Source organism: Gluconacetobacter entanii (assembly GCF_003206495.1).
Classification (GTDB): domain Bacteria; phylum Pseudomonadota; class Alphaproteobacteria; order Acetobacterales; family Acetobacteraceae; genus Novacetimonas; species Novacetimonas entanii.
The window spans coordinates 1-57,671 of the sequence record NZ_NKUF01000012.1 but is presented as its reverse complement, the minus strand read 5'-3'; the positions used below and the strand labels follow the sequence as shown (position 1 = coordinate 57,671).

Annotated in this window: 48 protein-coding genes and 1 pseudogene (1 of these 49 running past the window's edge); 20 read left to right on the top strand and 29 right to left on the bottom strand. The window is 61.3% G+C overall.

Annotated elements, in window-relative coordinates; all coding sequences use genetic code 11:
• The 5 genes from CFR72_RS07435 to CFR72_RS07415 form a co-directional block, all read left to right on the top strand.
• Positions 1-1,504: the 3' portion of a capsular polysaccharide export protein, LipB/KpsS family gene (locus CFR72_RS07435; protein ID WP_110913357.1), read on the top strand. 197 nt of this gene lie to the left of the window's left edge; 1,504 of the gene's 1,701 nt are visible here — the last part of the coding sequence; its start codon lies beyond the left edge, outside the window; it ends in the stop codon at positions 1,502-1,504.
• Positions 1,497-2,837 (top strand): capsule biosynthesis protein, encoded by a 1,341-nt coding sequence (locus CFR72_RS07430; protein ID WP_110913356.1) that lies wholly within the window; start codon positions 1,497-1,499, stop codon positions 2,835-2,837. The genes CFR72_RS07435 and CFR72_RS07430 overlap by 8 nt, the downstream gene beginning before the upstream one ends.
• Before the next feature lie 9 nt (positions 2,838-2,846).
• The gene (locus tag CFR72_RS07425; RefSeq protein ID WP_110913355.1) at positions 2,847-4,055 is read left to right on the top strand and encodes a glycosyltransferase family 4 protein; all 1,209 of its coding nucleotides are present in this window, start codon (positions 2,847-2,849) and stop codon (positions 4,053-4,055) included.
• A gap of 289 nt (positions 4,056-4,344) precedes the next feature.
• A complete protein-coding gene (locus tag CFR72_RS07420) occupies positions 4,345-5,814 on the top strand; it encodes a mannose-1-phosphate guanylyltransferase/mannose-6-phosphate isomerase (protein WP_167400323.1) in 1,470 nt (489 codons plus the stop codon).
• Between the two features lie 441 nt (positions 5,815-6,255).
• Positions 6,256-7,869 carry a glycosyltransferase family 9 protein gene (locus CFR72_RS07415; RefSeq protein ID WP_167400322.1) on the top strand — a complete coding sequence of 538 codons (1,614 nt, stop codon included), beginning with the start codon at positions 6,256-6,258 and terminating at the stop codon, positions 7,867-7,869.
• Positions 7,870-8,536: 667 nt separating this feature from the next.
• Here the strand turns inward: CFR72_RS07415 and CFR72_RS07405 are convergent.
• The 5 genes from CFR72_RS07405 to CFR72_RS07385 all read right to left on the bottom strand — a co-directional run bounded on the left by CFR72_RS07405 (position 8,537) and on the right by CFR72_RS07385 (position 14,942).
• Entirely contained in the window at positions 8,537-9,166 is a 630-nt protein-coding gene (locus tag CFR72_RS07405) for a sterol desaturase family protein (protein WP_110913353.1), read from the bottom strand.
• A 454-nt stretch (positions 9,167-9,620) separates the two neighbouring features.
• Positions 9,621-10,751, bottom strand: a complete 1,131-nt coding sequence (locus CFR72_RS07400) for a polysaccharide biosynthesis/export family protein (protein ID WP_244182201.1) — start codon at positions 10,749-10,751, stop codon at positions 9,621-9,623.
• A gap of 214 nt (positions 10,752-10,965) precedes the next feature.
• Positions 10,966-12,078 carry a lipopolysaccharide biosynthesis protein gene (locus CFR72_RS07395; protein ID WP_146220674.1) on the bottom strand — a complete coding sequence of 371 codons (1,113 nt, stop codon included), beginning with the start codon at positions 12,076-12,078 and terminating at the stop codon, positions 10,966-10,968.
• Between the two features lie 93 nt (positions 12,079-12,171).
• The gene (locus tag CFR72_RS07390; RefSeq protein ID WP_110913350.1) at positions 12,172-12,984 is read right to left on the bottom strand and encodes an ABC transporter permease; all 813 of its coding nucleotides are present in this window, start codon (positions 12,982-12,984) and stop codon (positions 12,172-12,174) included.
• A 461-nt stretch (positions 12,985-13,445) separates the two neighbouring features.
• A complete protein-coding gene (locus tag CFR72_RS07385) occupies positions 13,446-14,942 on the bottom strand; it encodes an MATE family efflux transporter (protein ID WP_110913381.1) in 1,497 nt (498 codons plus the stop codon).
• A 572-nt stretch (positions 14,943-15,514) separates the two neighbouring features.
• Here CFR72_RS07385 and CFR72_RS07380 point away from each other — a divergent pair.
• Positions 15,515-15,718, top strand: a complete 204-nt coding sequence (locus tag CFR72_RS07380) for a hypothetical protein (RefSeq protein ID WP_110913349.1) — start codon at positions 15,515-15,517, stop codon at positions 15,716-15,718.
• 173 nt (positions 15,719-15,891) lie between these two features.
• On the opposite strand, the gene CFR72_RS07375 is transcribed toward CFR72_RS07380, so the two are convergent.
• From CFR72_RS07375 to CFR72_RS07345, 7 genes are all read right to left on the bottom strand, one after another.
• On the bottom strand, positions 15,892-16,830 hold the full coding sequence (locus CFR72_RS07375) for an electron transfer flavoprotein subunit alpha/FixB family protein (protein WP_110913348.1): 939 nt from the start codon (positions 16,828-16,830) through the stop codon (positions 15,892-15,894).
• A gap of 2 nt (positions 16,831-16,832) precedes the next feature.
• Positions 16,833-17,582: an electron transfer flavoprotein subunit beta/FixA family protein gene (locus CFR72_RS07370; RefSeq protein WP_110913347.1), complete on the bottom strand. Its 750-nt coding sequence runs from the start codon at positions 17,580-17,582 to the stop codon at positions 16,833-16,835.
• A gap of 84 nt (positions 17,583-17,666) precedes the next feature.
• The gene (locus CFR72_RS07365; protein WP_110913346.1) at positions 17,667-19,304 is read right to left on the bottom strand and encodes an electron transfer flavoprotein-ubiquinone oxidoreductase; all 1,638 of its coding nucleotides are present in this window, start codon (positions 19,302-19,304) and stop codon (positions 17,667-17,669) included.
• Between the two features lie 169 nt (positions 19,305-19,473).
• Positions 19,474-20,124 (bottom strand): 2OG-Fe(II) oxygenase, encoded by a 651-nt coding sequence (locus CFR72_RS07360; protein ID WP_244182204.1) that lies wholly within the window; start codon positions 20,122-20,124, stop codon positions 19,474-19,476.
• A 32-nt stretch (positions 20,125-20,156) separates the two neighbouring features.
• A complete protein-coding gene (gene hemN, locus CFR72_RS07355; RefSeq protein WP_110913344.1) occupies positions 20,157-21,527 on the bottom strand; it encodes an oxygen-independent coproporphyrinogen III oxidase in 1,371 nt (456 codons plus the stop codon).
• Positions 21,528-21,531: 4 nt separating this feature from the next.
• Entirely contained in the window at positions 21,532-22,332 is an 801-nt protein-coding gene (locus tag CFR72_RS07350) for an OmpW/AlkL family protein (protein WP_110913343.1), read from the bottom strand.
• 104 nt (positions 22,333-22,436) lie between these two features.
• Positions 22,437-22,913: a hypothetical protein gene (locus CFR72_RS07345; RefSeq protein WP_110913342.1), complete on the bottom strand. Its 477-nt coding sequence runs from the start codon at positions 22,911-22,913 to the stop codon at positions 22,437-22,439.
• 213 nt (positions 22,914-23,126) lie between these two features.
• Between CFR72_RS07345 and CFR72_RS07340 the strand changes: the two genes are divergently transcribed.
• Positions 23,127-23,882, top strand: a complete 756-nt coding sequence (locus tag CFR72_RS07340; protein ID WP_110913341.1) for a Crp/Fnr family transcriptional regulator — start codon at positions 23,127-23,129, stop codon at positions 23,880-23,882.
• Between the two features lie 169 nt (positions 23,883-24,051).
• On the opposite strand, the gene CFR72_RS07335 is transcribed toward CFR72_RS07340, so the two are convergent.
• On the bottom strand, positions 24,052-25,239 hold the full coding sequence (locus CFR72_RS07335) for an AI-2E family transporter (protein ID WP_227744636.1): 1,188 nt from the start codon (positions 25,237-25,239) through the stop codon (positions 24,052-24,054).
• A 424-nt stretch (positions 25,240-25,663) separates the two neighbouring features.
• Here CFR72_RS07335 and pqqA point away from each other — a divergent pair, with 424 nt between their 5' ends.
• From pqqA to pqqE, 5 genes are read left to right on the top strand one after another with little or no spacing between them, the layout of a single operon-like run.
• Positions 25,664-25,744 carry a pyrroloquinoline quinone precursor peptide PqqA gene (gene pqqA / locus CFR72_RS07330; RefSeq protein WP_075595519.1) on the top strand — a complete coding sequence of 27 codons (81 nt, stop codon included), beginning with the start codon at positions 25,664-25,666 and terminating at the stop codon, positions 25,742-25,744.
• A 60-nt stretch (positions 25,745-25,804) separates the two neighbouring features.
• Complete coding sequence (gene pqqB, locus CFR72_RS07325) at positions 25,805-26,728, top strand: pyrroloquinoline quinone biosynthesis protein PqqB (RefSeq protein WP_110913339.1); 924 nt, start codon at positions 25,805-25,807, stop codon at positions 26,726-26,728.
• Complete coding sequence (gene pqqC, locus CFR72_RS07320; RefSeq protein WP_110913338.1) at positions 26,725-27,462, top strand: pyrroloquinoline-quinone synthase PqqC; 738 nt, start codon at positions 26,725-26,727, stop codon at positions 27,460-27,462. The genes pqqB and pqqC overlap by 4 nt, the downstream gene beginning before the upstream one ends.
• Positions 27,459-27,746 (top strand): pyrroloquinoline quinone biosynthesis peptide chaperone PqqD, encoded by a 288-nt coding sequence (pqqD, locus tag CFR72_RS07315; RefSeq protein ID WP_110096466.1) that lies wholly within the window; start codon positions 27,459-27,461, stop codon positions 27,744-27,746. Before pqqC ends, pqqD begins: the two co-directional genes overlap by 4 nt.
• A complete protein-coding gene (gene pqqE / locus CFR72_RS07310; RefSeq protein WP_110913337.1) occupies positions 27,743-28,843 on the top strand; it encodes a pyrroloquinoline quinone biosynthesis protein PqqE in 1,101 nt (366 codons plus the stop codon). Before pqqD ends, pqqE begins: the two co-directional genes overlap by 4 nt.
• Before the next feature lie 131 nt (positions 28,844-28,974).
• Here pqqE and CFR72_RS07305 read toward each other — a convergent pair whose 3' ends face one another.
• From CFR72_RS07305 to CFR72_RS07290, 5 genes are all read right to left on the bottom strand, one after another.
• Positions 28,975-30,438, bottom strand: coding sequence for a sugar porter family MFS transporter (locus tag CFR72_RS07305; RefSeq protein ID WP_110913336.1), 1,464 nt, complete (start codon positions 30,436-30,438; stop codon positions 28,975-28,977).
• A 116-nt stretch (positions 30,439-30,554) separates the two neighbouring features.
• Positions 30,555-31,103 carry a hypothetical protein gene (locus CFR72_RS07300; protein ID WP_110913335.1) on the bottom strand — a complete coding sequence of 183 codons (549 nt, stop codon included), beginning with the start codon at positions 31,101-31,103 and terminating at the stop codon, positions 30,555-30,557.
• A gap of 261 nt (positions 31,104-31,364) precedes the next feature.
• Positions 31,365-31,874 carry a transcriptional repressor gene (locus tag CFR72_RS07295; protein WP_110913334.1) on the bottom strand — a complete coding sequence of 170 codons (510 nt, stop codon included), beginning with the start codon at positions 31,872-31,874 and terminating at the stop codon, positions 31,365-31,367.
• A 238-nt stretch (positions 31,875-32,112) separates the two neighbouring features.
• On the bottom strand, positions 32,113-32,271 hold the full coding sequence (locus tag CFR72_RS17510) for a hypothetical protein (RefSeq protein ID WP_167400321.1): 159 nt from the start codon (positions 32,269-32,271) through the stop codon (positions 32,113-32,115).
• Between the two features lie 77 nt (positions 32,272-32,348).
• A complete protein-coding gene (locus CFR72_RS07290) occupies positions 32,349-32,843 on the bottom strand; it encodes a flavin reductase (protein WP_110913333.1) in 495 nt (164 codons plus the stop codon).
• Positions 32,844-32,968: 125 nt separating this feature from the next.
• Between CFR72_RS07290 and CFR72_RS07285 the strand changes: the two genes are divergently transcribed.
• Genes CFR72_RS07285 through CFR72_RS07275 form a run of 3 tightly spaced genes read left to right on the top strand, consistent with a single transcriptional unit; the run spans position 32,969 to position 37,004 of the window.
• The gene (locus CFR72_RS07285; protein WP_110913380.1) at positions 32,969-34,027 is read left to right on the top strand and encodes an enoyl-CoA hydratase/isomerase family protein; all 1,059 of its coding nucleotides are present in this window, start codon (positions 32,969-32,971) and stop codon (positions 34,025-34,027) included.
• Positions 34,028-34,032: 5 nt separating this feature from the next.
• Positions 34,033-35,496, top strand: coding sequence for a protein adenylyltransferase SelO family protein (locus CFR72_RS07280; RefSeq protein ID WP_110913332.1), 1,464 nt, complete (start codon positions 34,033-34,035; stop codon positions 35,494-35,496).
• A 26-nt stretch (positions 35,497-35,522) separates the two neighbouring features.
• Positions 35,523-37,004 carry a sugar porter family MFS transporter gene (locus tag CFR72_RS07275; RefSeq protein ID WP_110913331.1) on the top strand — a complete coding sequence of 494 codons (1,482 nt, stop codon included), beginning with the start codon at positions 35,523-35,525 and terminating at the stop codon, positions 37,002-37,004.
• A gap of 94 nt (positions 37,005-37,098) precedes the next feature.
• On the opposite strand, the gene CFR72_RS07270 is transcribed toward CFR72_RS07275, so the two are convergent.
• A complete protein-coding gene (locus CFR72_RS07270; RefSeq protein ID WP_110913330.1) occupies positions 37,099-39,078 on the bottom strand; it encodes a S9 family peptidase in 1,980 nt (659 codons plus the stop codon).
• 180 nt (positions 39,079-39,258) lie between these two features.
• On the opposite strand from CFR72_RS07270, the gene CFR72_RS07265 reads away from it, so the two are divergent.
• Both CFR72_RS07265 and CFR72_RS07260 read left to right on the top strand, forming a co-directional pair.
• The gene (locus CFR72_RS07265; protein WP_110913379.1) at positions 39,259-39,852 is read left to right on the top strand and encodes a DedA family protein; all 594 of its coding nucleotides are present in this window, start codon (positions 39,259-39,261) and stop codon (positions 39,850-39,852) included.
• Positions 39,849-40,790 carry an SDR family oxidoreductase gene (locus CFR72_RS07260; protein ID WP_110913329.1) on the top strand — a complete coding sequence of 314 codons (942 nt, stop codon included), beginning with the start codon at positions 39,849-39,851 and terminating at the stop codon, positions 40,788-40,790. The genes CFR72_RS07265 and CFR72_RS07260 overlap by 4 nt, the downstream gene beginning before the upstream one ends.
• 126 nt (positions 40,791-40,916) lie before the next feature.
• Here the strand turns inward: CFR72_RS07260 and CFR72_RS18275 are convergent, their stop codons facing one another.
• The 8 genes and pseudogenes from CFR72_RS18275 to CFR72_RS07225 form a co-directional block, all read right to left on the bottom strand.
• Positions 40,917-41,261: an autotransporter domain-containing protein gene (locus tag CFR72_RS18275; RefSeq protein ID WP_279629158.1), complete on the bottom strand. Its 345-nt coding sequence runs from the start codon at positions 41,259-41,261 to the stop codon at positions 40,917-40,919.
• Positions 41,262-41,380: 119 nt separating this feature from the next.
• Positions 41,381-42,433 (bottom strand): annotated as a pseudogene (locus CFR72_RS18010) (autotransporter outer membrane beta-barrel domain-containing protein); the annotation flags it as partial.
• Between the two features lie 1,897 nt (positions 42,434-44,330).
• Positions 44,331-45,035, bottom strand: coding sequence for a tRNA (guanine(46)-N(7))-methyltransferase TrmB (gene trmB, locus CFR72_RS07250; protein WP_110096112.1), 705 nt, complete (start codon positions 45,033-45,035; stop codon positions 44,331-44,333).
• Positions 45,036-45,148: 113 nt separating this feature from the next.
• On the bottom strand, positions 45,149-46,336 hold the full coding sequence (gene metK, locus CFR72_RS07245; RefSeq protein WP_110913328.1) for a methionine adenosyltransferase: 1,188 nt from the start codon (positions 46,334-46,336) through the stop codon (positions 45,149-45,151).
• Between the two features lie 132 nt (positions 46,337-46,468).
• Entirely contained in the window at positions 46,469-47,269 is an 801-nt protein-coding gene (gene dapB, locus CFR72_RS07240) for a 4-hydroxy-tetrahydrodipicolinate reductase (protein ID WP_110913327.1), read from the bottom strand.
• Between the two features lie 313 nt (positions 47,270-47,582).
• Positions 47,583-48,713, bottom strand: coding sequence for a molecular chaperone DnaJ (dnaJ, locus tag CFR72_RS07235; protein WP_110913326.1), 1,131 nt, complete (start codon positions 48,711-48,713; stop codon positions 47,583-47,585).
• 236 nt (positions 48,714-48,949) lie between these two features.
• Positions 48,950-50,869, bottom strand: coding sequence for a molecular chaperone DnaK (gene dnaK, locus CFR72_RS07230; protein ID WP_110913325.1), 1,920 nt, complete (start codon positions 50,867-50,869; stop codon positions 48,950-48,952).
• Positions 50,870-51,074: 205 nt separating this feature from the next.
• The gene (locus tag CFR72_RS07225) at positions 51,075-51,692 is read right to left on the bottom strand and encodes a nucleotide exchange factor GrpE (RefSeq protein ID WP_110913324.1); all 618 of its coding nucleotides are present in this window, start codon (positions 51,690-51,692) and stop codon (positions 51,075-51,077) included.
• A 264-nt stretch (positions 51,693-51,956) separates the two neighbouring features.
• On the opposite strand from CFR72_RS07225, the gene CFR72_RS07220 reads away from it, so the two are divergent.
• The 3 genes from CFR72_RS07220 to CFR72_RS07210 all read left to right on the top strand — a co-directional run bounded on the left by CFR72_RS07220 (position 51,957) and on the right by CFR72_RS07210 (position 55,218).
• Positions 51,957-52,667: a response regulator transcription factor gene (locus CFR72_RS07220; RefSeq protein ID WP_110096106.1), complete on the top strand. Its 711-nt coding sequence runs from the start codon at positions 51,957-51,959 to the stop codon at positions 52,665-52,667.
• A 130-nt stretch (positions 52,668-52,797) separates the two neighbouring features.
• Positions 52,798-54,450 (top strand): stimulus-sensing domain-containing protein, encoded by a 1,653-nt coding sequence (locus CFR72_RS07215; RefSeq protein WP_110913378.1) that lies wholly within the window; start codon positions 52,798-52,800, stop codon positions 54,448-54,450.
• 111 nt (positions 54,451-54,561) lie between these two features.
• Positions 54,562-55,218 carry an IS1595 family transposase gene (locus CFR72_RS07210; protein ID WP_110913323.1) on the top strand — a complete coding sequence of 219 codons (657 nt, stop codon included), beginning with the start codon at positions 54,562-54,564 and terminating at the stop codon, positions 55,216-55,218.
• Positions 55,219-55,371: 153 nt separating this feature from the next.
• Here CFR72_RS07210 and CFR72_RS07205 read toward each other — a convergent pair whose 3' ends face one another.
• Together CFR72_RS07205 and CFR72_RS07200 are read right to left on the bottom strand one after the other, a co-directional pair.
• A complete protein-coding gene (locus tag CFR72_RS07205; RefSeq protein WP_110913322.1) occupies positions 55,372-57,114 on the bottom strand; it encodes an HAD-IIIC family phosphatase in 1,743 nt (580 codons plus the stop codon).
• A gap of 154 nt (positions 57,115-57,268) precedes the next feature.
• Positions 57,269-57,671: IS5 family transposase (locus CFR72_RS07200; RefSeq protein ID WP_110913321.1), on the bottom strand; the 403-nt coding region annotated here is incomplete at its 5' end.

Below are 57,671 nucleotides of genomic sequence, written 5' to 3'. Positions count from 1 at the left end.
CGAACAGCGCAGGAGGGGACAGGTGGGTGTTGCCGTCCTTCTGGATCATGTGCTGCGTCAGGTCCGGTGCAGCGATGTCGTGCTGGTGGTGCGTGAACCCCATGGCGCCGCGGCGCGCATCGCCCGCCACCGTGGGGTTGCGATCGTCCATGGTGCGGTGGAACCCCATGCCCTCCTTGCCGGGGCCCGGGAAGTACACAGCCTCGGGACCGGGGATCTTGTCCGTCTCGCCGCGCTGCGCGGCATAAGCGCCCGGCGTTATGCCTCGGGGGATACGCCGCCAGTGACACTGACAGCGGCGTGGGTGGTGCGCGACCTGACCCTGCGGACGCGTTATGTCGATCCGTTCGACGGGCAGATTGTGCCGCTGGGCCGGATCGTCGATATCCTGTCACTGTGGCGTCGCCGGATCCTGTCGAACCGGGAGGTCGCCGTCTGCGTTGGCATGGCGTTGTGGAAGCGCAGGCGGATTGGCGAATTCCTGGCCCAGGCGCCGGGTCGGCCGGCCTTTCGCCGTCATGCGGACGCGGCGTTGCGACTGGCGACGCGCAGGCATGGTGGCGGGGCGATCGCCGGATGGGCCACGCGCCTGCCCGAAGGGATGCTTTCCAAGGCCAGTGCCGCGAATGTGGCGGTATGGCGGGTGGAGGACGGGTTTGTCCGTTCGGTGGGACTGGGCAGCGACTTGTGTCCTCCGTGCTCCATTTTCGTGGATCGGCGGGGCATCTATTACGATCCCTCCCGCCCCAGCGATCTGGAGCATATCCTTGCAACGGCGGAGTTTGACGAGGCATTGCAGGCGCGTGCCGGGCGGCTGATCCGTTATATGGTCGATGGGGGCGTGTCAAAATATGGACGTGTCGAGGCTGCCATTCCCGCCCCGGCATGGAAGGCGGACGGACGGCGTGTGATCCTTGTGCCCGGACAGGTCAGCGACGACCTGTCGGTACGCACCGGCGGCGGGGCCATTCAGGACAACCTGCAACTTCTGCGTGCCGTAAGGGATCATAATCCCGACGCTTTTGTCATCTATCGACCGCACCCTGATGTTGAGGCCGGGCACCGGGCCGGACATTTGCGTGAAGCGGAAGTCATGAGATATGCTGATTACATAAGCCGAGGCGGTTCCATCACCACCCTGATGACGCAGGTGGCTGAAATTCATACCCTGACTTCACTGGCGGGGTTCGAGGGACTGCTGCGGGGCTGCAGGGTGGTGACCTACGGGGTACCGTTCTATGCCGGCTGGGGATTGACGACCGATCTGGGCGCGGTGCCGTGCGTACGGCGTAACCGTTCCCTGTCTATAGAGGCTCTTGTGGCGGGTACCCTATTGCTCTATCCCCTGTATATTGATCCCGTAACGCAACTACCCTGTGAAGTGGAAACGTTGCTAGGGCGGTTTCGAAACACGGATATCTGGCGGGTGAGCATGTTAACCCGACTGCGTCGGTTACAGGGAAAGCTACCTTACCTTGGCGGAAAAAGAACCAATAATGAATAATGTTTCTGAAAGAAGCGTTGTGGGTGAGCGCAGATTTCTTTTCCTGCAAGGACTGATGGGGCCGTTTTTCCGTGAACTCGGCAAGGCGTTCCGGCGCGCGGGTTACGGGGTCTATAAAATCAATTTCAATGGGGGGGATTACCTTTTCTGGGGACTGCCCAATGGTATTGATTTTACAGGCGATATGGAAGAATGGCCTGCGTTCTTCAACAATGTGATAAAGAAATATCGCATTACCGATGTCCTCCTGTTCGGGGATTGCCGCCCGTTGCACCGTATTGCCATCGCGGCATGTTCGCAGATGCATATTACCGTGCATGTATTCGAGGAAGGTTATATCCGCCCCGACTGGGTCACGCTTGAACTGGGCGGAGTAAACGGTCATTCAGCACTCCCGCGCGATCCCGAGTGGTTCCGTAAGGAAGCGGCGATGCTTTCACCCATGCCGCCCCATTACCAGGTTCCATCTTCCTTCCGGCGTCGCGCGCTGGAGGCGGTTGCCTACAACTCCGCCGACCTGCTGAGCCGCTGGCACTACCGGCACTGGTGCGATTACCGTCCGTGGCATCCGCTCAAGGAAGGCGTGGGCTGGGTCAAGCGTCTGCGCCGGCGCAAGGTGGCGACAGAAGAGGCCACGCAGATCATGCAGGGGATCGAGACCCGGCATATTCCTTACATGCTGTTTCCCCTGCAGCTTGACGCCGATGCGCAGGTGCGGCTGCATTCCCCCTTCGCCGGGATGGAACCGGCGCTGCGCAAGGTCATCGGTTCCTTCGCCGCCAACGCACCACAAGACCTTGTTCTGGTCATCAAGGAGCATCCCCTCGACAACGGGGTGCGTGACTGGCGCGCGCTGGTCGCGCAGATCGCGCGTGAGGAAAAGGTTCAGGGCCGGGTCCTGTTCCTGGAGGCCGGAGATATCGCCCTGATCGTGCGCGCCGCACGCGGGGTCATCACGATCAACAGCACCACGGGCACGCTTGCCCTGTCATCGGGCGTGCCGGTCATTACTCTTGGGGAAGCCGTCTATGACATCCACGATATTACCGACCAGAACGGGCTGGACAATTTCTGGACCCACCCGACGCCGCCGGACAAGGCGACATTCGATGCCTTCTATCGCGTCCTGGTGGATCGCTGCCTGATCGCGGGCGGGTTTTTCTCCACCGAAGGGCTGTCGAGCCTGGTTGACGGGGTCGTCAGGCGTGTGTCGCGGGTGCTTCCGGCCAACAACCGCATGGCGCGGGTGCCCGACACCATTACCGCCGCCACGGCCGTGTCGGAAGTGGTGCGGGTGTCGCGTGATGTCGTCCTGTCCGACGGCGTAAACTGACCCTTCCTCATGCCTGAAACCTCGTATCTCTATCTGGATATCTCACGTCTGATCGCGCGCGCCGGACATGTGGTGCCAACCGGGATAGACCGGGTTGAATTTGAATATGCCGATTACCTGCTGCGCCACGATGCGCGGCGGGTGACGTTCGTGGCGATCTCGCCGCTGGGGCAGATCGTACTGCTCCCCTTTGCCGAGGCGGAACAGTTCATACGCCTGACGGAGCAGGTATGGCGCGGACAGCATGATCTGTGCTGTGACGTCAGGCGGGCGGCCCGACTTATGGTTGGCAGGGCCATGCTGCGGCGCGGGCAGACGCCGAAGGTCGCCGGAACCTACCGGCAGGCGATCTATCTGCTGCTGTCGCATCACCACCTGAACCGTCCCGGCAGCATTGTGCGCTTCCTGCGTCAGCATGCGGCACGCTTTGTCCCGATGGTACATGACCTCATCCCCATCGAATTCCCGGAATATGCCCGGCCGCGTGAACCCGCGCGGCATGAGGCCCGGATGAACACCGTCCTCGAACTGGCACGGGGCGTCATCGTGCCGTCCCGTGTGGTGGAGGAATCCCTGCTGCGTTACGCGCGTCACAAACGCACGAACCTGCCCATCCGCGTGGTGCCGCATGGGGTGCTGGACGCCCCGCCTGTCCCGGCGGGTGGGGCTGTGTCTTCGCATCCCTATTTTGTCTGCCTGGGGACGATCGAGCCGCGCAAGAACCATCTCCTGCTGCTGAACCTGTGGCGCGACATGGTGGAAAATGCGGGGGATGCGCCGGTACCGCATCTGGTGCTGGTGGGGCGGCGTGGATGGGAAAACGAAAATATCGTGGATATGATCGAACGATGCCCGTCGCTGCAGGGCATCGTCCGGGAATGCAACAGCCAGTCCGATCCTGAAGTCACGGCACTGCTGCGGGGGGCGCGCGGACTGCTGTTTCCCTCCTTTTCCGAAGGGTACGGCCTGCCCCTGTCCGAAGCGCTGAAACTGGATGTCCCATGCGTCTGCAGCGATATCGAGGTTTTTCATGAAGTGGCGGGAAAGGCCGCGACCTTTATTGACCCGCTTGACGGGCCGGGTTGGCGTAACGCGATTGAAGGTCTGATGACGGGCAGTATCGACGCCCATCGTCCGGGGGATCGTGTCGCCTCGGCGGCGCTGTTTCCCTGGCCGCAGCAGGTTCGGGACGGCCTTGCTTTCCTTGAGGAAAAGTAGGTGCACGCAAACGCACCCGGACGGGGAGAATGTTTCGATCAACTGTGCATGATATCGAAACTTTGGATCGAACCGACCGTATTTTACGAAATGCCGCATCTGTCGTGAGGTCGGACCTATGAAAAAAATCCTGTCATTATAAGTCGTGCAGCGTGGTTTGAGTTGGAGTGCAGGGAATTATGCAACCGGTTTCTGACGATACTGGAAAATGGATGTGTTCTGTTTACTTAATGTAATCACCACGACACGGTAATTAACAAGTAAATTTCGCATAGATTTGGAGTTTTTAATGTCTGCCGTTACAAAAAGCACGCCAGAATCAGAAAAAACATCAGGTATTTCCAGGAACGTCATCCCTGTCATCCTGTCCGGTGGATCGGGAAGCCGGTTGTGGCCGGTTTCGCGCAAGAGTTTCCCCAAACAGTTCTGGGCGCTCCTTTCACAACAGACATTGCTTCAGGAAGCAGCGCTGCGGGGAACGGACTGCACGCTCAATGCGCCAGTGGTCGTGTGCAATCAGGAACACCGCTTCATCGTTGCCGAGCAGTTGCGTGAGGTCGGGATTACCGATGCCCGTATCGTGCTGGAGCCGACGGGACGCAATTCGGCACCCGCCATTGCCGCGGCTGCCATGATCGTTGCCGAAACGGATCCTGACGCCATCCTGTGGATCATTGCCGCCGATGCCTCCATCGGCCGGCCAGATTCCCTGAAGGAAGTGCTGGCCCATGGGGTACGGGCGGCGCAGGATGGGCAGATCGTCATGTTCGGGATGCAGCCCACCGGGCCAAATACGGGATATGGATATATTCGGAAGGGTGTCCCCCTTTCGGGTGACGAAGGCGTTTATGAAGTATCGGCCTTTATCGAAAAGCCGGATACCGCACGGGCCGAAGCGATGCTGGCGTCGGGGGATTATCTGTGGAATTCAGGCATGTTCCTGTTTCGCGCCTCCACGATCCTGCATGAACTGGAACGGTATGCTCCTGACGTTGTGACGGCGGTGCGCCAGTCCATCGAACACCAGACGAAGGATATGGACTTTATCCGCCTTGATCCGGAAAGCTTCGGCCGGGCGCCTGACATCTCGATCGATTATGCCGTTGCGGAACGGACGCAGCATGCGGCGGTCATACCTGCGGATCTGGGATGGTCCGATGTCGGTAGCTGGGATGCATTATGGGATCTCAGCCCCAAGGATGATGACGGCAATGTCGCGGTGGGGGATGTCTTCCTTGCCAACAGCCACAACTGCTATGTGCGTTCCGAAGGGATTGTGGCAGCAGTCAGCGGGGTCGATGACCTGATCGTGGTCGTGACGCAGGATGCCGTGCTGGTGTCGCACCGAAATCATGCGCAGGACGTCAAGAAGATCGTGTCGCGACTGGAGGCGGCGGACCGCCCCGAAGCGAGGACGCATAACCGCAATTACCGTCCGTGGGGCTTTTATGAAGGTCTGACGAAAGGCGACCGTTTCCAGGTGAAGCGGATCATGGTGAACCCGGGCCGCAAACTGTCGCTGCAGAAACATTACCACCGTGCGGAACACTGGGTTGTCGTGGAAGGAACGGCGATCGTGACCCGTGGCAAGGAAGAGCATATGGTGCGCGAAAACGAGAGCATCTACCTGCCGCTGGGCGAGGTCCATCGCCTTCTCAATCCCGGTCGCATCCCGCTGACCCTGATCGAGGTGCAGTCCGGCCCCTATCTGGACGAAGACGATATCGTGCGGATTGAAGATGATTACGCACGTAAGTGAATAAATCCTGCCGGTACCGCAGGATGCCTTCTGTTCCCGCCGTCAGGTCGTGACGGTGGGGACCGGGGCATGACACGGTGCAGGCTGATGCCCTTCTTCCTTTATGCCTTCCTGCACAGGATGACGGAATATCCTCCTGTTTCCTTCCGCGGTTTCAAATGTCAGCGGATATTCCCGTTGGTAGCGTGATTTATGGGAACAGGGATATTGAAAGGGCACGGCCCCGGCAGGCCCATGCCTTCATATTTCCACTTTCATCTTAGAATAGAATGATTTGATGCTATATGTCATCAATCAGCAGGCAAGCGTTTTCAGGAAAACAGGGGTTGAGTTCAGGATATGCCATCTTCAGATAATATTTATGAAAAAGTCGAGAAAATTGATAGCATACCCGATGCGCTGCTAAAAAAACTGGGGTCACCTTCGGGCACCCTGCCTGCCTTGCGGCGTTTTTATCTGTATAAAGTTCTCAACCGTACTTCAGCATTTCATTACCTGTTCCCTGTTATTCCCTTCAAGTACCGCATGTACCTGCAGCAGATCGGATGGTTGAAAAACCCGATCGAGCGTCCCGTCCTGTCGGGTGTCGTGGCGGTCAGGGTGCTGATCTACTCCACCAGGACGCTGACCTCGGCGACGCTGACGCTCGATGATGATCCGACGGTACTGGCACAGAGTGCGCCCGTTTTCGTGTCGAGTTACAAAGGGGTTGATGTCTGGTCGGCGAATATCTGGCTTGATTCCAGCAAGCTGCCTGCCGGTGCGCACAAACTGCACATACATGCTTATTCGGGTACGACCCGTGTGGCCCATATGCGCCGTTTTGTCGGGAAAATGCCGCAGGAAATGCTGCTTGAAAAAGTGGGAGAAGACGCGGCGCAGTCGGATGCCTTCGTGCCCAGTCCGGCGGAACCCTACCTTGATCGTGACCTGCCGGAAATCATCACGAGCCGTCCCGTAGCCGTGCATCATCCCCGCAACAGCATGTTTTCGCGCCCGATCAGGTCGATCCTGATCCTGCGTATCGATCAGTTGGGCGATGTTTCCGCCTCCATGCCGGCCATGGTCCGTATTCGTCAGCTTTTCCCGGATGCGACGATTACGGTGCTGACGCAGAAGTTTGTCCAGCCGATCCTGCAGGCCAGTGGGATCGCAGATGAATTCATGACGATTTCCCTTGGATATTCGCATGAAAGCGAAGAACGGTTCCTGACCGCAGAGGCGGAAGCACAGGTCCGTGCCGCCCTGAACGGACGCAGTTTCGACCTTGCCATCGACCTGTCGCCTGGTGATGAAAGCCAGCCGTTGATGCAACTGTGCGATGCCCATTATCGCGTGGGTTTCAAGCCGGAGCATTTCCGGTTCATCGATTTCGGGATCGAGGTCATTTCGCGTGACAAGATCAATTCGAAGGCCATCGTCAATCATGCGGCCCATATCACGATGCTGGTGCAGGCGCTTGAAACGGCAATGCGCCAGATACAACCCGTTGTGCCACGTGTGGCCAATGCCGATGAAACGCCGGTGTTTCAGAAATATGGCCTGAAGCCTGGTCAGTACGCAGTGATCCATTCGGGCGCGCGACACCCGATCAACCAGTGGCCGATGGAAAACTTCATGGCACTGGCGCGCGACGTAACGGACAAACACGGCATGCCGGTTGTCTTCTTTAGCGATAATCCCCTGTCAGAGCAGGAAAAGAGGCGCTGTGGCGATGCCACCAACATTATCTTCCTTGAACTGGTTCCGGCCTTCGAATTCGATATCCTCATCAGCCATGCGCGTCTTTTCGTGGGTAATGATACGGGGCCCAAGCACCTTGCGGCCATACGGGGAGTTCCGAATGTGGTCAGCGTCTCCATCCCGCGCCTGAACTGGCAGGAATGGGGCCAAAACCGTGGCGGCGTCATCGTTACCCGGCAGGTTCCCTGTGCCGGATGCGGTATCAACAATCTGGCGCAATGTGGCAAGGAGGCCATCTGTATCCGGAGTATCCCCGCAAACGATGTCATTGCTGTTGTGGACAAGCTCCTCAACCAGCCCTCCCCTGCCTAGCGGTAGGTTAAAAGGATGGTTGATAAACATCATAAAAGTTCGGGGCTGGCATAGTTAAGCCAATAAAGGCTTGATATGTCGCATGAAAGCACGTCGCCGCAGCAGGCTGGCTCTTGCCGCCAAAAGATGCCTTCTGGCACCAGGCGAAGCGCCATCTGCGGTGATGCAATGGAATATCTCGGCAGGACTTTCACCTTTTCCTGACCGAATGTGAATGGCGCTTCAATCACCACTCGCTCAGGAAATGGCTGAAAACCCTCGCGCAATGGGCCGACATCCCGGTCGGAGACCTAATTTAATCTCCTTCCCTATGCCAACCCCAAGAACAAAATGTAACGCGTTGCCGGGATAAATACTGTCAGTCATGTTCATCGGACGGCATCCGCGCAGGAGTATGAGATGCATGTGCATGTTCTCATGGCGGCAGGTGTAAAAAACCGTTTATTATGAATGTCTTACCGGAGCTCATTCGCGGTATGGGCCGACGGATCCATATCCGGAGGCACGAAGGCCCTGCCTGTCAGGAAAGGGGCCGGACCTTGAAGGACGTTACCAAGATTGCAGGGAACAGGTTCCGGTCCCGGATAACGCAGATGTTACATGCCTCCGACATCTGGGAAGCGTCGGAGGCCTTTCGTTCTTCGCCAGCAACCGCCGTGAAGGTGGCTCAGGTCTTTTTCTGCTGCAGGACCATCAGAGTGCGAAAGGCACGGTCGATGAACGTGGTCGTGATGCCGTAATTGGTATGATGATTGCGGTAGTGGTGATTGATGTGATGGATTTTCAGCCTGCGCAACACCGGCCCGCGCATCGGGAACTGGTGGCACGAATAATGGATCACATCATAAAACACGTAGCCGCAGAAAAATCCGGCCGCCAGACTTCCCCCCCGTCCCGCGCCCATGAAGAAGACGCACAGACCCCAGATGATCGCGCCTAATGGCAATGTGACGCTGAGCGGCATCAGATTGCGCAGCTGATGGTTCGGCTGGTCATGATGGTTGCCATGGACCAGGTAAACCAGCGACTGCATCACGGCGTAGCGGGCCTGCAGGTGGAACAGGAAACGATGCAGGACATATTCCGTCGGGAACCAGATGGCGGCCCCGATGGAAACACAGATCACAAAGGACAGCACAGAAACCGCATGCCATGCCCCATAGGCCAGGGCGACAAGCAGGGTCGGCAGCCACACGCTCAGAAAAATAGGAAAGGACAGCAAGGTCAAGCGTTCAAGTACGGAATTCTTGAAAAGCCGTATCGGTTCCTCCTTCTTCTGCTTATTGTTATTCTGCATGCTGGCTACCTTTGAAAAACCGATTTTAGAACATAACGCAGAGAATGCCCTGTGGTGCGTACCGATCTATTCTGAACGAGAGTGAACGGCTGTCCTTGACCTCCCAACGGTCCATAAGGTCAGATAACGACGCCATGCGTATCCGATACCCTGAGATACGAAGCGCAGGGAGTGGAATCAAGTTCTTTCACCGATGAAATCCGCACGGCCATCTCTTCCCGATCCTTCACAATCGTCTTTCACGTGGCCTGAACCCCTGCCACAGGGCAAAAGCCATATCCATACATGATATGCTTATATGACAAATATGGCATAATATGTACTTAATTCATGACATACCGTAAGTAGTTTCAGCAGGGAATAAAATCATAAAAACGGGACACCTTTCCTACATATGTCCCATACTCACCTTTTTCCCGGCATGAATATGTATTTTACATATGGAAATAAATCTTTACTGCATTGAGCGGCCAGCGGACATGCCTGGCGCAATCAGTGTGTTGATCAGGTTAAATACTTTGGAGACCTTGTTGCTCTTTGCGTTCGCGATGAAGATGGTATCCTTGTTTTTCATGACGAAATGTTCCGCCAGGAAAAAACTGGCCGGATTCATCATATCAAGCTGATAGACAATGGGCGTCGTCTTGCTGTCTGGACTGACCGGCAGGCCAAGACGCTCCGCGATATCTGAACTTTCATACCGGAAAACAAAGATCGCATTCGGGTCCGCGCGGGAATCCGCAGGACCGCCGACGCGCGCCAGGGCTTCGGCAAGGTTGACGCTGGATTTGCTGAAGGCTGTCTCCGTCGGCTTGCCCGCGGTGCCAAAGACCGTGAACGTCCGGGGTTCGTAAATCAGTTGCAGCCGGTCGCCCGCCTCCATCATGATGTTCTGTGCTGGATCGTCCTCGATCAGCTTCAGCGGCCCTTCGGCGATCTGACCATGGCGTGTCAACTGGACCATCGTATCTTCGGACGGGTGCAGGCCCCCACCGGACAGGGCGATGACATCCACCAGACGTTCTTCATGTAACGACAGGGGCAGTCGCCCGGACCTGCGGATATCGCCAAAAATGATGATGGAATTCGCAAGATTCTTGGAGATCCGCACCATGACCTGCGGGGCCTGCGACTGCGTCTTCATGCCGGCGCGGATCTTGTCGGCAATCTCATCCGAGGTCAGGTTCTCGACACGGATATGCCCGATATAGGGCATATCGATCGTGCCGTCGCCGTTGACGACAATGGCCGAAAAATTGCCCCTCTTGGCAACTTCGGAGGCATTGGCGGAACTGGGGCGCGAGACGTACAGGCTGTCGCCCATTTCATACACATCGATTTCCAGCGTATCGCCCGGACCGGCGCGATCGCTGTTGTAATGCGACATGGCGGGCGACTGCTCGATGTTCGAGAATAGCGGCGGGCTTTCGCTATTGAGCAGCGTGATAAGGTCGGGGCTGACCTGTACGATCCCATACCCGATGGTGTTCTTCTTTGGATTGGACTGGGCGCTTTTGACGCCTGATTCCGTGGGGCCGCTATCCGGCAGGGTGTCGCACCCCGCCAGCAGCACGGCTGAGAGCACACTGACCGCAAGTGCTTTTTTCCATTCCAGGGAAGCTTTTTGCAAGAAGGCGAAGGATTGTATGAACATCGCGCTGGAAATTTTCTTTCACTCGAAAGCGGAGCCCGGAACAGCTCCGGCCGGATCCATGTTACCTACGCCCTTGGGGAGACTTTCAGGCAGCATCCTCATCTTCAGTCTGGACAGGCCCTGATGCAGCCTGCCTCTGCATAATCTAGATCGCATGTTCGCGCATACCCGTAATCAGCATCCGCCCGATCATGAAGGTCAGGCTTGAACCGACAAACACGGCAAGCACCATCAGGATAGTATGGGGATATGTCGGCATGCCAGGCAAATTGGGTTCCACCACCCGCACGACATAGACCTGCTGCTGAAGGGCGGACGCGCGGGCCTCCTCCAGTTCCGATGCCGTTGACATATAAGTGGTCTGGGCAAATTCGCGTTCCAGCATCAGCTGGTCATAATCCGCGATATTGAGCGAGACGCCCTTGTTCTTGCGGGCCAGATCCTGCTGTGCCTCGATCTGGGCATTCAGGGCGTTGATGCGCTGCTTGAGGGTCTGGACCTGCGGACTGGACAGGCTGATCGTGCGGAGCATCTGCGTCAACTGTGTGTCGGCCTGGGCAAGTTCGGTCTGCAACTGCCCGATCAGGCTGATGCCCACGACACTGGACTTGGTGGGGTCCAGGTCGCCCGACTTCTGACGGAACTCCGTCATGCGCTGCTGGACTTCCTTCACCCTCTGTTCGGCGATCTCCACCTCATGATCGGCGATCTTGATCGTATTCTCCGACACGTGGCGATTGAATTCGTTGATCCGCTCCTCACCCAGCTTCAGCAGTTCCTCGGCAATCCGCTGCGCTTCCTCCGGCCGGAACGCACGGACGTCAAGTGTCGTCACGCCGGTATCTTCATGGAAGACGACGTCCACATGGCGCAGGTAATACCACAGCAGGCGTTCCGGGGTCGGGTGCGCATAGAAGATCCGCGACACGAAATCCGTGTCCGGATGCCGGAACATGGAGACCAGATCCAGACGCTTCTGCAGGGAGTTCACCGCGTCGTGGGACTTCATATAGGTATTGACCGCGAACCCTTCCGCCAGGGCGCCGCTGGTCATGGCCATGCCCATGGCACCGCCACCCCCCATCATGCCGTCGCCTGCCGATGCGCTACGCACGGAAGGACGGCTGTTCTTGACCACGAAGGCGGCTTCGGACTCGTACTGTCCACTTGCAAGCAAGAGATAGTACAGCAGTGCGAGGACGGTTGGCAGGACCACGACAATAAGGACAGGTGCATGTCGTCGCAAAAATGCCGTCATACCAGATACCGCATCCGGCGAATCAGCGTTGATCATACTACCTCTTGTCTAGGATATGGCAGGGCATGGTGCATACGGGTCTCATCAGGCCATCTAGCCCAGATGTATGTCCTTGCGAACGTTTCTGATGCTGATCAGGCCCAGATAGGTCAGGGCCAGGCACCACCCGATTACATAGGCCGGATAGGTGTAATCGCTTTCGTAGAAGTCGAATTGTCCTTCACGGATGATTTCGAATATTTCCGTCGTTGGAAACCACGAAAGATACCACCTGAACGGGTCCGGCATGGTCTGCTGGATCGTGAAGGCCCCCGAAAGCGGCATGCTCAGATACATGAGCGGATGCGACAGCCGTTCCACAGTGCTCGATTTTTCGCTGTAGGCGGCAAGGAGCATGGACAGGCCGAACGAAAGCCATGTCAGCAGCACCAGTCCCCAGATCATCAGCAGCGGACGTTCCGGCAGGAAGCCGAAGGAGAATGACTGCATCAGCAGGGACAGGAAAATCACGGCAAGCACGGTCGCCGCTGCTTCCAGCAGGGCACGTGACAGCAGGATGTCGAAAATCGTGACGATACGATGGTAAAGCAGGGAACGGTTGGACTCGATGGCGCCACCTGAACGGTTGACCACTGAACGGAACAGGCAGAAAAAGGTATATCCTGACACCAGAAAGGATCCCGTCGGCATGCCGATATGCATGAAGGGACCCTGGGCCGCATGAAGCGCCGAGACCCCGAGCGTCAGCATCGAGGGTTCCAGCATGATCCACAGGAAGCCGATGTTATCGCGGCCAAAACGGGTGTGCAGTTCGCGGATGATCAAGGCGCCGAGGACATGCCACTGTGTCTCGAAGCCACTTTTCAGGATGGCAAGTTCGTTATATTTTTTCGCAACTTGTGTCATGTCTTAATGGCCTGAGAACCATGGCACATTGTCGCACACAAAAAGACTGGGCACTGCTGCCGATCTCCGCAAAATGATTTCTTCGGTCATGTTGGAACCTGCTCGGAAACTCATGGAGGGGACAGGATCACAGTGCGCCAGCTTCCGCTGGGAATAGCCATGCCCCGCATCCCGGAAAATCAGATTTCAGGCTGATCAGCCACATGCCTTTCCATCCAGAGTTGTCAGTGATGCTCCTGTGGCAACGAATGAAATACACAGCCGCCTCCATTACCTTAGCCGTTGGTGATTGTCGAGACAGAACCGCAGTGATCCGCAGGGCCGCCGTGGCAGTAAGGAGAGTGCACGGATTTTTGCCCCGTTGCATGAATCTGACAACCACTTTTTCCTGACGAAGGGAAACAGGCCGGAAACATTTCCATCCTGAAGCCCCGTGCATGACAGGACGGGCTGCATCGGTTTCATCCGCCGCTGCGAGACAGGGACAGGTCCCGTGCATCCTCTTCGCCTTGCTCATATTCCTGCGCCTCGTTATCCAGGTCGTCGAGTTCGATCATGGCGCTTTCCGCACTCTGGGCGGGGGGCAGGGAGGGGATGGAATCCGGATGGATCGCCGCGGGTTCGACCTTGAGGTTGCGCACCACACCGAACGCCACCATCACCGCACACACCCCGAACAGGACACTTCCCAGCACCTGCCCGACCTGCACGCCCATGGGGCCGAAATGCATGCCGACCCAGACAAAGGGAATGGTGCCCAGCGTCGCCCGCCCCCAGTTGAACAGCGTGGAGTAGAGCGGATGGCCAAGGTTGTTGAAGGCGGAATTCGCGACGAACAGGATGCCGATGAAGAAATAGCCGCCAATGGTCAAGTTACAGAACAGGCGGATCAGGCTGGCGGTCGTGCCTGTGGCCGAAAATATGTGAATGACGACATTCTGTCCGAAAAACAGGATCGCCCATGTCAGCGCCACGCATCCCAGCACCAGCTTCAGCGAAGATACCAGCGTTTCATGCACCCGTTCGGGTTTTCCCGCGCCGAGGTTCTGCGACATGATCGGCCCGATCGAGCCCGTCAGCGCGAAGACGAAAGCAAAGGCCACGGGGACGATACGGTCGATGGTTGCCTGTCCCGCCACGGCGGACAGGCCGAAACTCGCCATGGCGTGCGTGACGAATATCCCGCCGATTGGGGTGGCAAGGTTCGTCAGGATGGCTGGCATCGCGATCTGTCCCACCCGATGGGTGTCGGTCCGTATGAACCGCACCACAGGCCAGGCCAGCAGGTCATGCTGCCGTGCGCAATAGGCCCCCAGTGCGGCCACCAGCGCGCGTGACGCCAGCGTGCTGAAGGCCGCGCCCTGCAGTTCAAGGTGCATCCAAAGGATCAGCACGGGATCCAGCAGGGCAGAAATCAGCGCCCCCGCCAAGGTGACATTCATGGACTGCTGCGCCGCCCCCACCGCGCGCAGCAGGCTGGAACATCCCATTCCCGCCGCGATCAATGGCAGCATGGGAGAGGAAATGTACAGATAAAGTGCCGCCTGATGCTCGGCCTCCCCATGCGCGCCGAGTGCATGCAAGATGGGATGCGCCAGCAGGGCGGTGCCAAAGCCGATCAGGCTGGTCAGGATCAGCATCACCACGAAAAACGAAGATGCGATGCGCTGGGCCATGTCATGATGCCCGGCCCCGATCTGACGGCTGGTGGTCGCGCCTAGCCCGATCGACATGCCGATGGACACCGCGATCTGGATGAACCCGACCGCGGCCGTGAACCCGATGGCGGCGGTCATGGCCGGATTGTGCAGGGTGGAGATGTAGAACAGGTTCAGCAGGTCAACCATGAACACGGCCATCAACCCGATGGCGCCAGTTCCCGCCATGACGACCACATGACGCATGATGCTGCCCTGGCAGAACGCGGCATGTCGTCGTGTGGAGGTGCCCTGTCGCATGCGCGTCATCTAATGCTGGTCCGGCCGCGATGGGCATTCATGCGAGATCGGCCGAAGCCTGTCATGCGGGTCATGGGGCCATCATATAGGATATCCGGGGGATCAGGAACATGCCGCAGGTCCCCCGTGGGTGAATAATCCATCATCTGCGACCGGTGCAGTGATATGTGTCATTTGTGTCTATATTTTGGTGTCGATTGTGCAGTGCAAAAAAAGTAAAAGAGATAATTATTTTGTTTTTTATGTTGACCTGAAAAAAGATCGGTGCCAATAATGCGTCATGAAGTCAGCGTGACTTCGCCAAATACTGAAACGTCTGGACTGAATACGGTCTGGTATAAAATTCCACATGATGCTCTCATGTGTGATCAACTGACGGGATACATTGCATTGGCGATGTGTCCCGTTTTTTTTGACCCGCTTTTCAGCCGTATAGCGTGTCAGTCGTGCATTGTTTTAGGGGCATATGACCGCGTTTTGTGCATTGCCTGGCTTTTGTGTCGGCGTAATCTGTCCGTATGGGACATTCCATACGGAGATGGCCCGGATGAACGGCATGGAGGAGACGGATCATGTCCAGACTGACAGCAGCAGAACGCAATGCATTGCCGGATTCGGCATTTGCCCTTCCCGGTCGGCGCTATCCCATCCCTGATGAAACGCATGCCCGCGACGCCCTTGCCCGGGCGAGCGAGATGCTGCATCGGGGGGATCTGACGCAGGAAGAGTATGACACGGTGGTCCGCCGTGCGCGCGCCGTGCTGGGCGAGGACTGAGGGTGGGATAGAGCCGGGCTCTGCCCGGACCCGGCAGGGATCGCGATCCCTGCACCCTGATAAATGCCGCCTTTTCAGGTAAAAGGCGGCACCCAAAAACGTCCGGAAGTCATGGTTTCCAAAGGGCAATGCCATTTGGCGGGGTTCAGGGGCAGCGCCCATGAATGACGGGATCAGCCCGCCTTGTCGAGTTCGGCTTCCAGCGCGGGCAGCACCTCGAACAGGTCCCCCACCAGCGCGTAGTCGGCAATCTGGAAGATCGGGGCTTCCGGATCCTTGTTCACGGCCACGATGACCTTGCTGTCCTTCATGCCCGCCAGATGCTGGATCGCACCGGAAATCCCCATGGCGATATACAGTTCCGGCGCCACGATCTTGCCGGTCTGGCCCACCTGGTAATCATTGGGCACGAAGCCTGCATCAACCGCCGCGCGCGACGCGCCGATGGCGGCACCCAGACGGTCGGCCAGCGGTTCGAGGAGCTTGAAGTTCTCCTCGTTCTGCATGCCGCGCCCACCGGACACCACGACGCGCGCGGATTCCAGTTCCGGACGCTCCGACTGCGACAGTTCGGTGCCGATGAACTTGGATTTATCCTCGCCCGCCGGGGTGGCGACGCTTTCGACCGGGGCGGAACCACCCTCCGTCGCAACAGGATCGAAGGCGGAGGCACGAACCGTCAGCACCTTCTTCGCATCGGACGACTTCACCGTCGCCAGCGCGCTGCCGGCATAGATCGGGCGCACGAACGTGTCGGCGTCGATGACCTCGACGATATCGGGGATCGGCTGCACATCCAGAAGGGCTGCCGCACGGGGCAGGATATTCTTGCTGTTCGCGCTCGATGCGCCAAGGATGTGGCTGTAGCCATCCGCCAGCGAGGCCAGCAGGGCGGCGACAGGTTCGGCCAGTTCGTCGGCGCTGGTGGCATCGGCGGCGGACAGGACCTTCTTCACGCCCGGCAGCTTCGCCGCGGCCTGCGCGGCCTCGGCAGCGTTGCGGCCCACGACCAGCACATCGACATCGCCCAGCTTCGACGCGGCGGCGACGGCGGAACGCGACGCCTGCCGGATGGCGCCATTTTCGTGGTCGAGAAGTACGAGTACGGTCATGATCAGATCACCTTTGCTTCGTTACGCAGCTTCGCGACCAGTTCTGCTGCGGAATCCACCTTGATGCCCGCCTTGCGCCCGGCGGGTTCGGCCACCGACACGATGCTCAGGCGCGGGGTCATGTCCACGTCCACGTCGGCGGGCGTGATCTTTTCCATCGGCTTCTTGCGCGCCTTCATGATGTTCGGCAGCGAGGCATAGCGCGGCTCGTTCAGGCGCAGGTCCGCCGTGACGATGGCAGGCAGCGCAAGTTCGACAGTCTGCAGGCCGCCGTCGATTTCGCGCGTGACGGTCGCCTTGCCGTCATGCAGTTCCACCTTGCTGGCGAACGTGCCCTGCGGCCAGCCCAGCAGCCCGGCGAGCATCTGGCCCGTGGCGTTCATGTCGTCATCAATCGCCTGCTTGCCCAGGATGACCAGGTCGGGCTTTTCCTTTTCCACCAGCGCCTTGAGCACCTTGGCAACCGCGAGCGGTTCGGTCACGGCCTCGGTTTCCACCAGGATGGAGCGGTCAGCACCCATGGCCATGGCGGTGCGCAGCGTGTCCTGCGCCTTCGGCTCGCCAATGGACACCGCCACGATTTCGGTGACGACGCCCTTTTCCTTCAGGCGGACGGATTCCTCGACGGCGATTTCGTCAAACGGGTTCATCGACATCTTGACGCCGGCGGTTTCAACGCCGGTGCCGTCGGCCTTCACGCGCGGCTTGATGTTGTAGTCGATCACGCGTTTTACGGGGACAAGAACCTTCATCACATATCTTCCTGTCTGTGTCTGGATGGGGGAGCAAAAAGAGGCGACGCCACGACGAAGCCATGGCGCCGGTGGGGCATGGGGTTACATGCCGCCGGGATAGTTCGGACCGCCCGCGCCTTCGGGCGTGACCCAGTCGATGTTCTGGGTCGGGTCCTTGATGTCGCATGTCTTGCAGTGGACGCAGTTCTGCGAATTGATCTGCAATGTCGGGTTGGTCTGCTCGTCCACGACCTCATACACCCCTGCGGGGCAGTAGCGGCTTTCGGGGGAGCGGAACACGTCCCAGTTGACGGTCTTCCACATCGACATGCTGCGCACCTTCAGGTGCACGGGCTGGTCTTCTTCGTGGTTGGTGTTCGACAGGAAGACGGACGACAGCTTGTCGAACGTGATCTTGCCGTCCGGCTTGGGATAGTCGATCTTCGGCGAGATGGAGGCAGGCTCCAGCGTCTCGTTATCCGCATGGCGGGTATGGAGCGTCCAAGGCGCGCGACCGCGCAGCAGCATGGCGTCGATGCCGGAATACAGCGCGCCGCCCTTCATGCCGAAGCGTGCGAAGGCCGGGCGGATGTTGCGCACGCCACGCAGTTCGTCCCACAGCCAGGATTCCCTGATCCGCCGCGTGTAGGAACCCGGCTCCACCCGGTTGGTCAGGAAGGCTTCGGCCACGGCCTCGGCCGCCAGCATGCCCGACTTCATCGCGGTGTGGGTGCCCTTGATCTTGGGCACGTTGAGGAAGCCCGCCGTATCACCGACCAGCATGCCGACGGGAAAGGTCAGGCGCGGGATGGACTGCAGCCCGCCTTCGGACAGGGCGCGCCCGCCATAGGACAGGCGGCGCCCACCCTCGAAATACGGGCGGAAGGAGGGATGCAGCTTCACGCGCTGCATCTCGTCAAACGGGGAAAGCCACGTGTTGGGATAATCCAGCCCGACGACAAAGCCGTAGGAGACGAGGTTTTCCCCGAAATGGTACATCCACGCCCCGCCATAGGTGCGGTCATCGAGCGGCCAGCCAAAGCTGTGCTGCACCAGTCCGGGGCGGTGCAGTTCGGCGGGGATTTCCCACAGTTCCTTGATGCCCAGGCCATAGGTCTGCGGATCGACGCCCTTGCGCAGGTTGTACATCTCCATGACCTGCTTCGTCAGCGACCCGCGGCAGCCCTCGGCGAAGATGGTGTATTTCGCGCGCAGTTCCATCACCGGCGCGTAATTGTCGCCCGGCTTGCCATCGCGTCCCACGCCCATGTCGCCGGTGGCCACGCCCACCACGCGGCCATTTTCGGTCAGGACCTCCGCCCCGGCGAAACCGGGATAGATCTCCACGCCCATTTCCTCGGCCTGTGCGCCAAGCCAGCGGCAGACCTCGCCCAGGCTTGCGATATAGTTGCCGTGGTTGCGCATGTGCGGCATCACCCGATCCAGCATCGGGATGCGATAGCCGCGCGACGGCGTCAGGTAGAGCATGTGCTCCTCGCTGACGGGGGTGTTGAGCGGCGCGCCGCTGGTGCGCCAGTGCGGCAGGAGTTCATCAAGCGCGCGTGGCTCGATCACCGCGCCCGACAGGATATGCGCCCCGATCTCGCTGCCCTTTTCAATCAGGCAGACGCTGGTGTCGGGCGCCAGCTGGCGCAGCCGGATGGCCGCCGCCAGTCCGGAGGGACCGCCGCCGATGATTACGACGTCGAATTCCATAATCTCGCGCGGGTTTTCGCTCATACCTAGATCTGTCCTCTTGCGTCATGACCGGGATGACATGGATAGGTGGGATACCACATGTAGCAACGCTTCCTAGAACCGTTTGAAACGGGAATAAAGGTTTGTGTGCATGTATATTGCGCATGTGGCGCATATCCACAGGCCGGACAGGGCAGGTCTGGCGTGCCGGTCAGGTCCGCGCGGGCGGGAATGCCAGTTCGTCGCACGCCTGCCATTCGGGGCCGACATAGTTGACGATCAGCGTCCGGCGCAGCCCGGTGATGGGGCGGCGGACGAAGCCGTGCCACGACCGGTCGGACGGGATGAACAGCAGGCCGGAGTTGAACGCCCCCGACGCCCGCGCCACCGACTGCCCCTGCGGGGTCAGCAGGTCGGTGCCCCAGTCACGGGCATCGGCGTCGGTGGAAAGGGAGATCAGCAGCGTCAGCCGCTTGGCCCCGATATCGGTATGCGGCGCCAGCCAGAACCCGTCCGTGTCAAGGCACAGTTCCAGCCGCAGGAACGTCCCCGCAATGTCGATGCCGCAGGTCCGCTCGAAATGCTGTCGTGCGGCAGGGGCGTCGAACAGGTGCGCCAGGTGGTCGAGTTCGGGGTCACGCGCACGGCCCGCAGGTGTCACTAATATCCGGTGCCCGTTGCGGACGTCGCGCCGCCCGCCGCTTTCGCCCGCGTGGAACGTCGCCCCCGGGTCCCATGCCAGCAGGGAGTGCGTAACCGACGGCGGCAGGACATTGTCCATGTTCCAGTGTGGAAATGGATCATCGGTGCAGCGTGCCGTGCGCAGGGCGGAGATGACGGGACTGTCCACGATGCCCGGCATGGCGGCGGATGATGAGGCGTGGGAAGGCATGCTCATACTCCGCTGGCGTGACGCTGGGGCATGTCCATATCAAGGTGACGGTCGAAGGCGGCGGCCACATGGCGCAGGAAGGCGCGTCCTTCCTCGGTCACGCGGAGTCGCCGCCCGGAGATGATGACAAATCCGTCCGCTTCCAGTCCAGAAAGTTTGCGCATGTCGTCATCAAAACTGTCCTGCGGCAGGCCGTGGCGCGTGGTGAAGGCATCAAGGTCGATATCCATGTCGCACATCAGCCGTTCGATGACCTGCGCACGCAGGCGGTCATCCATGGTGCGACGCACCACCCGGACAACCGGCAGGCTGTCGGGTGTTTCCCCCATCAGGCGGGCATAGGCGGCGGACGACACCGCGTTCTGCGTCATGCCCTGCGGATAGGAGGAGATGGCCGATGCCCCCACACCGATCAGGACCGTTGCCGGGTCAGTGGTGTAGCCCTGGAAATTACGATGCAGCGTGCCGTCGCGCGCGGCAATCCCCATGCGATCGTCGGGGCGGCTGTAATGGTCCAGCCCGACGGGCAGGTAGCCGGCAGCGCACAGGGCGTCGTTGATGGCCGCACGCTGTTCGAAGCGCGCGATGGCGTCGGGCAGTTCGCCCGTGGGCATCAGGTTCTGGCGCTTCTGCTTCCACGGCACATGGGCATAGCCGAACACGGCCAGCCGGTCGGGAGAGAGTGCGGCGATGGCGGTGGCCGTGTCGCGCACGCCCTGCACATTCTGTCGTGGCAGGCCATAGATCAGGTCGATGTTGATCGAGTCGATCCCCGCCCCACGCAGCGCGTCGATGCAGGCCGTGGTCTGCTCCAGGCTCTGGATACGGCCGCAGGCTTCCTGCACGGCGGGATTGATGTCCTGCACGCCGAGGCTTGCACGGTTGAAGCCGAGTTCATGCAGGACGGCAGGATAATGCGCGGGCAGGTGTCGGGGGTCGATCTCGATGCTGATTTCGGCATCGGGGAGCAGCGTGAAGCTGTTGCGGATGGTCTGCATCACCTGCCGCAACGTGCCCACCGGCAGGGTGGTCGGCGTGCCCCCGCCCCATTGCAGGTGAGAGAGGGAATGGCCGGTGCCAAGCTGTCTGGTGATACGGCGCAGTTCCTCGATCAGCAGGGCGGCATAGGCGGCCAGGGCGTCGGCACTGCGCAGGACGGCGGTGTTGCAGCCGCAGAACCGGCACAGCGTGTCGCAGAAGGGAACATGCAGGTAGAGGGAGAGCGCATCCCCCGCAGGGACGGCCCGCAGCCAGTCGCGGGCGTCGTCCGGCCCCACGGCGTCAGTGAACTGCGCCGCCGTGGGGTAGCTTGTGTAACGTGGCAGGTTCCGGGCGTACCGCGCAGCCAGCGCGGCGGGGTCCGCCACGTTCATGTCATCAGAACCGGTAGGCGATACCGGCGGAGACGACCGTCGGATCCAGCGAGTCGTGCGCACGGACCTTCAGGGTTTCGCCGCCGTTTTCAGCCCATGCGTGCATGCGCACGAACATCTGCTTCACGTCGAAGTTGAAGAACCAGTTGCCCACCAGCTGGTAATCGACACCGGCATTGATCGACGGGCCACCGGTAAAGCCGGAGTTCAGCTTCGTCAGGCCCAGCGCGCCACTGGCGTTCATGTTGTGGAACCACATGAACGTGCCGCCCACGCCCACATACGGGTTCAGGCGCTTGTGCGGGCGGAAATGCCACGCGACGGTCACCGTCGGCGGCAGCACCCAAGCGCTTCCCACGTCGGTCTTGCTCGCACCCGTCAGGGCGGACAGCGCGCCGCCATTGGCCTGCACTTCGTGGCGCGTGCTGGTGGCGATCAGGTCCAGCGAGATGTTATCGGTAACGAAGTATTCGAACGTCAGTTCCGGCATGACCTGGTCGGTCGTCTTGACGCGCGTGCCCGTCAGCGTCGCGCCATTGGCCCAGACCTTGCTGTCACGGTCTTCCGGCAGGACGCCGACGGCCGACAGGCGGATCATGAAGTCACCATTGCCCAGACCGATCTTGGTGCTGGAGCATGTCTCGAAAATGCCACAGTGGCCATGCTGGCGCGAAGGGGCGACAGGCGCGGACAGCGGCGCGTTGACATAGGTGGACGGCGTCGCAGTCTGAGCATGGCCCGCGACAGGCGCGATAGCCGCAGCGCCCAGCGCCGCCGCAAGGGCAGTGTTACGCATTTTCTTCATCTGGTGCGGACCTTTTCATTCTGACGACGTGTCGTCGTAATCAACGTGTTTTGATGACTGGCAACAATCATGGGGCGCTTACATCGCACCTTGATATGGATCAATCAGGCGGGGGGCGAGAAACCGTTAATTTCCGTCAAAAGCAGTGTTCTTTCGACTATGTGTTCGGCAGGACACACTTTTTGTGGGAGCGTTGTCATTTTTGCGATGGGCTGCATTGTCCTCATTGCATGACAGCCAAGTTCCTGCGCCAGTTGCGTCATGACCGGGTGAAACGCGTCGATGACCTGCTGCGCATCGCCGGGTGTCATGACGATGCAGTGGTCGCTGGTCAGGACCTGGCCAAAGCGGATGTCGAAATCGCGGCGATAGGTCGCCATGGCGCAGGGGAGGCCCCTGGTGCCGTACTGCGCGACCAGGATCCCCTGGCGCGGGCGCTTGCGTTGTACCGACATCCGGCGGCCGACATCCATCCAGCGCCGCCGCTCCATCTCCGGAAAGGCCTGCTGGACCAGGTGGTAAAGTACCAGAATGTCCGTAGCGCCAAGCCGCCGTACCGTCAGGGAGGAATGTCCAGGCACTGGGGGCGGCATCCTTATGTCCAAAGATTGTTAATCATTATGGTTTACCGGATTGGGATCGGGGCTCTGCATTGATTTATATCAAGGGGTCATCCATACTGTGCGGCCTTCGGGGTGCCGTTATTGCGTTGGTGCCAACAGTGCCATGCGCGGTGCCCACCCGGGACGACGGCCGGGTGTTGCGTCGGGCAACAGCAGGGAATTGGGATAAACATGCCGGATACGTCTTCGTGCCAGTTCGAGCAGCGACCACGGCGTCTTGTCATGGGGGCTGTCGGCCTCCAGCCTGATTTCTGCAAGATGTGCAACGTCCGTCCCTCCAGCGTGTGCAGTGCGATCGACGACGCGGACATCTCCCGCCTGTCCGATGCGGCGGTGGAAACCATCGTTCCCCCCGGCCGCTGCTTCATCGAGGAAGGCGAACCCGCCACCGATTTCTTCAACGTCACCTCCGGCACGGTAAAGCTGTTCAAGGCCCTGCCCGACGGACGGCGGCAGATCACAGGTTTCGCCGGGCCGGGCCATTTCCTCGGGCTTGCGGTGTCCGACCGCTATGCCTTCGGGGCGGAGGCGGTCGATACGGTCCGCCTGTGCCGCTTCTCGCGGGAGCGGATGCGCACCCTGCTTGACGATTTCCCCCGCATGGAACGCCGCCTGCTTGAAGAGGCGTCCAATGAACTTGTCGCGGCCCATAACCAGATGCTGCTGCTTGGCCGCAAGACAGCGCGCGAACGCGTCGCGAGTTTCCTGCTCGACCAGGCCAATCATGGCGAACTCAACAGCGCGGGGCAGTTGCACCTGCCCATGACGCGCGGCGACATTGCCGACTACCTTGGCCTGACCATCGAAACCGTCAGCCGCACGCTGAGCTGGATGCGTGCGCAGGGGATGATCGACGTGGGCAAGGGGTATGCCATCACGCTGCTGTCGCGGGAGCGACTCGAAAGCCTTGCCGAAGGCGAGGACTGAAGTTTTCTGGGCAGCACGACTGCTGCACCCTGACGCCCTTCTTCAAAAAGGCGGCGTCTTTCGAAGCTTTTTGAAAAAAGCTTCACCAAAAACTTTTATTCCGTAAATCAAGGTCATGGTTTCCAAAGGGCAATGCCCTTTGGCGGGTTTCAGGGCCGCGCCCTGGGCCTTACTTCCCCGGTGGCTGGCTGTCATCCTCGTCAATCATGTCCGGCGTAAACAGTGGCGCCGTATTCGCCCCGCGTGTCGGGCCACCGACGATGTGGCCGATGGGGGTCAGGATATCGACATGGTCACAGATGATCTTGAACACGGCAAGCAGCGGCACGGACAGGAACGCCCCGCCAATCCCCCACAGCCAGTCCCAGAACATCAGCGATCCCATCACCAGCACGGGATTGAGCGTGAAGCGCCGCGCCAGCACCATCGGCGTGATCGTCTCCCCCTCCGTCAGGTGGATGCACAGGTAGATCGCCGGCGGCAGGGTCGCCTGCAGGATGGAGGGAAAGGTGAACAGTCCCACCAGGAAATAGATGGTGATCCCCATCATGGGACCGATGATGGGGATGTAGTTCAGCAGGAACGCCATCACCCCCCACAGTAGCGGGTTGGGCATGCCCAGCAGCCAGCATTGCAGCATGTTCGCAAGGCCGACGAGGGAATTGATGATCGTGATCGTCGCAAGGTAGAGCGAGACATTGCGTTCGATCTGATAGGCGATCTGCACCGTCCGCCGTTTGTCCGCAAAGGTGGGCATGATCTCCACGAACCGCCGCAACAGGCTGTCCCCCTGCGCCAGCAGGAAGAACAGCATCAGGATCATGGTGAAGAACTGCCCCACAAACGCCCGCGTCCCCAGCAGCAGGGAGGAACCGAAGCTGTCGAGGCCACCACTGGCGGGGGCGGCGGACATCACGATATGGTTCGTATCGTCACTGCCTGCCTTGGCCGTCGTGTGGTCGAGGTGACTGCCCGCGATGGTCATGAAGTTCTCGATCCGCTCCGACGCCGTATTGAGCAGGTGGATCGGGCCACGCAGGAAGGCGAGGCGTTCGCCCAGCGCGTTCATCGCCTCTGGCGCGCGTTCGATCCATCCGGCGGCTGGCACGGAAATCGCGGTCCCGATCGCACCCACGACCCCGAACACCCCAAGGATCAGGATCAGGGCCGCCAGCGGCTTGGGCAGCTTCATCTTCAGGTGCAGAAAGCGCATCGGCGCGGACAGCAGCAGGTTCACCACCAGCGCCAGGATCATCGGCAGGATGATGGAGGCTGCGAAATACAGCGTGTAGAACACCGCAAGGATGCTCAGCACCAGCAGGCACGCCGTCTTCAGGTCCATGCGGGTATGGCGCATGACCTCACGCGCGCGATGCTGCTGCATGCTTTCATACGATGGCGCGGGCGACGGTGTGTCAGGCGGGGTGGGCATGGTCTCTTCGGGCGGCATGATCCGGCTTCACCTTTGGCAAGACGCAGGGGATCAGGGGACCGACCAACCGGCTTTACCGAGCAAGAAACAGGAAAACAGGCCTAATCCGTCCGGATTGCCTTCGCAACCCACAACAGCGGCGGGCATTGCCGCTACGCAATTCTTGCAATGGCGGCGGGGGCGGAACGGGATGGGGGAATGATCCGGGTACACAGGATTGTGAAGGCATTCCCCGCCCCATGGCCCCTCTGGTACCTGAGAGGCAGTTGCAACGCATTCGGATTCAGCGTTCAAATATGTTCTGGATATGAAGGATTGTCGCCTTCATCGCAGGAAATGGAGAAAAGTCATGGCATGGAACACCCCCAAGATCACTGAAGTTCCCCTGGGCGCGGAAATCAACAGCTACGTCTGCGGCGAAAAGAAGTAAGACGTTTTTAAATCGCCACCCGTCTCGTCACGGGTGGCGATTTGCTTATAAATGTCGGCCATGATCGACATCATCGTTCTTGGTGCTGCTGCTGGTGGCGGGTTTCCGCAATGGAACTCCAACGCCGATGGCTGCCGACGGGCCCGGTCCGGCGATCCTGCCGCACTGCCCCGCACACAGGCCTCGATCGCCATCAGTGGCGACGGACGGCACTGGTTCATCATCAATGCCTCCCCCGACCTGCGGACCCAGATCAACCAGACCCCTGCCCTGCACCCGCAGGAAGGGCTGCGTTCGACCCCGATCGCGGGCGTGATCCTGACGGGGGGCGAGGTCGATACCATCGCGGGCCTGCTGACCCTGCGTGAACGCCAACCCCTGACATTGCTGGCCACCGACGCGGTGCTGGAGACGCTGGACGCCAATCCCGTGTTCGAGGCGCTGAACCGGCAGGTGGTGACGCGCACGCAACTGCCGCTGGAGCAGGATGTCGCGCTGCACCTGGTCGATGGCGCGCCTGCGGGGCTGAACATCCGGGCCTTCGTGGTGCCGGGCAAGGTGCCGCTTTATGCCGAACGTGGGCCGGACCCCGCCGCCATTGTTGAAAATGGCGAGACGATCGGCCTTGAGATCACCGATGGCACGCACCGCGTCTGTTTCATCCCCGGATGCGCGCGTATGACCGATGCGCTGCGGCAGCGCCTGTCGGGCGCGGACCTTGTGTTTTTTGACGGCACGCTATGGGTCGATGACGAGATGCTGCGCGCGGGCATCGGCGAGAAGACTGGCCAGCGCATGGGCCATATGTCGCTGATGGGCGAAGGCGGCACGTTTGAGGCGTTCCGTGACCTCGATATCGGGCGCAAAATTCTGATTCACATTAACAATTCCAATCCCGTACTGCTTTCGGACTCGGCGGAGCGCCAGCAGGCCAATGCGCAGGGATGGGACGTGGCCCATGACGGGATGAGGATAACCCTATGACCGGACAGATACTTTCCCCCGACGAACTTGAGGCCGCGCTGCGCGCCATCGGGGCGGAGCGTTACCATAACCTGCACCCGTTCCATCGTGCCCTGCATGATGGTCGCCTGACGCAGGGGCAGGTGCAGGCATGGGCGCTGAACCGCTATTATTACCAGTGCCGGATCCCGGCCAAGGATGCGTCATTACTGGCGCGCCTGCCGACGGCGGAACTGCGTCGTGAATGGCGGCGGCGCCTGGTGGATCATGATGGCGATGCGCCGGGGACCGGAGGGGTGGCACGCTGGCTGAAGCTGACGGACGGGCTGGGCCTTGACCGTGCCTATGTCGAGTCGCTGGAGGGGCTGCTGCCTGCCACGAAGTTCGCGGTCGATGCCTATGTTGAATTTGTCCGTGACCGTTCGATCCTTGCGGCGATCGCCTCCTCCCTGACGGAACTGTTTTCGCCGACCATCATCAGCGAGCGCGTGTCAGGGATGCTGCGGCACTATGATTTCGTCAACAGCGAGACCCTGGCCTATTTCCATCCGCGCCTGACGCAGGCCCCGCGTGATTCCGATTTCGCGTTGTCCTATGTCCGCGAACATGCCCGCACGGCAGAGCAGCAGGAAGCGGTGCTTGGCGCGCTGAAGTTCAAGTGCGGGGTGCTGTGGTCCATGCTTGATGCACTGGATTATGCCTATGTCACGCCGGGGCGGATCCCGCCGGGCGCGTTCCGGCCGACCTGCCCATGACGGACGCCCCTACGCTGACACCCGACAGCGTCGTAAGGTTTGCCCGTGGCGTGCGGCTGCAGCATGACCGTGTGCGCGACCAGTGGGTGATACAGGCGCCCGAACGCGCCTTCCTGCCCGATCCCGTCGCGGTGGAGATCCTGCGCCTTGTCGATGGGACGCGCACGCTCGATGCGATCGTCACCGACCTTGCCGCGCGTTTTGCCGCCCCGCGTGACCTGATTGCGCGCGATGTCATGGAAATGGCCGCCGACCTTGTGGCGCGACAGGTGCTGCTGCCATGACGGAAAAACCCGCGCCCCCGATGAGCCTGCTGGCGGAACTGACACATCGGTGTCCGTTGCAGTGCCCGTACTGCTCCAACCCATTGGCGCTGGAGCCGCGCGCCAATGAACTGACCACGGCGCAATGGATCGACATACTTGATCAGGCGGCGGACCTTGGTGTGTTGCAGGTGCACTTTTCCGGGGGCGAGCCAATGGCGCGTCCCGACCTGCCCGAACTGGTCCGTCATGCGGTGGGACGCGGGCTTTATACGAACCTGATCACGTCGGGCGTGCTGATGACGCCCGCCGCCTTCGCCGCATTGGTGGCGGCAGGGTTGGATCATGTGCAACTGTCGTTTCAGGATATCGAGACTACGAATGCCGAACATGTCGGCGGCATGAAGGGCGCGCAGGCGAAGAAGATGGCCGCCGCCGAGATGGTGGTGGCCGATGGCATGCCGCTGACGCTCAACTTCGTCATCTACCGCGAAAATGTCGGGCGCGTGGCGCAGATGATCGACGCGGCGGCCCGGATGGGTGCGCGGCGGGTGGAGATCGCGCATACGCAATATTATGGCTGGGGCCTGCGCAATCGCAATGCCCTGATGCCGACGCGCGAACAGGTGGAACAGGCCACCCGTGCGGTGGAGGCCGCACGGGCGCAGTATGCCGGTCGCCTGTCCATCGATTATGTGACGCCCGATTATTATGCCGACCAGCCCAAACCGTGCATGGGGGGGTGGGGGCGGCGTTTCGTCAATGTCTCCCCCTCTGGCCGGGTGCTGCCGTGCCATGCGGCGGAAAGCATCCCGGGGGTGCATATTCCTGACATCGGGGAAGCATCTCTGGGCACGATATGGGATCACGCCCCGCTGTTCACCATGTTCCGGGGAACGGACTGGATGCCCGCGCCGTGCCGCACCTGCGACCAGCGTGAAAAGGACTGGGGCGGGTGTCGCTGTCAGGCACTGGCGCTGGCGGGGGACGCGGCGGCGACCGATCCGGTATGCGAACGAGCGCCAGCCCATGACCGGATCAGCGCGGCAATCGCGGCTCTGCCTGCCGTGCCGCCGCCTTTCATCTATCGTCGTTACGCCAACAGCAGCGAAGACTGACAAAAGTTTCCGGATGCCGCTTTTTTTCAAAAAAGAGCGGTGTTCCTTGAAGCTTTCCGAAAAAGTCTTCACCGGAAAATTTCTGATGATCTGGAGGCAGGGAGCATGCTCCCTGCCGGTCCCGCCAGGGATCACGGACCTTTGGGAACCACGTCCGAAGATTCCTGCGGGATCCGGGCGCTGCTGGCATCCTGCGCCGCCTTGCGCGACGGCTGTCCGATCTCGCGCAGCGGCAGGCCGGCCATCAGGCGCTGTTCGATCCCCTCCAGGCTCATGTCCCGCGTCTCGGGGATGAAGCGCCACGTCACGAACACGAACGCCAGGTTGAAGGCCGCAAACATCCAGAAGGTCGGGCCATTGCCGATCCATTGCAGCAGCGACAGGAAGGTCGCGCCGATGATCATGTTGGCGATCCAGTTGGTCAATGTGGAAATGGAAATCCCAAGGTCACGCCCCTGCAACGGCTGGACCTCCGAACACAGGACCCAGATCAGGGGGCCTGCCGACATGGAAAAGCCGGAGATGTAGATCATCAGCATGAACACGGCGATGATCTGCTCCCCCGGACCCAGCGGCAGGGAGTTGAGCAGCAGCCCGAGGCTACCCATGCCAACCGCCATGATGAGGAAGCCTGTATACAGGATCGGCTTGCGCCCCCATTTGTCCACCAGCCCGATGGCCACGAACGTCGCCAGCATGTTCACCAGACCGACCATCGCCGTGCACAACAACTGCGCCGGGCCGACATAGCCCGCCAGCGCGAAGATCTTGGGCGCGTAATACATGACCACGTTCACGCCGGCCAACTGCTGCATGATCTGCAGGCCCATGCCCAGCAGGATGGAACGGCGGAAGTTGCGGTTCGCCAGCAGCGCCCAGCCCTTCTGCTTCTGCTGAAGCTGGTCGCTGATGCTCTGGATCTCGCGCCGGGCGTCGCTGCGGCTGTCACGCAGGTTGGCCAGCACCTCCAGCGCCTCGCTGCGGCGGCCCTTCATCATCAGCCAGCGCGGGCTGAACGGCAGGAACAGCGCACCGATCAGGAACAGCACCCCCGGTATCGCCGCCACGGCGAACATCCCGCGCCAGTTGCCGGAATAGCTGAAGAACGTATTGCTCATGAAGGCGAGGAAGATGCCCGCCGTGATCATCAACTGATAGGTGGAGATCATGGCCCCGCGTGCTGTCTCGCTCGCGATTTCCGACAGGTAGAGCGGCGCCGTGAAGGCCGCGACCCCGATCGCCAGCCCCATGACCGCGCGGCCGATGATCATCGACGGCACCGACCATGCCAGCGCACATTCCAAGGAACCGGCGACGAACACCACGGCACCCACCAGCAGCGTACGCTTGCGCCCGATATGGTGCGACATCCACCCCGCGCACATCGACCCCAGGGCTGCGCCCGCCATCATGGAACTGACGATCCATTCCTGCGCCACGGTGGAGGCATGGAATTCCTTGGCCACGAAATCCAGCGCGCCGGAAATGACGCCGATATCCAGACCGGCCATCAGGCCCGCCAGCGCCGCAAGGCACCCGATGATCAGGGAGCGCATGCGCGACGACCCCACGGGCTGCGTGACGGACTGATTCATATATGCTGATCCTTCATTTTATTTCTTCTTCGTTACCAACGCGCGGGCACGGGGCCCCGGTCGGTTCGGGCTCAGATAAAGGGCCGCCGGGAGGTCCGGCCTGTTTCAATTCCTGCTCAGATCGGCGCGGAACGCGCCACACCTGTCAGGAAGTAGCATGGAACCCCATAGGCCCGGGTATGATCAGGATCATTTTCGACCAGATCATTCACCATAAAACGCCGCAGTCGCAGGATCGCCACACCGCCTTCGTCGGCGATGGCGTCCATGTCCTCGCTCATGTCCGCGTACCACGCCATGACGCCCGGCCGTTCCGTCAGCGGTACGGGGGCGCGGGGACTGATGGCGATGCCGTTGGCCAGCATGGAATCGGCCTGCAACATTGTCGTGACGATATAGAAAAAACCGTCGGTGGCGTCGGCAGGCCCGAACTTCCGCAGGGGGACGAAGGACAGGCCCACCTCCGCCGCGTCAAGGTGCGTGACCCGCCGTGGCGGGACCGCGACTGGCGGCAGGGGATGTGCGAACAGGTCCTCCTGCCCGGCGGGGGGCGTATCAGGCTGGCGGGCCTTGCGTTTTTTGGGGTGCGGCCCGTTGTCCCGTGGGGTGGCGGGGGGATACGGCAGGGGCAGTTCGCCCGTTTCGTTGCGACGCGAACGCGTCATCGCGACACTCCGCCCGGATGCGGGGCTCTGTGGTTTGTGCTCCGCCCCGTGGCGGCAGGCTGGCCCGCATCATGCCGGGAAATGCGCCGGGGATGCAATCACTGTGATGCGGCAGGTGGCATCCGTTGGGGGCCACTGTGAAATCCTGAAAGTATCAAAAGTTTTTGGTGAAGCTTTTTTCCAAAAAGCTTCGAAGACGCCGCTTTTTTGGAAAAAGGCGGCACCCAAAAACTTTTATTAATATGTTGTTTTAAACAGCTTTCAGGAACAGGCAGCGCAGATGCCCTCGGCTTCGATGGTAGAGGTGCGCAGGCTGAACTGCCGCGCCTGTGTCGCGGTGACCAGCGCATGGACGATCTGGCTGTCTTCAAGTTCGGTGACATGCCCGCATTTGGTGCAGATCAGGAACTGGGCACTATGCAGGTGGTTGTCGCATTCATGCGCGCTGTGGAGCATGTGGCGGCAGGCGACGAAGGCGGACAGGCGCTCGATCTTGTGGATCAGTCCCTGTTCGAGCAGGAAGTCCAGCGCGCGATAGACGGTCGGCGGCGCGGCCCCCTTCGTGTCGCGGCGCAGGCGGTCGAGCAGGTCGTAGGCCCCGATGGGCCGGTCGGCGCTCAGCACCAGACCGAGTACCAGGCGGCGCTGCTGCGTCATGCGTGCGCCATGGCGGCGGCACATGTCATGCGCACGGTCCAGCATCCGTTCGACTTCGACGCCGAAGACGGTGGTTTGTGTCCCCGTGTCGTCGTGGCGATCATCCTTGCCCATCTGTCCTGCCGCTCCTGTCATCCTGTGCGGATATACGCCTCAATCCGGCGGTGATGAACCCCCCGGCAGGTGGTAAGCCTATGTGCGCAATCAACATGGGATGGAGCGAGAAGACGTGAAAAAGTTTTTGGTGAAGCTTTTGACCTGAAAAGCTTCGAAGACGCCGCCTTTTTGGAAAAAGGCGGCACCCAAAAACTTTTATTAATTTTAACAAATACTTACTGCAAGGGACGCGACTTCAGCGCGGCAGGGTGCTGTCCCACCATGCCATGAGCATGATGAACACCGTCACCCCCACCTGTATCCCGATCAGCATGCGCCATGTCACGACCGGCACATCCGGTCCTTCGTCGCCTTCCTGCCGTGTCCTGCCGTCGCGTGGTCTGATCTTGCGCATCCGCCGTGTCCTGCCATGTCCGGGAGGACCCATACGGTCGCAAAGGGATTAATTTCGCGTAAAATCCCCGTGTGGTTTCAGGCTTCGCCGGAGGGGGGCAGGATATGGTAGGTGCGGTTGAAATAGATCAGGCCACCATGGCTGTCGCCATTGCGCAGGCTTTCGACCGCGCCGAACATCACGCTATGGGTCCCGACCTCCACGATGCGCTCGATCCGGCAGTCGAAGGAGGTCACCGCCTCCTCCAGCACCGGTGCACCGGTCGTCAGCGTGGCCCAGTGGCCAAAGGCGAAGCGTTCATGCTGTTCCCGGGCGGAGGCGAATATGCCCGAAATCTCCTGCTGCGCTGCGGACAGCACGTTGATGCACATCGCCGCCCCCTCGCGAAAGCGCGGGCGGATGCGTGACGCCCGGTTGACACAGACCAGCAGGGTCGGCGGCGCATCGGTGACGGAACACACGGCCGAAGCGGTAAATCCGGCCTGGTCTTCCAGCGTGCCGGTTGTCACCACATTTACGGCCGCACCCAGTCGCGCCATTGCATCCCGATAGGTCCGGGCGTCGATACCCATTACGTTGTCCTGTCCTTCCTGACGTCACATGATCGCGCGCTGATTAAAACATGCGGCTGGTGGGGGTTCCGCTCCTTTATTCTGTCATGCTTGAAGATGCACGACAATTCGGAGACGCCGTCGCGATGACACACGAAACGCTGCGTATTTCACGCCAGGGGCATCTGGGGCGCATCACGCTGGACCGCCCGCGGGCACTCAATGCACTTGATATCGGCATGATCGAAGGGATCTCCGCCTGCCTTGAGCGCTGGCGCGGGGATCGTGACGTGCGGACCATCATCCTCGACAGTACGACGCCACGCGCCTTCTGCGCCGGGGGCGACCTGCGGGCACTTCATGCGCTGCTGCCCACGGATGGGGTTGCGGCGGTGCGCGCGGTCTTTCGCGCCAGCTATCGCCTTGTCTCCGTGCTGGCGGGCTATCCCAAGCCGATCGTCTCCTTCATGGACGGGATCGCGATGGGCGGCGGCATCGGTCTGGGCGGGCATGTGCGTCATCGCATCGTGACGGAGCGTTCCGTCCTGGCCATGCCGGAGGTCGCGATCGCCCTGACCCCGGATGCGGGCGGGTCGTACCTGCTGTCGCGCGCGCCGGGCCTGTCGGGGCTGCGCCTTGCGGTGACGGGCGGGCGGATGGACGGGGCGCAGGCCATCGCCTGTGGCTTTGCCGACCGGATGGTGCCCTCGGGCGATCTGGAACAGGTGGCGGCCGACCTTGCACGCCATCCGGCGGGGCGTGTGCTCGACCTCGCGCCCCGCGTGCCGGTGGCCGATGGCGGCTGGGGCGACATGGCCGGGGTTGACGCCGTGTATGATGCCCCCGACATGCGGGTGGTGACTGAACGCCTGCATGCCTGCGACGCCCCGTGGGCGCGCGATGACCTTGCGGCGCTGGCGCAGGCGGACCCGTTCGCGGTAGAGGTGGCATGGCGCGCATTTTTCAGGGCGCGGGCGCTGCCCGACCTTGACATGGTGCTGGAGCAGGAGTTCCGCCTTGTCTGTGCGCTGGTCGCGCGTCCGGATTTCGCCGAAGGGGTCCGTGCGCGCCTGATTGACCGTGACAATGCCCCGTGCTGGTCCTGTGGCGCGGATGACGTGGTGCCGGTGCCGCAGGTCGAGGCCTGCTTCGCCCCTGCCGCCGTCTCGCTTGACCTTCCTGTCCTGCCTGAGTCCCGAGGTTGAACCTTATGCCCTTTTCCCCCGCCTACCGACCCGATACACGGCACATGACGCTGGGGGATGCGTTCTATGACCCGGTGCAGCCCGCCAGCTTCCCGGCCCATATCCTGCGCTTTCGCAATCAGGAAGCGGCGGCGCGCATCGGCCTCGACACCCTGACGGAGGCGGAGTGGATCGCCCACCTTGGCCGGTTCAGGGCGCTGCCCGGCAGCCTGCCGCAGCCGCTGGCGCTGCGCTATCACGGCCATCAGTTCCAGGCCTACAACCCCGACCTTGGCGACGGGCGCGGCTTCCTGTTCGCGCAGTTATATGATGCGTGCGACGGGCGGCTGCTCGATATCGGGACGAAAGGCAGCGGCACGACGCCGTGGTCGCGCGGGGGCGACGGGCGATTGACGCTCAAGGGGGGCATGCGCGAAATCCTGGCGAGCGAGACGCTGGATGCGATCGGCGTCACCACCTCGCGCAGTCTCAGCGTGATCGAGACGGGGGAGGCGCTGCACCGGGGGGACGAGCCTTCGCCCACGCGATCATGCGTGCTGGCGCGACTGGGTCATTCGCATATCCGCATCGGCACGTTCCAGCGCCTTGCCGCGATGCAGGATACGCCGTCGCTGCGTCGCCTGCTCGATTACGTGATGGAGACGTACTATCCCGCCCTGACGGGGGCGGAGGACCCGGCGGCGACCCTGCTCGATGCACTATGTACGCGCCTCGCACTGCTGACGGCGCAGTGGATGAGTGCGGGGTTCGTGCATGGCGTGCTCAATACCGACAACATCAACATCGCGGGCGAAAGCTTCGATTATGGCCCGTGGCGGTTTGCGCCGCATTACAATCCAACCTTCACGGCGGCCTATTTCGATCATTCCGGCCTGTATGCCTTTGGCCGGCAACCAACCGCGATGATGTGGAATCTGGCGCGGATGGCGGAATGCCTGCTGCCATTTTCGGAAATGGAGAAGATCAGAAGTATTTTCGAAAAGTTTCCTCAAAGGTACGAAAGGTTCCTCGATATTTGTGCACTGCAACGTCTTGGTGTTGAGGAAATATCAAGAAATACGTCCACGGAACTGCGCGAATCCGTGTGGTCTTTTCTCGAAGAAAGTGCGATCGGGTTTGAATTCCTGTTCTTTGACTGGTATGGTGGCGCCATCAGTCGCGACCGCGCCATGTCTGGACCGAGGAAGTACTTTTACGAATCCCCGGCGTTCCAGACGTTGCGAAAGCAGATCGAAAGCCATCCGCCACGCGCGGGGGTCGATGTCTCGCTTCCCTATTTCACCCGCGACGATCCATGCGCGATGTGGATCGAGACGGTGGAAGACATATGGCGGCCCATCGCCCGGGACGATGACTGGTCCGCATTCCATGCGGCCATGGCGCATGTCGCGGAAATGAAGGCCGCCCTTGGCGCGGCAGGTCATGTCCGGTGCGAAACGGATGGAACCCTGCGCAATGCCGGGAATTAGACAGATATCGAAACAAAGGAACACGCATGCAGAATTATTCCCCCCAGTCCCAGGCCGGACCCATCTCGCAGCCCGAACCCATCCCTGACCTCTCCGATCTCGAAATCTCGCCCAACGCACACAAGACACTCTGGCTCGCAGCCATCGTGGCCGCCATCTGCGGTGGCCTCTATGGCTACGATACCGGCATCGTCTCCGGCGCGCTGCTGCTGATCACGCGCGATTTCCACCTCAGCAGCTTCTATCAGGAGATGGTGGCGTCCGCGATCCTTGCGGGTGCGGTCATGGGGTCGTTCATCACCGGGTGGATGTCCGAACGCTTCGGGCGTCGTAACTCCGTCATGATCGTCACCGCGGTGTTCGTCCTTGGCGCGATGGCGTGTGCATGGGCGCCGGATGTCTATGCCCTGATTGCCGCGCGTGTGTTCCTTGGCCTCGCGGTGGGTGGTTCGACGCAGGTCGTGCCGATGTATATCTCCGAACTCGCCCCGGCGAAAAAGCGCGGCCACATGGTCACGATGTTCAACATCGCCATCGGCATCGGCATCTTCGCCGCCAACGTCATCGGCTTTGTCGCCAGTGATGCGTGGGGCTGGCGGCCGATGGTGGCGATCGCGGCCATCCCGGCGGCCGTGGTCTTCATCTCCATGTTCTTCCTGCCCAAGAGCCCGCGCTGGGCTGCGGAAAATGAAAGCCTTGATTCCGCGATCGAGCAGCTACGCCGCATCCGCACCACCCGGCGCGAGATCCGCAAGGAACTCAAGCGCATCCAGATCACCGCGAATGACGAGGCGGACCCGCGCGACATCGGCTGGCGTGGCCTGATGCAGCCATGGGTGCGTCCGGCGCTGGTTGCCGCACTGGGCGTTGCGTTCTTCACGCAGGCTGGCGGGCTGGAGATGATGATCTATTACGCCCCGACCTTCCTGTCGGATGCGGGCTTTGGCAGTTCGGCCGCGCTGATGGCGAGCATCGGCATCTCCATCGTCTATCTGGTGATGACGGTGCTGGGGTCGAATATCGTGGACCGTATCGGCCGTCGCCGCCTTGTGCTGGTGATGGGGCCGGGTTCGGTCCTCAGCCTCGTGGGTCTGGGCATCATGTTCCTGATCCATCCGGACAAGGGCAGCATCGGTAGCTGGATGATCATCATCTTCATGCTGCTGTTTATGGTGTTCAACGCGGGCGGAATCCAGGTGGTTGGCTGGCTGCTGGGGGCGGAGATGTTCCCCCTGTCGATGCGCGGCAACGCGACCAGCCTGCATTCGGCCATGCTGTGGGGCAGCGACCTGCTGGTGACCAGCACGGCGCTGACGCTGGTGTCCACCATCACGCTGGGCGGGACGATGTGGTTCTATGCCGGGGTCAACCTGGCGTCGGTCCTGTTCATCTATTTCTTTGTGCCGGAAACACGTGGCGCCTCGCTGGAAGATATCGAGGATGCCCTGCGCGAGGGACGTTTCCGCCCCACGCGTGAATCCTCCGCCATCGTCGCGGAAGAAGACTGAAAAGAGTAAAGGTTTTTGGTGAAGCTTTTTTCAAAAAGCTTCAAGGAACGCCGCCTTTTTGAAAAAAGGCGGCACCCAAAAACTTTTGTACGCTTTACCGCAGGACGACGTGTTCACCGTCCTGCGCCGTCGGCAGGCCAAGCACCTGCCGGTAGAAATCGAGTTCCAGTTCAAGGGCGCGGCGCACCGTCGCCTCCTTGCGGAACCCGTGCCCTTCCCCTTCGAATTCATACTGCGCGCAGGCAACACCACGCTGCCGCAGGGCGCGCGCCATCTCGTCCGCCTGCGCGGGCGGCACCACATTGTCATCCAGCCCGTGCAGGAACAGGACCGGCACATGGATATCCGCCGCCTGCGCCAGGGGCGAGCGCGCGATATAGGTGTCCTCGTCCTGCGGGTAAGGCCCGATCAGGGAATCGAGGTAGCGGGATTCGAACTTGTGCGTCTCCTGCGCCAGCGCGCGCAGGTCGGTCACGCCATACAGGCTGGCCCCGGCAGCGAACAGGTCGGAACGCGCCAGCGCACCCAGCACCGTCAACCCACCCGCGCTGCTGCCCCGGATGACGATGCGCTTCGGGTCCACCAACCCTTGCGCGATCAGGTATCTGCACGCGGCGATGCAGTCATCAATGTCCACGATGCCCCATTCGCGCTCCAGACGAAGGCGGTAGGGACGGCCGAACCCGGTGGAGCCGCCATAATTAACATCCACCACCGCAAAGCCGCGCGACGTCCACCACTGCACCTTGAACGAGAAGGCCGGGTTCGCCCGTCCCGTCGGTCCCCCATGCGCCATCACCACCAGCGGCGGCAGCGTGCCGGTTATGCCGCAATAACGTGCATTGGCGGGGGGATAGAAAAACGCGTGTCCCGTGCCATCCGCCGCATCGGACAGGGGGAAGTGCAGCGCGCGGGCGTGGGAAATATCCCCCGCCGCCATCGGCAGGGCGATCGCACGACGCAGGATGGTGGGCGGCTGTCCCGGCACGCCCCGCACGACCGAGGCCGCGTCGTCAGGTGGCGTGTCCAGCCATGCCAGCGTCCCGTCCGACAGCGCGACCGGGCATTGCGTCGGGAAATGCAGGTCCACTGGCGTGGCCGCGCCATCGCGCAGGATGACCATGCGGTTTTCCCCGTCGTGGATGGCCAGCGCAAGGATCGACCCATCCGGCAGCGGGCAGTAGCTGCGCAGGCCGAAGATCCATTGCGGCAGGCCGATTTCCGCCTGCATCGGGGCCACGGGCTTTGCGGGGGCGGCATCTGCAATATCGAAGCGGTAGAGGTTCCACCACCCGCTGATGTCCGATGACGCCAGCAGGTGGCCGTCTGCCTCCCAACGCGGCTCGATGACGGAACGCGCCGTGCCGTCCTCCCCCGCCAGCGTCCATGGTGCGGCCAGGCGGGGCATGTCCGCCCCCTCCTGCAGCAGGGAGGCCACGCGCAGGCGGGTGGCATCCCATGGCATGTTGGGATGGTCCCATTCCACCCACGCCATGAACCGCCCGTCGGGCGAGGGCCGGGGGCTGGCGAGGAAATCCGGTCCCATCACCAGCGCCGTGCCGCCATTGTCGGTGGGGTCTGTCCCCGCGCCGCAGTCAAAGGCAACGATGGCAGCCGCAGCTTCGCCACCGGTATTGTGATCCTCCCGCACGCAGAAAACGAAGCGCCCGTCCGGGCTGAGTGCGAAATCGGCAAAGCGCAGGCCGTCCATCCCGCCGAGTGCGCGTGGTGCGCCGTCACCGTCGATCAGCCATACGGACCCGTCCACGCGGTTGCTGAACACGATCCGGCCCTTTGCTGCGGTATAGGCCCCGCCGCCATATTCATGCACGCGCGTGCCGACATCGAACGGCGGTGGGGTCATGTCGCGCGTGACCCCATCGCGCCAGCGCACCAGCACGCGGCGTCCTGCCTCCGCCTGGCGTCCCTCGATCCAGTAGATGTCCGCGCCATCGGCCCGCACGTCCGACAGCCCCAGCGTGGCCCCGGCGACAAGGTCGGCGCTGATGGGTGAGGGCCACGTGCCAAAGGGAAGGGCAGTCCGGGCCAAAGGAGTGGAGGGGGGAGGGGTCATGTTTTATTCCTGCCATCTTCAGAACGTCATGATAGAACTTGGCATAGGGGAGTGGTGCCGATATTCCCACGCCTTGTCCTTCATGCATCACACTTGTCACAAGACGGATAAAGTCCACTGCTCCAGCATTTTGAACAGCTTTTTCAGCATTATGGCTATGGCGTGATCGGCATTATCGTCATGCTGGAAAGCATGGGCGTGCCGCTGCCTGCTGAAACGCTCCTGATTTCCGCCGCGATCTACTGCGCCAGCACGCATCACATGGATATCCGCTGGGTCGCCACCGCCGCCGTGCTTGGCGCGATCATGGGGGACAATTTCGGATACCTGATCGGGCGAATCTTCGGCTTTCCCCTTCTTGAACGCCATGGTGCGAAGCTGGGGCTGACACCAAAACGGCTGACGCTGGGACGGTTCATGTTCAAGCGGCATGGGGGAACAATCGTCCTGTTCGGGCGCTTTGTCGCCATACTGCGCGTGTTCATCGCGCTGCTGGCCGGGGCAAACCATATGCCGTGGCACCTGTTCCTGGTGTTCAATGCGCTTGGCGGCCTGTTCTGGGCGGGGGGATATGCGTTCGGGGCCTATTACCTGGGGCACAAGGTGATGCAGATTTCCGGCCCCGTGGGTATCACGTTCGGCGTGCTGGGGGCCATCGGGCTTGTGGCTTCCGTCATCTTCCTGCGCCGCAATGAGCAGCGCCTGACCGAGGAAGCTGAAGCCGCCATGGAAAAAGACATGCAGAAATCCGAACAGCAGGACGCCTTATCATGACAGTGCACTGGGATATCACGCAGGCCCCGAGCCTGAAGGGCAAGGTGGCGGTTGTCACCGGGGCGACCGGGGGCCTGGGATATGCCACCGCGCGGGGGCTTGTTTCGCGCGGGGCGGAGGTCATCCTTGCCGGACGCAACCCGGCCAAGGGGGCGGCGGCACTGGAACGGCTGCGTACGGACTGTCCCGACGGGGCTGTCGATTTCATGACGCTGGATCTGGCCTCCCTGCAATCGATCGCCGATTTCACGCAGAACCTGTCGGGGCGGACGGGGTCGGTCGATATCCTTGTCAACAATGCCGGTGTCATGGGACCGCCGAAGCGGCAGGAAACCATCGACGGGTTCGAACTGCAGTTCGGGACCAACTATCTCGGCCCGTTCGCGCTGACGGCACGGCTGCGTCCGCTGCTGTGCGCGGGCAAGGGGGGGGCGCGCGTCGTCACGGTCGCAAGCCTTGCCGCGCTGTCGGGAAAACTGGTGTTCGACGACCTTCAGGCCCGGCATCACTACACCCCGTTCGGCGCCTACCGGCAGAGCAAGCTTGCCGACCTGATCCTTGCCCTCGAACTCGACCGGCAGGCGCGCCAGCACGGATGGCCGATCCATTCCATTGCCGCCCATCCCGGCTGGGCCATGACCGATATCGCCGTCAGCCGTTCCTCCAACCCGCAGGGGCTGCGTGAACGTCTGCTGCGGCGCGCGACGCTGGTGGCCTTTACCCTGTTCGGGCAGTCGGCCGATCATGGCGCGCTGCCGATCCTGTTCGCGGCGACCGCGCCGCAGGCCCGCGATGGCGGGTATTACGGTCCCGATGGCTGGGGCGAACGGCGTGGCAACGTGACGGAGGCGATCGTGCCGCCTGCGGCGCGCGACCTGCAACTGGCGCAGCGCCTGTGGCAGGTGTCGGAACGTCTGACGGGGACGGCGTTGTCGTAAGGGGCGGATGTCTTCAGGGGCATTGCCCCTGGAAACCATGACTTGTCAACGGATCAGGGTGCAGGGAGCACGCTCCCTGCCGGGTCCGGGCAGCGCCCGGCTGTCGCATGCATGTGATGGATATGTTCAGAATTTCAGGCGGAATTTCCCACGGATCCCGCTGTCGGTGGAGCGTTCGCCGTACTGTCCGATATAGGACACGCCGACATCAATACGGTTGATCATCACCGCTTTCAGCCCCGCATCCAGCACTGCCGCGTTTTCCGACAGGGGCACGCCCGCGATATCGAATGTCGTCCCGCCGCCATGGGCGAAATATTCCCGCGTGGTGGGCGTCAGTTCACCAAAAGCGTGGCGATAGGCAAAGCTGGCGTTGGGCACCAGCGTGACCGCCCCGGCCCGCAGGTTTGACGACATCCGCAGCCCGAAGGTGGAATAGGTGGTGCCGGTATCGATCGCGCGTCCGACCAGTGCCGCGCTGCCGCCATGTTCGTGGAACCCGTCGGTATGCAGGTTGACATAGGCAACACATTGGCGAACGGTTCCAGTGCCACAGGCCCGGCATCGAAGCGGTAGCCAAGGTCGCCAAAGCCCTGCGCCGTCCCACCCATATAGGCGCTGCTTTCACGCGCGGAATATCCCGAAAACGCCACCTGCCTGTTCATGCCCAGCATGTTCCACGAATACGTCGCGCCGATCCGCAGTGCCAGCCGTCCCCAATGCGTGCCTGCATAGCCACCGATCGACACATTGTTGCTGTGGCCCGAGGAATCACGCCCGCCAACATCAAAGGACGAGTGACCATAACTGACCAGTCCGCCGACACGCCACGTCCCGAACACCGGGGCGTCGGCACCAAGGATAAAGCCGCCGACACTGTGATGCATGCCCGCGGCATTGCCGTCGCCCGAATTATGGCCCCATCCGCCATAGGCCTCGCCCCACATCGTGGCGCGCTGCTGCTGGCATGTGCCATCGGTACGGCGGCCCCGCAGGGTGGCGGTTGACTGAGGTCCCGCCCCCGGATCGCACGCGGCCCCGCGCAGGCGGTCGATCGCGGCGTTACGCAGATAGAAACTGTCCTGAATCAACTCGGTCCGGGCAGAGGCATGGATTTCCCCCGATGTCGCGTTGAACGCCTGGCGCGCCTGCGCGTCGCTGCCGACAAGGCCGACCGTGCGGCCCAGCCCTGTGCCACCCATCGCATCCAGCGCCCCGGCAGACGCCATCTGGTTGCGCGTCACCGCCGCATCGGTAAAGGCGCGGGTCTGTTCGGCACGCAGATAGACATCGTTGGCATCATACGCATCCATGACGGAATCAAAGGCTGAAACCTGCGTATCGCCCAGCAGCGTATAGGTCCCGCTGACGCCCTGCGCCGCGCTGAGCACCCGGTATCCCGCCGTTCCCGCCGAATCCCGCAGGTCATTCACGATGGACTGCGACACCGACAGTTGCGCACCCTGCGCAATGGCCGCATGGCCCGTAACCGATACCAGGCCACCATCGGCCAGCAGGGTCGATCCCGCCTGCTGCTGCAGGTTGCCATTGACCGACAGCGTGCCCGTTCCGTCACGCCCGCCCTGCAGGGTCGCGCCCTGATCGACAACCACGTTGCCGACCGCGCCGCCACCTTCCAGCATTGCCCCGGATTCCACAGTTACCGGAGCGGCGGACAGGTTGCCATCCACCGCCAGCGTCCCGTCCGCGACATAGGTCTGTCCGTTATACGCCGTGCCATCGCCGGTATAATCCAGCAGGCCCGTGCCCGATTTCGTCATGGTACCTATCCCGGACATATTGTTGTTCAGGCTGTTATCAAGGGTATAATTTCCGTCATCGTGGATATCGAGATTTCCGCGCGACACGATATCGCCCACGATCTGCGACCCGTCATGTACGCCCAGTACCGTATTGCTGCCGTCCTGCAGGATCAGGGCCTGCGTGCCGCCCTTGATGGTTCCGTAATTTTCCAGGTCGGTCGTGCCGGAGGATGGGTTGCCCACGAATGCCACGTCGTTACTGGAAATCGTGCCATAGTTGTAGACCGCCACGTTTCCGCTGACGCGCACGCCCTGTTCCGCGCCAAAGATGGAACCATAGTTCGTGGCCACCATCTGCTGTTGGGCGGTGCCGGTCAGGGTCGCGCCGACCTGTACGGAGGTAATGACGCCCCCTTTCTCATTCACCAGGCTGATGCCGTTGGTCAGGGCCACGCCTTCGGACACATTCGTGTCCCCGTCCTTGCCAACGCCGGCAGCGCCTTCGGCCTTGATGGTCCCGTAATTGTCCACGATGGCGTCGTTATCGATGTCGATACCGTCCCCATCGCCTGTACCCGATCCGTCATAACCGCCGATGATGGTGCCGTAATTCACCACCTTGCCCGTACCGTCGGACCCGACGCCCGAACCGTTGCGCCCGATGATCGTCGCCCCGGCGGCGTTGTAGACATCCACATACCCGTCGCCCGTGATGCCATGGCGTTTGCCGGAAATCAGGCCCCCGGCCTCGTTGATGACGGTGCCGGTGGGGGCGTCCTGGAAATCGATGCCGTCATGGCTGTCGCCCGTCGCGCCATCGGCATAGATCGTGCCCGCGTTGATTACCGTGGCATTTGCGCCCGGACGGATGCCATCGGCGTCGTCCGATTTGATCAGGCCGCCTGCATTGTTGGTAATGGTACTCGTATTATCGGGGCCGACAAAATCGTTCAGGTCGATCGCCTGCCCGCCCGCCGTGCTTTCGATGGTGCCGCTGTTGGTGATGGACACCGTGCCGCTGGTCGCATCGCCGCCATGGATGGCGTCGTCCGACCCGCTGATCAGCGCTCCGGCCCCGATATTGACCGACACATTGGTCGGGTTCTTGATCGACAGCGCCTTGTCATCGTCATTCACCAACGATTCCCCGGCGGTCAGGGAAAAGTCCTGCGTGTCGGATATGCTCTTTGCCATGGCTGGCAGGCAGCCCTCGGCCAGCATGAGAACTGCCGTCGAAACACCAAGAGAAACATTCATGATTCGTAACGATTTTTTCATAACATTTCCAGTGGGATCTCGGCTTTTTGGCAAACATCCCGCCTGTAGATGAAAACCGTCAGGGGTGAAAGCGCACCCGTAAGTGTAGATATATCTTTGATAAAATATGTTACACGGAACCACTCGCTTTCCATGAGCCTCCCGCAGGCGGCATCTGCGCTGAACATTGTTCATTTTCATTGGGAAAACGGGCGTTCACATACCCGCGCAAGGTGTTCGAGCCGGCTCATTTCGGGAGATGACATGCCATTTCAAAATGGATGCATTGCTCCTGAAACATCCAAACGCAATGATTTGTCACGAATCTGTCATGTGATGCCGGAACATGATTCCGTGCCTGGCGATGCGCAATATCGGCTATCCGTACGGCGGAAGGGTCGGAAAATGCCGGCATCCGGGATAGGAATGCGCCCGTCCGGTCCTGCAACAGTCCTAACCGTCAGCCATGGGGCCGGGTATCGCGGCCGTTTCCTTGAGTATCAGGGAATGTCCCCGATCCTCAGTTGCGTACGAACGTCCAGTAAAAAGGCTGCCGTCCCGCCTTCAGCGCCTTGGCTTCATAGCGTGTCGGCGGCCAGCCTTCGGGCCGTTCAAGTACCGGCGGCGCCGTGCGGAACAGTGTCTGCGCCCCCATCACTTCCTCCACCCATGCCTGATAGGTGGGATCGTCACTGGCCACGCGCCAGATCGCACCGGGCTTGAGGATGCGCGCCATCATGCGCACCGTGTCGGGGTGGACGAAACGCCGTTTGGCATGGCGTGCCTTGGGCCAGGGGTCGGGAAACATCAGGAAGGCCCGGTCAATCGACGCATCGGGCAGTTCGCGCAGCAGGATGCGCGCGTCCTCGTCCCAGATGCGCAGCATGTCGGGTACCGGCGCATCGGCTTCGTGGTCATCGGGGACAAGGCGCGACAGCAGCGAACACAGGCCGTTATCGAACACCTCGCACGCGATATAGCCGACATCGGGATGGGTCGCATGCTGGGCAAGGGAGTGTTCGCCCCCACCAAACCCGACCTCCAGCCAGATTTCGCGCGGCGGATGGCCAAAGGCGCTGGCGGGGTTCGCCATGGCGATCGCGGGAAAGCGTAGGCGCGGCAGTGTCTGGTCAAGCAGGCGCTGCTGGCGTGGACGCAGGGGATGACCGCGCTGACGTCCGTACAGGCGATCGGGCGACGCCTTTACATCCACACTAGCCGTCATGGAAACAGTCATCCTTGGTGTCGGTCTTGTGGCGATGGGGCCGTGGCCTGCCATCGCGTCATGGCGCGACCGGTCCCGTCATGACAGCGGGAACCGGTCTGGCCGTCAGGCGATCAGCGGTTGAAGGCGCTGCGCAGGGCGTCGACGAGGTCCGTCTGCTCCCACGTGAAATCGTCCTTCGCCGCGTCGGGAGTGCGGCCGAAATGGCCATAGGCGGAGGTCTGGGTATAGATCGGGCGGTTCAGGCGCAGGTGCTTGCGGATGCCGCGCGGCGACAGGTCCATCACTTCGCGCAGGACACGGCCCAGCTTGTCTTCGTCCACGTCCTTGCCGGTTTCGGCGAGGTCAACATAGACCGACAGCGGGTGCGACACGCCGATGGCATACGAAATCTGCAGCGTGCAGGTATCGGCGAGGCCGGCCGCGACAATGTTCTTCGCCAGGTAACGGCAGGCATAGGCCGCCGAACGGTCAACCTTCGTCGGATCCTTGCCGGAGAACGCGCCGCCGCCATGCGGGGCCGCACCGCCATAGGTGTCAACGATGATCTTGCGTCCCGTCAGGCCGCAGTCCCAGTCGGGGCCGCCGATCACGAACACGCCGGTCGGGTTGACGTAGAATTCGTCTTCCGGGCACATCCAGCCTTCGGGCAGGACGTCCTTGACCACGCCGCGCAGTTCCTCGCGGATGGTGTTCTGGCTCGCACCCTCGACATGCTGGGTGGAAATGACGACGGAGGTCGCGCCCACCGGCTTGCCATCGACATAGCGCAGGGTGACCTGGCTCTTGGCGTCGGGCTGCAGGGCGGCCGCGCGCGGGTCGCCCGCCTTGCGCAGGTCGCGGATGCGATGGAGGATGCCGTGCGCGTAATGCAGCGGGGCCGGCATCAGGCTTTCGGTTTCGCGCGTGGCAAAGCCGAACATGATGCCCTGGTCGCCCGCGCCCTCGTCCTTTTCGCCCGCGCTGTCAACGCCGACGGCGATGTCGGCGGACTGCGCATGCAGGTAGTACTCAACCTCGGCGTTCTTCCACGAGAAGCCCGGCTGGTCGTAACCGATGTCGCGCACGGAGTCGCGCGCGCCTTCGATCAGTTGTTCCGGCGTGACGGAGGCGGGGCCGCGCACTTCGCCCGCAAGGACGATGCGGTTGGTCGTCACCAGGGTTTCACACGCAACGCGGGATTCCCCATCGGCCGTCAGGAACGCGTCAAGAACGGTATCGCTGATCCGGTCGGCAACCTTGTCGGGATGGCCTTCCGATACGGATTCAGAGGTGAACAGGAAGTCGCCTTTGTTGCGCATGTTGATTCCATACTATCTGGTAAAAACCATGGGGCCGCCGCATGGACGGGCGCTGAGTAGTGGACGGATTTGGCCGAAGTTCCCGCCAGCGTCAAGTTTTTTTGCCGAATACCCCCATCCCGCGCGTGGAATTCACTCCAGTCCCAGCACATTGTCCATCGAATACAGGCCCGGCCCCCGCGCCCCGATCCACTGCGCCGCGCGCACCGCGCCGGTGGCGTAGATGCGGCGGTTGAACGACCGGTGGGTGAGCGAGATCTGTTCGTTCGCGGATGTAAAGATGACGCTGTGTTCGCCAACAATCTGCCCGCCGCGCAGCACGGCAAAGCCGATTGCATCGTCCGCGCGCGGGCCGGTATGTCCGTCGCGGGCGGTCTCCATATGATCCTTCAGCACGATGCCGCGCCCGTCCGCCACGGCGTTGCCAATGGCCAGCGCGGTGCCTGATGGCGCATCGACTTTCTGCCTGTGGTGCATCTCCAGTATTTCGGCATCATATTCGCGTCCCGGCAGGGCGGCGGCCATCTGGCGCGCCAGGCGGGTCATCAACGTAACACCGGGGGAAAAGTTCGCCGCCTGTACCACCGCGATGCGTTGCGCCGCCGCATCGACGGCGGCCTGCTCTTCCTCGCCCAGGCCGGTCGTGCCCATCACCCATGCCGTTCCCGCCTGCGCCAGGGCCTGCGCATGCGCTTTCACGGTTGCGACGTTGGTGAAGTCGATCACCACGTCACAGACCTTCGCAAGGTCGGCGATGGAGGTGAAGATGGGGCAGGCCGGGCCGGTGGCGTCGCTGCTGGCGGGTTCCATGATGCCGTTGCGTGTCGAACCGCCCGCAACAATCGCACCCGCCGCCGCGACCTCCTCACGCAGCAGGCGGCCCACGCGACCGTTGATCCCGGCAATGCCGATACGCACCGTTTTCGTGTTCATGAAACTCTCCGCCCCTCTGTGATCTTGGTAAAATTGATGAAAGTTTTTGGTGAAGCTTTTTTCAAAAAGCTTCAGAAAACGCCGCCTTTTTGAAAAAAGCCGGCACCCAAAAACTTTTCATATTTTCAGGTTTTCCCCTGGATCGTCCTTTCAGACAGCCTCCACAAACAGATGGCGGCGCGACCGGGGGATCGCGCCGCCTGTAGCATATCCATGGTGCAAGTTGGGGGGACACCATGCATATGGGGAGGGAGCCTATACCCGATCCGGCGGCCATTTCAACCATGGCGCGCCGGATCGGGGAAGGTGGGGATCAGAGCTTGCCTTCAAGGAAGTCCTTCACCTTGCTGAAGAAGCCGGTGCTCTCGGGGCTGCCCTTGTCATGGCCGCCGCCCTCCGTCTCGAACTCCTCAAGCAGTTCACGCTGGCGGCGGGTCAGGTGGCGCGGGGTTTCCACGACGACCTGGATATACATGTCGCCACGCGCGGACGAACGCAGGACGGAGAAGCCCTTGCCACGCAGGCGCAGCGTCTCGCCCGTCTGGGTGCCTGCCGGGATCTTCACCTTGGCGCGCGATCCATCGACGACCGGCACCTCGATTTCCGTGCCCAGCGCCGCCTGCGTCATGCGCACCGGCACGCGGCAGTAGATGTTGGCCCCGTCGCGCTGGAACAGGGGGTGGGGCTCCACGCTGATATGGACATACAGGTCGCCCGGCGTCACGCCCGCGCCCCCGGCCTCGCCCTCGCCTGACAGGCGGATGCGCGTGCCGTCCTCCACCCCTGCGGGGATCGCGACTTCCAGCGTGCGGTTCTTTTCCACCGTGCCGGTGCCATGGCAGACCTTGCAGGGGTTGCGGATCAGGCGGCCGCTGCCATGGCAGGTCGGGCAGGGACGTTCGACGAAGAAGAAGCCCTGCTGCGCGCGGACCTTGCCCGCACCATGGCAGGAGGGGCAGACCTCCGCCGGCTGGTCCTTGTCGGCCGAACCGGTGCCGTCGCAGCTTTCGCAGGTGACGCGCGTGGGCACGCTGATCTGCTTCTTCACGCCGGAGAAGGCCTCCGCGAACGTGATGCTGACCTGTACCTGCAGGTCGGCGCCCGCGCGACGGCCGCCGCGACGCCCGCCCATCATGTCGCCGAACATCTGCTCAAAGATATCGCCAAGCCCGCCGCCGCCGAAATCGAACCCGCCGGCACCGCCGGGGCCGCCGCCCTCGAATGCCGCATGGCCAAAGCGGTCATAGGCCGCGCGTTTCTGGTCGTCCTTCAGGACGTCATAGGCTTCGTTGATTTCCTTGAACCGGTTTTCGGCCTCGGCATCGCCGGGGTTGCGGTCCGGATGGTATTTCATGGCCAGCCGGCGATACGCCTTCTTGATCTCGGTGCCATCGGCATCACGGGAGACTTCCAGAACCGCGTAATAATCAAGATTGGTGGCCATAATGGGTCCTCAGTGAAACGGGGCCGCCCCGGGACGGGGGATGGGTGGTGTCCCTGTTATGGGCACGGCGGACCGTTATCGATTGGGGTTGGAATCCGTATCGGATCCGTATCATGTCTTTAAAACAGGAAAAGCGCCCGTCTTCCATGAAGCACGGGCGCCACCTGGGATCGGGGGGCGGAAGCCTGTGGCTCCCGCACCCCCTTTACCGGAGTATGTATGACGCCTTGCGACGATCAGGACGACTTCTTGCTGTCGTCCACGTCTTCGAAGTCGGCATCCACGACCTTCTCGCCGTTCGGGCCAGCGGCACCGGCACCCGGCGCGGCGCCTTCGGCACCACCTTCGGCCTGACCCGCCTTGTAGACGGCCTCGCCCACCTTCATCGCGGCCTGCGTCAGGCGATCGGTCGCCTTCTTCAGCGCTTCGGCATCGGTGCCTTCAAGGGCCTTGCGGACCTCGGCGATCGCGGCCTCGGCTTCGGTCTTGTCGGCCGCCGGAACCTTGTCACCGGCTTCGGACAGGGACTTCTCGACCTGATGGGTCAGACCTTCGGCCTGGTTGCGGGCCTCGACCTGTTCCTTCTTGGCCTTGTCGGCGGCGGCGTTGGCTTCCGCGTCCTTGACCATGTTCTCGATGTCGGCTTCGGACAGACCACCAGACGCCTGGATCTTGATCTGCTGTTCCTTGCCGGTCGCCTTGTCCTTGGCGGACACGGACACGATGCCGTTGGCGTCGATGTCGAACGTCACCTCGATCTGCGGCACGCCACGCGGGGCGGGCGCAATCCCGGTCAGGTCGAAGGTGCCCAGCAGCTTGTTGTCCGCCGCCATTTCACGCTCGCCCTGATAGACCTTGATGGTCACGGCGCTCTGGTTGTCTTCCGCGGTGGAGAAGGTCTGGCTCTTCTTCGTCGGGATCGTCGTGTTGCGGTCGATCAGGCGGGTGAACACGCCACCCAGCGTCTCGATCCCCAGCGACAGCGGCGTCACGTCGAGGAGCAGCACGTCCTTCACGTCACCCTGCAGCACCGCGCCCTGCACCGCGGCACCGATGGCCACGACTTCGTCAGGGTTCACGTTGCGGGCAGGTTCCTTGCCGAAGAACTGCTTCACCGCCTCGATGACCTTGGGCATGCGGGTCATGCCGCCGACCAAGATCACTTCGTCGATTTCACCAGCGTTGACCGACGCATCCTTCAGCGCGGCGCGGCAGGGTTCCAGCGTGCGCTGGATCAGGTCGTCAACCAGGCTTTCCAGCTTCGCGCGGGTCAGCTTCAGCACAAGGTGCTTCGGACCGGACGCATCGGCCGTGATGAACGGCAGGTTGATCTCCGTCTCCTTGGAGGAGGACAGCTCGATCTTCGCCTTTTCCGCGGCTTCCTTCAGGCGCTGCAGGGCCAGCTTGTCCTGACGCAGGTCGATGCCCTGCTCACGCTTGAACTCGTCAGCGAGGTAGGCAATGATCCGCGCGTCGAAGTCTTCACCGCCGAGGAACGTGTCGCCGTTGGTGGACTTCACTTCGATCACACCATCGGAGATCTCGAGGATCGAGACGTCGAACGTGCCGCCACCAAGGTCATAGACCGCGATCGTGCCGCCGTTCTTCTTCTGCAGGCCATAGGCCAGCGCCGCCGCCGTCGGTTCGTTGATGATGCGCAGGACTTCGAGGCCCGCGATGCGGCCCGCATCCTTCGTCGCCTGACGCTGCGCGTCGTTGAAGTAGGCCGGAACCGTGATGACGGCCTGCGTGACGGGTTCGCCGAGGTAGGATTCAGCCGTTTCCTTCATCTTGCCCAGGATGAAGGCGGAAATCTGTGCCGGGGCGTACTTCTTGCCCTGCGCCTCGACCCAGGCGTCGCCGTTGTCGCCCTTGACGATGGCATAGGGGACAAGTTCCTTGTCCTTCGCCACGGTCGGGTCATCATAGCGGCGGCCAATCAGGCGCTTGACGGCATACAGCGTGTTGGCGGGGTTCGTGACGGCCTGGCGCTTCGCGGCCTGGCCAACCAGCATTTCGCCGTTGTCGGTGAACGCCACCATGGACGGGGTGGTGCGTGCGCCTTCGCTGTTTTCAATGACGCGGGTTTCGTCGCCTTCGCGGACCGCAACGCACGAATTGGTCGTGCCAAGGTCGATACCGATAACCTTACCCATGAATACTCTCCTTGATAGCGGTTTCCGTGGACCCGAAGCATCCGCGAAAACCCTTTTGATCATTCATTTGCCGGCGGGGGACAGGGGACTGTCATGATCACATCCACCCGGTCAGGCCCGTCAGCGTTACTTTCCGATTTAAGCAGCCCCACCCGGCCTTTCAAGGGGGGAGAAGCCGATCAACCGGCATTTTCAGCCCGTGATATCAGGCATGTCCCTTGGACACGACAACCATCGCGGGCTTCAGCAGGCGGCCATGCAGCGTCCATGCCGGCGTCCATGCCTGCATGACGGTGCCCGCGGCGTGTTCGTCGCTGTGCTGTTCCGCCATGGCCTGGTGCAGGTTGGCATCAAACGGCTTGCCGTGCGCGTCCACGGCGACGATGCCGTTGCGTTCAAGGATGCCCATGAACGAACGCTCGGTGCTTTCGATGCCTTCGCGCATGCTCTTGAGGATGCCGTCCTCATGTTCCGTCGGCGCGGGCAGGCTGGCGAGCGCGCGCTTGAGGTTTTCGGCGGCCTCCACAACGTCACGGGCGAATTTCTGCGTGGCGTACTGCCGCGCGTCCTCGATCTCGCGCTTGGTGCGGGTGCGCAGGTTCTGCATTTCCGCTTCGGCGCGCATCCATTTCTCGCGCATGGCGGCGACTTCGGCCTCAAGCTCCGCGATGCGGTCCGACGGCTCGGCCCCCGTTTCCGCTGTGGCGGCCGCCTCTGCCGCAGGGGCGTCATGCGGGGGCTGCTGGCCCTCTGTCTGGGGCTGGTGGGTACCGGCGCCGTGCGGGGCGTCGGCGTTGTGGGTTGGGTCTGTATCGTGGGTCATGACCTATCAAGTAGGTAACGGTCGCCTGATGGACAAGGCATGACGGTCTGCACAGGCATGCCGAATTTGCGTAATGCCCCTGATATGTGCTGCACCGTCAGATGCCGGGCGGCCGTCCCGTCCCTTCCTCATGTTCATCAATATGGCGCATGCCCTCATGACATGCGGGTCGATATGACGCTATGCTCCAACCGCCCTTCAAGGCAAGTCCCCGACGCGCGTGCCCGGTGGCCGCAATCCGCAGATGAAGCAGAAGAGATCCTGATGGAGCCGACGAAACAGACGATCGTGCTGGTTGATGACGATCGCAACATCCTGACGTCCGTGCAGATGACGCTGGAAGCGGAAGGGTTCACCGTCCATACCTATACCGACGGTGAAAGTGCCCTGCATGGCCTGATGAGCCGCCCGGCGGACCTCGCGGTGCTCGACATCAAGATGCCGCGGATGGACGGGATGGAACTGCTGCAGCGACTGCGTGCGCGTTCGCAACTGCCGGTCATCTTCCTGTCGTCCAAGGATGAGGAAGTGGACCAGTTGATGGGCCTGCGGCTGGGGGCGGATGACTACATCACCAAGCCCTTTTCGCAGCGCCTGCTGCTTGAGCGTATCCGCGCGCTGCTGCGCCGCAACGAACTGACCCGTAACGAGGCCGTTGGCGCCAATCCGGCGGGCAACATGGTGCGCGGCAACCTCTCGCTTGACGAGACGCGGCACCAGTGCCTGTGGCACGGGCGCGACATCCAGTTGACGGTGACGGAGTTCCTGCTGGTCAAGGCGCTGGCGACCCGCCCCGGCCTGGTGAAGTCGCGTGACCAGTTGATCGACGCCGCGTATGGCGAGAACATCTATGTCGATGACCGCACCATCGACAGCCACATCAAGCGCGTGCGCAAGAAGTTCCGGCAGGTGGACGAGGATTTCAACCAGATCGAGACGCTGTACGGCATAGGCTACCGCTACAAGGAAGAGTAGGAATTTCCCGCTGAAGCGTCCGTTCCCCATGCCTGGCCTTGCCCTGCGCCTGTCTGCCCTGCGTGCGCGCCTGCGTCCGAAAAAGGGGGGCGGCCGCATATCGGGCAACCATGCCGCCGCTGCCGTTTACATGGAATATCGCACGCGGCTTGTCTCGCCGCTGATGCGACGGATCCTGCTGGTCAACATGCTGCCGCTGGGGCTGCTGGCGCTGACGCTGCTGTACCTGACGCAGTTCCAGAACAGCCTGCTCGAGGCCGAGGTCTCCGCCCTGCGTGAACAGGCGCGCATCTATGCCGGTGCGCTTGGGCAGAGTGCGGTGACGACCACGCGCCATGGCGTGCTGCTGGACCCTGCGCTGGCGCGGCCGCTGCTGCTGCGCCTGACGGAGCCAAGCCCCAGCGCGCGTGCCCGCCTGTTCGCCCCGGATGGACAGCCCGTTGCCGACAGCCGTGCGGAGCGGGCAGGCCACCATGCCCACGGTTCCGGCGAGGGACGGCATGAGGGGACGGGCGGGGAAGAAGATGACCGCTCCCCGCTCTATCCCGAGTCCCGCAATATTGGCGAGCGTCTGTACAACTGGCTGCTGTCGCAGTTGCCGACCCTGTCGGGGGAGCGGATCATGACGCTCGACACCCCCGACACCGATCCGTCGGTGCAGCCGGTGGCCGGGCCGAACGGCATGCGCATCATGGAGATGCCGCCCTATATCCGCCGCACCGCGCATCAGCGCCTGATGGTGACGGTGGCCGAACCCGTGATGCATGACGGGCAGACCACGGTGGGAATCATCCAGTTGACGCGGGAGGCGCAGGACGTGGACCGTTCCCTGTTTGCCGTGCGGTCCTCCATCCTGTCGCTGTTCCTGATGGCGCTGGCGCTGACGATCCTGCTGTCATGGTACCTGTCGCTGACGATCGCGCGGCCGCTGCTGCGGCTGGCGGCGTCGGCGCATGTGATGCGTGAATCCTCCGGCCGGACCGACACGGTGCCCGAACGCCTGCTGCTGCGCCGGGACGAGATCGGGGAGGTCGCGCGTGCGTTGCAGGACAGTGCGAGTGCGCTGTGGGCGCGCATGGACGCCATCGAACGCTTCGCCGCCGATGTCAGCCATGAGATCAAGAACCCTCTGTCGTCCATCCGCTCCGCCATTGAAACGCTGCTGCGTATCGAGGATCCCGAACGCCAGCGGCGGCTGATGATGATCATCCATGACGATGTGCGCAGGATGGACCGGCTGATTACCGATATTTCCGATGCCAGCCGCGTGGATGCCGAACTGTCGCGTGCGCGCGCCGAACCCGTGGCCGTGGTGCCCCTGCTGTCGGTCCTGGCGGAAATCCACCAGACCACGCGCCAGCCCGGACAGCCGGTCATGAGCGTCGCGAGCAGCGGCAACAGCGCGGAACGGCCGCTGAAGGTCATGGCGGTGGAAGACCGGCTGGTGCAGGTGCTGCGCAACCTGATCGGCAATGCGATTTCGTTTTCGCCCCCCGACGGGCAGATCCTGCTGAGTGCCGTGCCGGCCGGCAACATGGTGGAGATTGCCGTTGCGGATGAAGGGCCGGGCATTCCACAGGCGAAGCTGGACAACATCTTCGACCGTTTTTATTCCGAACGCCCGACCAGCGAGAATTTCGGGCAGCATTCGGGGCTGGGCCTGTCCATCAGCCGCCAGATTGTCGAGGCCCTGCGCGGGACGATCAGCGCGGAGAACCGGATTGACGCGGACGGGAATGTCATTGGTGCCCGGTTCGTGATCTGCCTGCCAAGGGTGGTATGATCGGGGCTCTGGGGATTACCCTTTGGAAACCACGGCTGGCCGAGGAATCGGGTGATATCATTTAAAAGTTGGGGCTGGCATAGGTAAGCCAACAGAGGCTTGATATGTCGCATGAAAGCACGTCGTCGCAGCCGGCTGCCTGTCAGCATCCAAAAGCGCCTTCTGGAGCACTTCGTGGCGGGAACGCCCGCCCGGAGCGCTGCCGAACTTGTCGGCGTCAATCGCAATACAGCGACCCTGTATTACCGGAAATTGCGAGAGATCATCGCGGAACAGATTGCTCATGAGGCACCGGTCTCAGGTGAAATCGAAGTCGATGAGAGCTATTTCGGTGGACATCGCAAAGGAAAACGGGGCCGGGGTGCTGCCGGAAAAGTGGCTGTCTTTGGCCTGCTGAAACGGCATGGCCGCGTCCATGCCGTCATGATCCCCAATGCAGGACATCAGACGCTGATGTCGATCATTCGAAAGAAAGTGCAGCCGGATTCAATCGTCTACAGCGATTCCTGGCACGCTTACGACAAACTGGATATCTCGGAATTTCATCACGAACGCATCGATCACAGCAGGCATCTTGCCTTGGGCAGAAACCATATCAATGGCATCGAGAATTTCTGGAGCCAGGCGAAACGGCATCTGCGTCGATACAATGAAATACCACGCAAGGACTTCCATCTCTTCCTGGCCGAGTGCGAGTGGCGCTTCAACATCCGCTCGCCTGCAAAACTCCTGAAAATCCTCACTCAATGGGCTAAACTGCCTGCGTGAATCGTTCCAAACAATCCTTACCTATGCCAGCCCCTAAAAGTTTTTGGTGAAGCTTTTTTCCAAAAAGCTTCAGGGAACGTCGCCTTTTTGAAAAAAGGCGACACCCAAAAACTTTAGCTACTTTCCGTTGTGAAAGGGCGGGAATCCCATGCATCATGCTTCGTGCAATGCGGGGGCTTCTGTTTTTTCGGCGGGTGCATCAGCAGAAATGACCTCGGTTATGGTCCTGTAGAGTCTGTAATAAACCATGCGTCCGAAATGTTCCCTGTCGGTCTGGTCACTTCTTTCTTTTACATAATCGTCGATGTGCAGCAGGAAGGTATTTTTCCTGTTGGCCGTCAGTTCCATGATTTTCCGGTTGAAGGGGATGTGTGTTGAAACATTTTCAACTTCATTTTCATGGTTCAGGAATCTTTCGGCCCCAAGCAGGATGAACAGGAAAGACCCTTCGGGAATCCGGGGCAGGATACTGCGGAGGCAGTTTTCGAAATAGTCCGGGTCCGGCACATGGTAACGGAAATCGCCAGATGCGACATTGCGGAAGGCATCATCAAGGAATTTGTTCTGGTCATGATGTTCCCCCTGTGAAAAATTTTCCGTCATGATCGCATGACACTCGGGGAACGGATACCGGGTGGTGCCGTCCTGATATGAATATGTTGCGTACAATGCATCGACGGAAAAATTCAGCACGTAAACATCGTACGTCATGTCATCGAATTGTGTCGCGAAATCCTCTTTCCTGTAGCCAAGTTTTGAAATCCACGCCAGCCTTTCATCGGTCAGGCCAAAGATGGAATCATGGAACAGTTGCGAGTGGTCAATGCGGATGCTGACACCGTCGCGACAGAAATTCTGCTCCTCGACGACATGGCGGTTCCCCTGCTTGAGGTAATGGGCCAGTCCTGCGGCATGGCATCCCCCGCGAACATATATGCTCTTCCTGCTGGCGGCCACCATGGCGTCGGAAGAACCTCCCTCCTGGTTGATCCAGTCAATGTGCGCCGGGGAATTGATGTCCGATATGACCGTGCCCTGCACATGCAGGTCGGGCCGGTCGAGCGACTGGTAAACCCATTGTTCGATTCCCATGCCAAGTATGCGGCATGAAAAGCAGAAATGTTCAAAATAACTGATTCTGTTGACATAGACGAGTGAGTAGAAACCCACGATGCCATAATCGCCAAATTTATCGCTGACCCTGACCAGACCGGAATACCTGAATGTCTGTTTGATCTGCGACAGCAGGATATCCCGGGCTTCCTGCCGATCCTCCGGCAGGCGCTGCTTTGTGAAGTTGAGCTGGTTCGTCCGGTTGATCAGTTCTATTGCACGGTCAAGATGGTTTTCAACATCGTAGATGAACTCGACCCTGATATTACTGTCTTTCAGGAAGTCCTCGATATTGGAGAAATTTTCCTTTTCCTCATCACGGCTTTCCAGGACCTTGTAATGTTTCAGGCGTGAAAGGCCGGAATCATCCTTGCCCCTGAAACGGGTGTCCGTCAGGAGGTGTGGGATAATCTTCTCATCTGCAATGTGGATTTCCGGATTGACTGACAGGACTTCCTGCAGGTTATGGGTATTGTCGTCAATAAACATGACGGTTTCAGGACGAAGCTGGATACGCCGGATGATTTCGGCAACCCTTGCCCCCTTCGGGGACCAGTCGATGCTGGGGAAAACGAAATAATCCCAGATTCCCTTTTCCTGCAGGAGATGTCTGACGGATTCAAGATCATTTTTGGAACAGATGGAACTCATGATGCCCCGTTGGGCAAGTTCCACGACAATATTGTGGTATTCATCCGAATAGGAAATACCCCCTTCGGTCAGGGTGCCATGCCAAAATGTTTCATCCAGGTCCCAGATAACGAGACGAATTTCCTCAGACATAAAATCTTCTCCAGCAGGCAGACGATGCTACACCTTACTTGAAGCGGAATATTGTAAATTATCCGTCAATATTTCCTGGAGACTGTTTGAAAATAATATGTTGATAAAAACAGTAAAAGTTTTTGGTGAAGCTTTTTCCAGGGCCTGTTGGGAATTAACGCGAATTGATGATTGCGGCGGTGAGATAAATCATCGCTGCGAATGATCTGTCGGTCTTGTCGCTTCGCATGGCGATGCGCTTGAACTCCTTGAGCTTGCAGAAGAAGTTCTCGATGAGATGGCGCGCCTTGAACAGGGCTCCATCGAAGGGTCGCCTGTCGAGGCGGTTCCGACGCTGGGGAATGACCACGCTGGCCCCTTGCGCGCGTATGGTGTCCACGATCCAGTGGACATCGAACGCCTTGTCGGCAAGAAGTCCCTCGAAATCAGCCTGTTCAAGAAGCGGCGCCACCCCGACCGTGTCGTAATGCTGGCCGGGGATAAGCGTAAAGCGGACCAGATTGCCCAGGGCGTCAGTCATGGCGACGATCTTGGTGGACCATCCCGTCACACTGCGC

Coding starts and splice junctions, on each gene's coding strand:
- CFR72_RS07395 (WP_146220674.1), bottom strand. CDS start 12,078: ATGACGGCATTTTTGCGACGACATGCACCTGTCCTTATTGTCGTGGTC.
- CFR72_RS07365 (WP_110913346.1), bottom strand. CDS start 19,304: ATGAGCGAAAACCCGCGCGAGATTATGGAATTCGACGTCGTAATCATC.
- dnaJ (WP_110913326.1), bottom strand. CDS start 48,713: ATGGCCACCAATCTTGATTATTACGCGGTTCTGGAAGTCTCCCGTGAT.
- CFR72_RS07205 (WP_110913322.1), bottom strand. CDS start 57,114: ATGTCTGAGGAAATTCGTCTCGTTATCTGGGACCTGGATGAAACATTT.
- CFR72_RS07405 (WP_110913353.1), bottom strand. CDS start 9,166: ATGCAGAATAACAATAAGCAGAAGAAGGAGGAACCGATACGGCTTTTC.
- CFR72_RS07375 (WP_110913348.1), bottom strand. CDS start 16,830: ATGACCGTACTCGTACTTCTCGACCACGAAAATGGCGCCATCCGGCAG.
- CFR72_RS07430 (WP_110913356.1), top strand. CDS start 1,497: ATGAATAATGTTTCTGAAAGAAGCGTTGTGGGTGAGCGCAGATTTCTT.
- CFR72_RS07280 (WP_110913332.1), top strand. CDS start 34,033: ATGCCCTTTTCCCCCGCCTACCGACCCGATACACGGCACATGACGCTG.
- hemN (WP_110913344.1), bottom strand. CDS start 21,527: ATGAACGTGGCGGACCCCGCCGCGCTGGCTGCGCGGTACGCCCGGAAC.
- pqqB (WP_110913339.1), top strand. CDS start 25,805: ATGATCGACATCATCGTTCTTGGTGCTGCTGCTGGTGGCGGGTTTCCG.
- CFR72_RS07225 (WP_110913324.1), bottom strand. CDS start 51,692: ATGACCCACGATACAGACCCAACCCACAACGCCGACGCCCCGCACGGC.
- CFR72_RS07350 (WP_110913343.1), bottom strand. CDS start 22,332: ATGAAGAAAATGCGTAACACTGCCCTTGCGGCGGCGCTGGGCGCTGCG.
- CFR72_RS07300 (WP_110913335.1), bottom strand. CDS start 31,103: ATGACGCGTTCGCGTCGCAACGAAACGGGCGAACTGCCCCTGCCGTAT.
- CFR72_RS07385 (WP_110913381.1), bottom strand. CDS start 14,942: ATGCGACAGGGCACCTCCACACGACGACATGCCGCGTTCTGCCAGGGC.
- CFR72_RS07210 (WP_110913323.1), top strand. CDS start 54,562: ATGAAAGCACGTCGTCGCAGCCGGCTGCCTGTCAGCATCCAAAAGCGC.
- CFR72_RS07265 (WP_110913379.1), top strand. CDS start 39,259: ATGCTGGAAAGCATGGGCGTGCCGCTGCCTGCTGAAACGCTCCTGATT.
- CFR72_RS07340 (WP_110913341.1), top strand. CDS start 23,127: ATGCCGGATACGTCTTCGTGCCAGTTCGAGCAGCGACCACGGCGTCTT.
- CFR72_RS07425 (WP_110913355.1), top strand. CDS start 2,847: ATGCCTGAAACCTCGTATCTCTATCTGGATATCTCACGTCTGATCGCG.
- CFR72_RS07220 (WP_110096106.1), top strand. CDS start 51,957: ATGGAGCCGACGAAACAGACGATCGTGCTGGTTGATGACGATCGCAAC.
- dapB (WP_110913327.1), bottom strand. CDS start 47,269: ATGAACACGAAAACGGTGCGTATCGGCATTGCCGGGATCAACGGTCGC.
- pqqE (WP_110913337.1), top strand. CDS start 27,743: ATGACGGAAAAACCCGCGCCCCCGATGAGCCTGCTGGCGGAACTGACA.
- dnaK (WP_110913325.1), bottom strand. CDS start 50,869: ATGGGTAAGGTTATCGGTATCGACCTTGGCACGACCAATTCGTGCGTT.
- pqqA (WP_075595519.1), top strand. CDS start 25,664: ATGGCATGGAACACCCCCAAGATCACTGAAGTTCCCCTGGGCGCGGAA.
- trmB (WP_110096112.1), bottom strand. CDS start 45,035: ATGACGGCTAGTGTGGATGTAAAGGCGTCGCCCGATCGCCTGTACGGA.
- CFR72_RS07270 (WP_110913330.1), bottom strand. CDS start 39,078: ATGACCCCTCCCCCCTCCACTCCTTTGGCCCGGACTGCCCTTCCCTTT.
- pqqD (WP_110096466.1), top strand. CDS start 27,459: ATGACGGACGCCCCTACGCTGACACCCGACAGCGTCGTAAGGTTTGCC.
- CFR72_RS07370 (WP_110913347.1), bottom strand. CDS start 17,582: ATGAAGGTTCTTGTCCCCGTAAAACGCGTGATCGACTACAACATCAAG.
- CFR72_RS17510 (WP_167400321.1), bottom strand. CDS start 32,271: ATGCGCAAGATCAGACCACGCGACGGCAGGACACGGCAGGAAGGCGAC.
- CFR72_RS07290 (WP_110913333.1), bottom strand. CDS start 32,843: ATGGGTATCGACGCCCGGACCTATCGGGATGCAATGGCGCGACTGGGT.
- pqqC (WP_110913338.1), top strand. CDS start 26,725: ATGACCGGACAGATACTTTCCCCCGACGAACTTGAGGCCGCGCTGCGC.
- CFR72_RS07360 (WP_244182204.1), bottom strand. CDS start 20,124: ATGCCGGGCATCGTGGACAGTCCCGTCATCTCCGCCCTGCGCACGGCA.
- CFR72_RS07305 (WP_110913336.1), bottom strand. CDS start 30,438: ATGAATCAGTCCGTCACGCAGCCCGTGGGGTCGTCGCGCATGCGCTCC.
- CFR72_RS07335 (WP_227744636.1), bottom strand. CDS start 25,239: ATGCGCCATACCCGCATGGACCTGAAGACGGCGTGCCTGCTGGTGCTG.
- CFR72_RS07420 (WP_167400323.1), top strand. CDS start 4,345: ATGTCTGCCGTTACAAAAAGCACGCCAGAATCAGAAAAAACATCAGGT.
- metK (WP_110913328.1), bottom strand. CDS start 46,336: ATGCGCAACAAAGGCGACTTCCTGTTCACCTCTGAATCCGTATCGGAA.
- CFR72_RS07260 (WP_110913329.1), top strand. CDS start 39,849: ATGACAGTGCACTGGGATATCACGCAGGCCCCGAGCCTGAAGGGCAAG.
- CFR72_RS07215 (WP_110913378.1), top strand. CDS start 52,798: ATGGAATATCGCACGCGGCTTGTCTCGCCGCTGATGCGACGGATCCTG.
- CFR72_RS07295 (WP_110913334.1), bottom strand. CDS start 31,874: ATGGGCAAGGATGATCGCCACGACGACACGGGGACACAAACCACCGTC.
- CFR72_RS07275 (WP_110913331.1), top strand. CDS start 35,523: ATGCAGAATTATTCCCCCCAGTCCCAGGCCGGACCCATCTCGCAGCCC.
- CFR72_RS07380 (WP_110913349.1), top strand. CDS start 15,515: ATGTCCAGACTGACAGCAGCAGAACGCAATGCATTGCCGGATTCGGCA.
- CFR72_RS07390 (WP_110913350.1), bottom strand. CDS start 12,984: ATGACACAAGTTGCGAAAAAATATAACGAACTTGCCATCCTGAAAAGT.
- CFR72_RS07285 (WP_110913380.1), top strand. CDS start 32,969: ATGACACACGAAACGCTGCGTATTTCACGCCAGGGGCATCTGGGGCGC.